General features: G+C 43.2%; 53 protein-coding genes (2 of these 53 only partly in view). 35 read left to right on the top strand and 18 right to left on the bottom strand.

The window, feature by feature from the left end; all coding sequences use genetic code 11:
• The 4 genes from QNH36_RS23730 to QNH36_RS23715 all read left to right on the top strand — a co-directional run.
• Nucleotides 1–333, top strand: partial view of a DUF8371 domain-containing protein gene (locus QNH36_RS23730; protein WP_283904420.1) — the final stretch only. 801 nt of this gene lie to the left of the window's left edge; 333 of the gene's 1134 nt are visible here — the last part of the coding sequence; its start codon lies beyond the left edge, outside the window; its stop codon occupies nt 331–333.
• Between the two features lie 715 nt (nt 334–1048).
• Entirely contained in the window at nt 1049–1762 is a 714-nt protein-coding gene (locus tag QNH36_RS23725; RefSeq protein ID WP_283904419.1) for a hypothetical protein, read from the top strand.
• Nucleotides 1763–1775: 13 nt separating this feature from the next.
• On the top strand, nt 1776–2174 hold the full coding sequence (locus QNH36_RS23720; protein ID WP_283904418.1) for a hypothetical protein: 399 nt from the start codon (nt 1776–1778) through the stop codon (nt 2172–2174).
• Nucleotides 2128–2454, top strand: a complete 327-nt coding sequence (locus QNH36_RS23715; RefSeq protein ID WP_283904417.1) for a nucleotidyltransferase domain-containing protein — start codon at nt 2128–2130, stop codon at nt 2452–2454. Before QNH36_RS23720 ends, QNH36_RS23715 begins: the two co-directional genes overlap by 47 nt.
• Before the next feature lie 192 nt (nt 2455–2646).
• Here QNH36_RS23715 and QNH36_RS23710 read toward each other — a convergent pair whose 3' ends face one another.
• Nucleotides 2647–3270 (bottom strand): DUF2238 domain-containing protein, encoded by a 624-nt coding sequence (locus QNH36_RS23710; RefSeq protein WP_251542445.1) that lies wholly within the window; start codon nt 3268–3270, stop codon nt 2647–2649.
• A 225-nt stretch (nt 3271–3495) separates the two neighbouring features.
• On the opposite strand from QNH36_RS23710, the gene QNH36_RS23705 reads away from it, so the two are divergent.
• The 5 genes from QNH36_RS23705 to QNH36_RS23685 all read left to right on the top strand — a co-directional run bounded on the left by QNH36_RS23705 (nt 3496) and on the right by QNH36_RS23685 (nt 8206).
• Entirely contained in the window at nt 3496–4344 is an 849-nt protein-coding gene (locus QNH36_RS23705; protein ID WP_283904416.1) for an MBL fold metallo-hydrolase, read from the top strand.
• Between the two features lie 170 nt (nt 4345–4514).
• Nucleotides 4515–5120, top strand: coding sequence for a prolyl hydroxylase family protein (locus QNH36_RS23700; protein ID WP_283904415.1), 606 nt, complete (start codon nt 4515–4517; stop codon nt 5118–5120).
• Nucleotides 5121–5204: 84 nt separating this feature from the next.
• Complete coding sequence (locus QNH36_RS23695) at nt 5205–5921, top strand: hypothetical protein (protein WP_349654831.1); 717 nt, start codon at nt 5205–5207, stop codon at nt 5919–5921.
• Between the two features lie 551 nt (nt 5922–6472).
• Nucleotides 6473–7972 (top strand): malate:quinone oxidoreductase, encoded by a 1500-nt coding sequence (locus tag QNH36_RS23690; protein WP_283904414.1) that lies wholly within the window; start codon nt 6473–6475, stop codon nt 7970–7972.
• Nucleotides 7973–8077: 105 nt separating this feature from the next.
• Nucleotides 8078–8206, top strand: coding sequence for a hypothetical protein (locus QNH36_RS23685; protein ID WP_283904413.1), 129 nt, complete (start codon nt 8078–8080; stop codon nt 8204–8206).
• Between the two features lie 412 nt (nt 8207–8618).
• Here QNH36_RS23685 and ahpF read toward each other — a convergent pair whose 3' ends face one another.
• Together ahpF and ahpC are read right to left on the bottom strand one after the other, a co-directional pair.
• Nucleotides 8619–10148, bottom strand: a complete 1530-nt coding sequence (gene ahpF / locus QNH36_RS23680) for an alkyl hydroperoxide reductase subunit F (protein WP_283904412.1) — start codon at nt 10146–10148, stop codon at nt 8619–8621.
• Nucleotides 10149–10161: 13 nt separating this feature from the next.
• Entirely contained in the window at nt 10162–10725 is a 564-nt protein-coding gene (gene ahpC / locus QNH36_RS23675; RefSeq protein WP_144479379.1) for an alkyl hydroperoxide reductase subunit C, read from the bottom strand.
• 298 nt (nt 10726–11023) lie between these two features.
• Here ahpC and QNH36_RS23670 point away from each other — a divergent pair, with 298 nt between their 5' ends.
• From QNH36_RS23670 to QNH36_RS23665, 3 genes are read left to right on the top strand one after another with little or no spacing between them, the layout of a single operon-like run.
• The gene (locus QNH36_RS23670) at nt 11024–11974 is read left to right on the top strand and encodes a heme-dependent oxidative N-demethylase family protein (protein WP_251542451.1); all 951 of its coding nucleotides are present in this window, start codon (nt 11024–11026) and stop codon (nt 11972–11974) included.
• On the top strand, nt 11971–12426 hold the full coding sequence (locus QNH36_RS24025; protein ID WP_481825295.1) for a dimethylamine monooxygenase subunit DmmA family protein: 456 nt from the start codon (nt 11971–11973) through the stop codon (nt 12424–12426). The genes QNH36_RS23670 and QNH36_RS24025 overlap by 4 nt, the downstream gene beginning before the upstream one ends.
• 16 nt (nt 12427–12442) lie before the next feature.
• Nucleotides 12443–13402, top strand: coding sequence for a PDR/VanB family oxidoreductase (locus tag QNH36_RS23665; RefSeq protein ID WP_283904411.1), 960 nt, complete (start codon nt 12443–12445; stop codon nt 13400–13402).
• 62 nt (nt 13403–13464) lie between these two features.
• On the opposite strand, the gene QNH36_RS23660 is transcribed toward QNH36_RS23665, so the two are convergent.
• Nucleotides 13465–14691: a dicarboxylate/amino acid:cation symporter gene (locus QNH36_RS23660; RefSeq protein WP_283904410.1), complete on the bottom strand. Its 1227-nt coding sequence runs from the start codon at nt 14689–14691 to the stop codon at nt 13465–13467.
• Nucleotides 14692–14797: 106 nt separating this feature from the next.
• On the opposite strand from QNH36_RS23660, the gene QNH36_RS23655 reads away from it, so the two are divergent.
• Entirely contained in the window at nt 14798–15409 is a 612-nt protein-coding gene (locus QNH36_RS23655; RefSeq protein ID WP_283904409.1) for a hypothetical protein, read from the top strand.
• Between the two features lie 43 nt (nt 15410–15452).
• On the opposite strand, the gene QNH36_RS23650 is transcribed toward QNH36_RS23655, so the two are convergent.
• Nucleotides 15453–16445, bottom strand: coding sequence for a DUF3231 family protein (locus tag QNH36_RS23650; protein ID WP_283905462.1), 993 nt, complete (start codon nt 16443–16445; stop codon nt 15453–15455).
• Nucleotides 16446–17037: 592 nt separating this feature from the next.
• Between QNH36_RS23650 and QNH36_RS23645 the strand changes: the two genes are divergently transcribed.
• From QNH36_RS23645 to QNH36_RS23635, 3 genes are all read left to right on the top strand, one after another.
• Entirely contained in the window at nt 17038–20121 is a 3084-nt protein-coding gene (locus QNH36_RS23645) for an efflux RND transporter permease subunit (protein ID WP_283904408.1), read from the top strand.
• Nucleotides 20122–20877: 756 nt separating this feature from the next.
• The gene (locus QNH36_RS23640) at nt 20878–22053 is read left to right on the top strand and encodes a ParM/StbA family protein (RefSeq protein ID WP_144479365.1); all 1176 of its coding nucleotides are present in this window, start codon (nt 20878–20880) and stop codon (nt 22051–22053) included.
• A 14-nt stretch (nt 22054–22067) separates the two neighbouring features.
• Nucleotides 22068–22655, top strand: a complete 588-nt coding sequence (locus QNH36_RS23635) for a hypothetical protein (protein WP_144479363.1) — start codon at nt 22068–22070, stop codon at nt 22653–22655.
• A 41-nt stretch (nt 22656–22696) separates the two neighbouring features.
• Here the strand turns inward: QNH36_RS23635 and pepF are convergent, their stop codons facing one another.
• Nucleotides 22697–24514: an oligoendopeptidase F gene (gene pepF / locus QNH36_RS23630; protein ID WP_283904407.1), complete on the bottom strand. Its 1818-nt coding sequence runs from the start codon at nt 24512–24514 to the stop codon at nt 22697–22699.
• A 182-nt stretch (nt 24515–24696) separates the two neighbouring features.
• Between pepF and QNH36_RS23625 the strand changes: the two genes are divergently transcribed.
• Entirely contained in the window at nt 24697–26322 is a 1626-nt protein-coding gene (locus tag QNH36_RS23625; RefSeq protein ID WP_283904406.1) for an ATP-binding protein, read from the top strand.
• A gap of 52 nt (nt 26323–26374) precedes the next feature.
• On the opposite strand, the gene QNH36_RS23620 is transcribed toward QNH36_RS23625, so the two are convergent.
• A complete protein-coding gene (locus QNH36_RS23620; protein ID WP_144479357.1) occupies nt 26375–27547 on the bottom strand; it encodes an MFS transporter in 1173 nt (390 codons plus the stop codon).
• A 392-nt stretch (nt 27548–27939) separates the two neighbouring features.
• Between QNH36_RS23620 and QNH36_RS23615 the strand changes: the two genes are divergently transcribed.
• The 6 genes from QNH36_RS23615 to QNH36_RS23590 all read left to right on the top strand — a co-directional run bounded on the left by QNH36_RS23615 (nt 27940) and on the right by QNH36_RS23590 (nt 32217).
• The gene (locus tag QNH36_RS23615) at nt 27940–28401 is read left to right on the top strand and encodes a DUF2243 domain-containing protein (protein ID WP_283904405.1); all 462 of its coding nucleotides are present in this window, start codon (nt 27940–27942) and stop codon (nt 28399–28401) included.
• A 129-nt stretch (nt 28402–28530) separates the two neighbouring features.
• Nucleotides 28531–29658, top strand: coding sequence for an NAD(P)/FAD-dependent oxidoreductase (locus QNH36_RS23610; RefSeq protein ID WP_144479353.1), 1128 nt, complete (start codon nt 28531–28533; stop codon nt 29656–29658).
• A 212-nt stretch (nt 29659–29870) separates the two neighbouring features.
• A complete protein-coding gene (gene ypfJ, locus QNH36_RS23605) occupies nt 29871–30719 on the top strand; it encodes a KPN_02809 family neutral zinc metallopeptidase (RefSeq protein WP_144479351.1) in 849 nt (282 codons plus the stop codon).
• Between the two features lie 91 nt (nt 30720–30810).
• Nucleotides 30811–31308 carry a cupin domain-containing protein gene (locus QNH36_RS23600; protein ID WP_251542469.1) on the top strand — a complete coding sequence of 166 codons (498 nt, stop codon included), beginning with the start codon at nt 30811–30813 and terminating at the stop codon, nt 31306–31308.
• A 164-nt stretch (nt 31309–31472) separates the two neighbouring features.
• Nucleotides 31473–31820, top strand: a complete 348-nt coding sequence (locus QNH36_RS23595; protein WP_144479347.1) for a DsrE/DsrF/DrsH-like family protein — start codon at nt 31473–31475, stop codon at nt 31818–31820.
• Between the two features lie 16 nt (nt 31821–31836).
• Nucleotides 31837–32217 carry a peroxiredoxin family protein gene (locus tag QNH36_RS23590; RefSeq protein ID WP_283904404.1) on the top strand — a complete coding sequence of 127 codons (381 nt, stop codon included), beginning with the start codon at nt 31837–31839 and terminating at the stop codon, nt 32215–32217.
• A gap of 1003 nt (nt 32218–33220) precedes the next feature.
• Here QNH36_RS23590 and QNH36_RS23585 read toward each other — a convergent pair.
• Entirely contained in the window at nt 33221–34477 is a 1257-nt protein-coding gene (locus QNH36_RS23585) for a GGDEF domain-containing protein (protein ID WP_144479343.1), read from the bottom strand.
• Between the two features lie 260 nt (nt 34478–34737).
• On the opposite strand from QNH36_RS23585, the gene QNH36_RS23580 reads away from it, so the two are divergent.
• Complete coding sequence (locus QNH36_RS23580; protein WP_144479341.1) at nt 34738–35613, top strand: SGNH/GDSL hydrolase family protein; 876 nt, start codon at nt 34738–34740, stop codon at nt 35611–35613.
• 124 nt (nt 35614–35737) lie between these two features.
• Here the strand turns inward: QNH36_RS23580 and QNH36_RS23575 are convergent, their stop codons facing one another.
• On the bottom strand, nt 35738–36115 hold the full coding sequence (locus QNH36_RS23575; RefSeq protein ID WP_144479339.1) for a VOC family protein: 378 nt from the start codon (nt 36113–36115) through the stop codon (nt 35738–35740).
• Between the two features lie 413 nt (nt 36116–36528).
• On the opposite strand from QNH36_RS23575, the gene QNH36_RS23570 reads away from it, so the two are divergent.
• Together QNH36_RS23570 and QNH36_RS23565 are read left to right on the top strand one after the other, a co-directional pair.
• The gene (locus QNH36_RS23570; RefSeq protein WP_144479337.1) at nt 36529–37062 is read left to right on the top strand and encodes a sigma-70 family RNA polymerase sigma factor; all 534 of its coding nucleotides are present in this window, start codon (nt 36529–36531) and stop codon (nt 37060–37062) included.
• Nucleotides 37040–38020: a DUF4179 domain-containing protein gene (locus QNH36_RS23565; RefSeq protein ID WP_144479335.1), complete on the top strand. Its 981-nt coding sequence runs from the start codon at nt 37040–37042 to the stop codon at nt 38018–38020. Before QNH36_RS23570 ends, QNH36_RS23565 begins: the two co-directional genes overlap by 23 nt.
• 17 nt (nt 38021–38037) lie before the next feature.
• Here QNH36_RS23565 and QNH36_RS23560 read toward each other — a convergent pair whose 3' ends face one another.
• Nucleotides 38038–38574 carry a dihydrofolate reductase family protein gene (locus QNH36_RS23560; protein ID WP_144479333.1) on the bottom strand — a complete coding sequence of 179 codons (537 nt, stop codon included), beginning with the start codon at nt 38572–38574 and terminating at the stop codon, nt 38038–38040.
• Nucleotides 38575–38634: 60 nt separating this feature from the next.
• Here QNH36_RS23560 and QNH36_RS23555 point away from each other — a divergent pair, with 60 nt between their 5' ends.
• From QNH36_RS23555 to QNH36_RS23545, 3 genes are all read left to right on the top strand, one after another.
• The gene (locus QNH36_RS23555) at nt 38635–39099 is read left to right on the top strand and encodes an HAD family hydrolase (protein ID WP_283904403.1); all 465 of its coding nucleotides are present in this window, start codon (nt 38635–38637) and stop codon (nt 39097–39099) included.
• Nucleotides 39100–39603: 504 nt separating this feature from the next.
• On the top strand, nt 39604–40296 hold the full coding sequence (locus tag QNH36_RS23550; RefSeq protein WP_283904402.1) for a response regulator transcription factor: 693 nt from the start codon (nt 39604–39606) through the stop codon (nt 40294–40296).
• Nucleotides 40274–42508 (top strand): sensor histidine kinase, encoded by a 2235-nt coding sequence (locus QNH36_RS23545; protein WP_283904401.1) that lies wholly within the window; start codon nt 40274–40276, stop codon nt 42506–42508. Before QNH36_RS23550 ends, QNH36_RS23545 begins: the two co-directional genes overlap by 23 nt.
• 18 nt (nt 42509–42526) lie before the next feature.
• On the opposite strand, the gene QNH36_RS23540 is transcribed toward QNH36_RS23545, so the two are convergent.
• Entirely contained in the window at nt 42527–43372 is an 846-nt protein-coding gene (locus QNH36_RS23540) for a hypothetical protein (RefSeq protein WP_283904400.1), read from the bottom strand.
• 204 nt (nt 43373–43576) lie between these two features.
• Between QNH36_RS23540 and QNH36_RS23535 the strand changes: the two genes are divergently transcribed.
• Nucleotides 43577–44782, top strand: coding sequence for an MFS transporter (locus QNH36_RS23535; protein WP_251542480.1), 1206 nt, complete (start codon nt 43577–43579; stop codon nt 44780–44782).
• Nucleotides 44783–44825: 43 nt separating this feature from the next.
• Here the strand turns inward: QNH36_RS23535 and QNH36_RS23530 are convergent, their stop codons facing one another.
• Nucleotides 44826–45194 (bottom strand): cytochrome-c oxidase, encoded by a 369-nt coding sequence (locus QNH36_RS23530; RefSeq protein WP_251542481.1) that lies wholly within the window; start codon nt 45192–45194, stop codon nt 44826–44828.
• A 232-nt stretch (nt 45195–45426) separates the two neighbouring features.
• Here QNH36_RS23530 and QNH36_RS23525 point away from each other — a divergent pair, with 232 nt between their 5' ends.
• The 3 genes from QNH36_RS23525 to QNH36_RS23515 all read left to right on the top strand — a co-directional run bounded on the left by QNH36_RS23525 (nt 45427) and on the right by QNH36_RS23515 (nt 50122).
• Nucleotides 45427–47718: a glycoside hydrolase family 65 protein gene (locus QNH36_RS23525; RefSeq protein ID WP_283904399.1), complete on the top strand. Its 2292-nt coding sequence runs from the start codon at nt 45427–45429 to the stop codon at nt 47716–47718.
• 663 nt (nt 47719–48381) lie between these two features.
• Nucleotides 48382–49050 carry a beta-phosphoglucomutase gene (gene pgmB, locus QNH36_RS23520; protein ID WP_283904398.1) on the top strand — a complete coding sequence of 223 codons (669 nt, stop codon included), beginning with the start codon at nt 48382–48384 and terminating at the stop codon, nt 49048–49050.
• Nucleotides 49051–49222: 172 nt separating this feature from the next.
• Nucleotides 49223–50122, top strand: a complete 900-nt coding sequence (locus tag QNH36_RS23515; RefSeq protein ID WP_283904397.1) for an NAD(P)/FAD-dependent oxidoreductase — start codon at nt 49223–49225, stop codon at nt 50120–50122.
• 352 nt (nt 50123–50474) lie between these two features.
• Here QNH36_RS23515 and QNH36_RS23510 read toward each other — a convergent pair whose 3' ends face one another.
• The gene (locus QNH36_RS23510; RefSeq protein ID WP_283904396.1) at nt 50475–52010 is read right to left on the bottom strand and encodes an FAD-dependent oxidoreductase; all 1536 of its coding nucleotides are present in this window, start codon (nt 52008–52010) and stop codon (nt 50475–50477) included.
• Between the two features lie 181 nt (nt 52011–52191).
• Between QNH36_RS23510 and QNH36_RS23505 the strand changes: the two genes are divergently transcribed.
• The gene (locus QNH36_RS23505) at nt 52192–53526 is read left to right on the top strand and encodes a UDP-glucose dehydrogenase family protein (protein ID WP_283904395.1); all 1335 of its coding nucleotides are present in this window, start codon (nt 52192–52194) and stop codon (nt 53524–53526) included.
• Nucleotides 53527–53595: 69 nt separating this feature from the next.
• A complete protein-coding gene (ybaK, locus tag QNH36_RS23500) occupies nt 53596–54084 on the top strand; it encodes a Cys-tRNA(Pro) deacylase (protein ID WP_283904394.1) in 489 nt (162 codons plus the stop codon).
• Nucleotides 54085–54643: 559 nt separating this feature from the next.
• On the opposite strand, the gene QNH36_RS23495 is transcribed toward ybaK, so the two are convergent.
• The 5 genes in view from QNH36_RS23495 to nosD are tightly spaced (at most 6 nt apart) and all read right to left on the bottom strand, a layout consistent with a single transcriptional unit that may run on beyond the window.
• A complete protein-coding gene (locus QNH36_RS23495; RefSeq protein WP_283904393.1) occupies nt 54644–55360 on the bottom strand; it encodes a hypothetical protein in 717 nt (238 codons plus the stop codon).
• Nucleotides 55361–55366: 6 nt separating this feature from the next.
• The gene (locus QNH36_RS23490) at nt 55367–55729 is read right to left on the bottom strand and encodes a FixH family protein (RefSeq protein WP_251542489.1); all 363 of its coding nucleotides are present in this window, start codon (nt 55727–55729) and stop codon (nt 55367–55369) included.
• Entirely contained in the window at nt 55726–56397 is a 672-nt protein-coding gene (locus QNH36_RS23485) for an ABC transporter ATP-binding protein (RefSeq protein ID WP_283904392.1), read from the bottom strand. The genes QNH36_RS23490 and QNH36_RS23485 overlap by 4 nt, the downstream gene beginning before the upstream one ends.
• The gene (locus QNH36_RS23480) at nt 56394–57191 is read right to left on the bottom strand and encodes an ABC transporter permease (RefSeq protein ID WP_283904391.1); all 798 of its coding nucleotides are present in this window, start codon (nt 57189–57191) and stop codon (nt 56394–56396) included. The genes QNH36_RS23485 and QNH36_RS23480 overlap by 4 nt, the downstream gene beginning before the upstream one ends.
• On the bottom strand, nt 57188–57671 hold the final stretch of the coding sequence (gene nosD / locus QNH36_RS23475; RefSeq protein ID WP_144479299.1) for a nitrous oxide reductase family maturation protein NosD. 830 nt of this gene lie beyond the right edge of the window; the window shows 484 of its 1314 coding nt (coding positions 831–1314); the start codon falls outside the window, past its right edge; the stop codon is at nt 57188–57190. The genes QNH36_RS23480 and nosD overlap by 4 nt, the downstream gene beginning before the upstream one ends.

Below are 57671 nucleotides of genomic sequence, written 5' to 3'. Positions count from 1 at the left end.
GCGAATATTGGGAGAGGTCCAATAGATTTTAAACTTTCAAGAGGAGTAAATGAAAGAATCTTAATCGAGGTAAAGTTGGCATCTAATCCTAAATTAAGACAAGGGTTAACCTTGCAACTGGTAAAATATTTACTGGCTGAGGAAATAAAAGATGCAGTATTTATGGTAATTGTATTTGAAAAAACAGAATTTAAAAAATTGAAGGGTTTGGAAAGAGAGGTTGATATAATCAATCAAAAGTATAATCTTAATATAATGATTGTTAGTGTGGATGCAACGAATAACAAACCTTCAGCTTCTAAACTTACTAGTGATTTTTCTCCACTTAATTAAAACAATAGTTATAATTGGTACCGTGAAACTATATCACAAGTAGGTGAGTTTATGTGAAGATAATGCAATGTTTGTAACATGTTTTATAGCAATCATTCACATAAAAAGCTAGTTTATTAAAAGAAACTTATTATTTAATAGGTATTGGAGTTTTTTTGCATAATAATAAGTCTTAATACGGAAGTCAGTAATTTAGATAATATCAAAACCGGAAATTTACCTTTATCCCTGAAATGTAGAATTTTATAGGATTATCGTCACTTACTTCAGAAAAAAAGAATTCCAGTAATGGAACGAAGATATTCGGTTTATTATTTTTTTTCAGATCCTATTCGATCTATTAAAATATAAACATCTGAGGTGTCAATAACAATTGTTCGACCGTGTGAAACAACAAAAGGAAGTTTATCACCTTATCTTATAATTCGAACAGTTGGGAGTTGTGACATATGTCTAACACCTAACTCTTAAAAATAAATAGTATTGCTTGGGAGGATTTTTTTTATAAATACCTCATTTTGATTAGTAACGGAGAATAACGGAGAACCTTATCATAAATAAATGAGGTTTTTTATTATCAAATGAAACAGTCTAACTTTCATTTCAGTTAGACTGTTTTTTTATGGAATATTTTGATAGATTAATTAAGTAAGGTTTTTTATGGATAATTTCCATTATAAATATATAAAATTTTATAATTTTGAGGTGATAATTTATGGACTTTTTGACATCAACTATTTTGTCTGGATTAGCTTGGGATGGGATTAAATCTACGGGAAAGATAACAGTTGAATTTTTAAAGGAAAAACTAAGAGGATGGCTAATTAATGATAATGATTTAGAAATAATTGTTGATAAGGTGAACGAAATTCCTGAAAGCTACAAAAAAAGCTCAAAGTTTTTAGAAGCTGCTATAGATGATGATTCTCAATTACTTGAAATATTAAATAGGATTCAACAAAGACAAGATATCCAAATTAATATGCAAGATTCTCACTTTGAAAAAAGTACTGTAAATAGTGGAGGAAGCCGCTCTACCTTTACAACTACTACAAACAATTATTATCAACTGCCACAAAATGAAAATATGCCAAAGACTAGAGCTGAGTTAAGAAAGGAAATCAAAGATATATTATTTGAAAATGCTACCGTATTTAAAATGTATGGACCAACAGAGGCAAACAAGTCTGACATGACAACGCAAAAACATGAAGCTTGGAGAAAATTGGCTCAAGAGATGATTGTTCCTAATAATGACCAGATAATTAAGTTATTAGAGGAAAATATTAATATATTAAATGAAGAAGAAAGAGAAACTTTAATCCAGTTTAAAATTCATGCTAAAGGATTTAAGGATAATCAAGTTAGAGAGGAAAGAATTGCAGATTATCCACAATTTCCAATTAAAATGAATGATATCCTAAGTTAGGAGATGTATAGAAATGGGAGAACTGTACTATGGTGAGGGATTAAAGAAACCGTTAGCAAACGGCGTAGATTTTTTAGTTAAGCGACTGGAGTCAAAACCTACTGTAACAAAAGTAACAAGATTAGATTACCATATTTTAGAGGTTGAAAGAACGGGTACTTTTAGTAATCTCAATATCTACTTAATTGATGCCTATGTATTGGGAGAAGGCGCGGCATTAGAAATAATAGAAAATAACCCTAAAATTAATACAATTTTAGTAATAAGTTTGTGGAATCAGTATGCTTCTAAAGCAAAGGAGTTAGCAAAAGATTACGGTGTAGCTATCTTTACATTTAATGAACTTATGGGGGCTGTATTCTACAATGGGGAATCCTATATTAATTACCTGCCTTCAGCAAAGGATGAATGAAAATAAACAGCTAATTGCTTGTATCAAAGAATATGAAATTAATTTTTATTTATTTGGTTCTATTTTACATAAAGAGAATCCTCGAGATATTGATTTATTAATGGTATATAACCAGCATTTGATAAGTATAAAAAGTGTATTAAATTTAAAAAATGAAATTGTAAATTATCTTAACGGTATTTCCCCTATTCAGGTGGATTTGTTATTGTTATCTCTAGAAGAGGAGTTAGAAGTCAACTTTATTAAGAGCGAAAAGGCAGTGGATTTTGATCTTTACTAGTAATTTATACGTCAGTGTTATTTTCCGGTGAAACCTCATTTAGATACGTTACGGTGAACGTACCATAAGTAGTTGGGGTTTTAGATAACAATGCCAAATAAGCCAAGTTATGAATAATAACTCGGCTTATTTGGCCATCTATCTTGTTGCTCAAATGTTGTACCTGGGTTATTTTAAATAGATATCAACCCATTATCTGGATCTTTCTAATTCTTTATAAAGGATTTTTATAATAAATAGCGAAAGAATGGAACCTACAAGTAAAAGTGCCATATCCCACTGGGCATCCCATATGTCTCCCTGCATCCCTAAAAAATCTTTTGTGACTTTCCCTTCTTTCCCTATTTTTGCACTTGCCCACTCAATGATTTCGTAGAAAGCCCCGATTGCTAGGGTTATACATAAAGCAATAAAATTTGTGGTTTTACTTTTCGATAAAGCCGTTTTCCTTAATAATATCTCTATTATCACTATCACAATAGACCCCTTAAGAAAATGACCAAACCGATCGTAGTGGTTTCTCTGTAAATCAAAATAATCTTTGATCCATGTAAAGAGTGGAACTTTTGAATAAGAATAATGCCCCCCTACAAACGTCAAAATGACAAGAAAGGTAATGATGACATAGGAAACAGTGGTGAGGCGAAACTGATTATATGTTAATACTAAAAACAGTATTGCCAATATTGAAGGTAAAACCTCCACCAACAAAACCATATATCCTTCTTCCGGTTTAATCAGGGACCAAATAAGTACAAGTAAAACAACCAATAACAAGAAAAAATGAATCGAAGAACTATTCATTTTATGTGACATTCAAATCACTCCATGAAAAACAAGTTGCATTTAGTATTTGCTTAACATTTATGTATTATAGAAAATGGGATGAGTTTTAAATTATATAACCTCATGTAGTAGATTGCAGTGAACTATACCATAAAGGATTGGAGTTTTATTTTAAAAAAAAGTGTAGTTGCTGAATGTCACAAATGGGCTAGGGAAAATTCACTAAATATAAAATAAAGAAGGTAGGAATCCTATATGCATTCAATAAACAAGATAGGCAATAGTTTTTGGTATATCACTCCAGTTTCGCTGACCGACCGGCCAATTTTAGGGATGGTTGTGGGCAAGAAAAAGACCTTAATGATTGATGCAGGCAACTCGGAGGACCATGCAAATTATTTTCTGGAAGAACTTTTAAAAAGGGGAATCCCTGATCCTGATATGGTCGTTCTTACTCACTGGCATTGGGATCATATTTTTGGGCTTTCAGCATTCCCTAAAATAGTTTCTATTGCTTCCAAAGAAACGAAACAAGAAATGGAGAAGCTAATCCCGCTTTCATGGTCAGATGAAGCATTAGATGCACGAGTTAGGGAAGGATCGGAAATTGAATTTTGTGCGAAAGCAATCAAGGAGGAATTCCCAGATCACAGGGATATCACCATTGTCTTGCCGGATTTAACGTTTGAAAAACGCGTTGAAATCGACCTTGGCGGTGTAACTTGCGTCGTGCAGCACGTTGGAGGAGATCACGCTTCAGATTCTGTGATCGTGTATGTTAAAGAAGAAAAAATTCTCTTTCTTGGTGATTGTATTTATCCAGATATTTTTTCCGAAAAACAAAACTACACAATCAATGAAACGCTGCGGCTGTTGAATGAATTAGAAGCTTTTGATGCAGAAACATATATACTTTCACATCAAAGGGCGATTTCGAAAGATGAATTTAATAAGGAAGCAGCTAAGCTAAGAACCATTGCCCAATATACAGATAATTGCCTTGGTGATCAGCAAAAAATCATTGAAGAATACAAAAAGCATGTGAAAAGGGAACTTACAGAAGATGAAATAGAAACAATCACCGACTTTGTAAATGGATATTAGATATTGATTCGGTCAGCAATGTGGGTATGAATATCGTTACTGGACAAGAGAGTAGTAATTGTACTGCTCTCTTTTTATTGAGTTATAGGGATGGTTCATTAAGTTATTCACATTAAACACTTCCACTACATAATTTAAAGAATAGATTAATTACAATGGAGGTGAATTTAATGAAGGAGCCGACTATTATGTACCATGATAAAAGCCCCTTTATAGCTTATTATGAAAATGTGGTAAACGAGGAAGATTGTAAAGAACTGATAGACTTAGCCAAAGGAAAACTAAAACCGTCAGCTGTTGTCGGAGACTCGAAAAAGTCATTTTCAAGTGCACGGAAGTCAGAACATGCCTGGTTACATCACAATATCAACGAAAATGTTCTGCACATATCTGAGCGGATTGCTTCCATTGTAGGGCAGCCACTTAATTATGCGGAGAAGCTGCAAATTGTCAGATATCAACCTGGTGGTAAGTTCAATACGCATTTGGATACTTTTAAATCCTCTGGCAAACTTGGGAGAGAGTACTTACTTAAAGGTGGGCAACGAACCTATACAGCACTTCTTTACTTAAATAGTGTGGATGCTGGAGGAGAAACGTTCTTTCCTGCTCTTTCTCTCGATATTACCCCAATCCAGGGAAACTTATTGGTTTTTGAAAATTTTAGTAAAGAAACAAATCAAGTCCATTTACTCTCAAAGCATGGATCCCGTCCTTTAATAGCTGGAGAGAAATGGATTGCGACCCTATGGTTTCGAGAAAAACCACAGTATTGAATATAAACTATAGAAGAGATACTGTGTCAAAACAGTATCTTTAATTTTTTTTGCCATTTTTAAGGCGAAGAAGGAGTAGGCTATATGGAGACAATTGCTTTTATAATCATCATACCTGCCGGGTCCGTTATGATTACGTCGAATTATGTCAGCGCTTGGTATATAACCTCCATCTTTAGCGGAAACTTACTAAAAGAGGACTATTGCCTGTATGGTTTGGGGGTTATTTCATTGAGTTACCAGGATTATTGGAATCAAATAACTGAAAAAAATGATGAGATGACAAAGTTAATCTCCTCATATTGGCATCAATACTCCGATATGGGGAACTGGCAGTTCTGGATGGTTTTGGCTTTTTTGCTGCTGCCATTGATTTTATTGTATTTTTTAATCGATCGAAAAAGATTATTTGAGATTTTTTTCTTTGGTTATACGGTTCATATCATGTGGACCTATGTCGAACAGGTCCTTGCAAATTACAGTTACTTTATACATACATATTTTCTCTCGCCCTGGTTCCCTCCAGCCCTTAGTATGACAGCCTCTGCATTGCCAGTGGGCTTTTTGCTTGTATATCAATATTGTACGAATCATAATAAGAATTTTTATGTTTATTCCGCGTTGCTAAGCGCTGTTTTTGCCTTTGTCTTTGCTTCTTTCGAAAAGTATATGGGTTTGGTGAAAATCGAGAGAGGCATGCATCAATTTTATATTTTTCTGATTGATATTGGGATTGTGTACACCGCTTATTGGTTTACTAAGTTAATGTTGAAATTCAGGGATAAAGGAACGAGGAGTTAATCTTACTACAACCTATAGCAGAAAGGCCGGTTCTCTTACGAATCCGTCCTTTTAATATAATCGGACAATCTCCTGGGAAATTCACGGAAGGGCAGTGGGAGCAGATAATGGAATACATAAACCCGTTTTAATAAACCAATTCAATTTTATGATTTCTGTTTTCAAACAGGATAAATTAAACTAGCTGAACTATTTTATATAAGTTCGGCCTTTTCTTTGTATAAAACCAAAATGTTTTTCCTGACCAAGTAATCGCTGTAATCTATACCCTTATGCTTTTTGGAGCTCTAACTATAGTTCTGTTATTTCAATATAGGCTCTTAAAATTCCCTTTGTGTAATCGGGGATTTATCGGGCTTTAGCTGCCAATAAAACCGTTGGGAAGACTTCACACTTTTTTACAGTGGCAAAATAGTTTATAATTATCAGTAAATAGTAGAAATTTTAATCCTCAAATCATTATAATAGATTATGTTACGGTTTTAACAAAGGCAGAAGGTGTGTCCCAATCCGACGCGCCTACTCAAATATATGGGACAAGGAAGGATAAAATGAGCAACGTACAGAAAGCTACAGACGTTATCTTAATTGGTGCCGGAGTCATGAGTGCGACGTTGGGGTCATTACTGAAAGAGTTAGCACCAGAGTGGGAAATCAAAGTTTTCGAAAAACTTCCTTCAGCAGGTGAAGAGAGCTCCAATGAGTGGAATAACGCGGGTACTGGACATGCAGCCCTTTGTGAGTTGAACTATACACCTGAAAAACCTGATGGATCGATCGATATAACTAAGGCCATCAATGTAAATGAACAATTTCAGCTTTCAAGACAATTTTGGTCTTATCTTGTAAAGAGCAATTTAATTCGCAATCCCCAGGATTTCATCAGGCCGCTGCCACATATGAGTCTGGTAGAAGGCGAGAAAAATGTTACCTTCTTGAAAAATCGATTTAAAGCGCTTTCAGCTATTCCGATGTTTGAGGGAATGGAGTACTCAGAGGACCCAGAGAAGCTCAAGGAGTGGATTCCTTTAGTCATGGATGGCCGCACATCTAATGACCCGATTGCAGCAACCAAAATTGACTCGGGAACAGATGTTAACTTTGGCGCCTTGACGCGGATGTTATTTGAGCATTTGGAGAGCCAGAATGTCGAGATTAACTATAAGCATAGTGTGAAAGATATCAAACGTGCCAGCGATGGGACATGGGAAGTCAAGGTGAAAAACCTTGATAGCGGCAAAGAGGAACTCCATAAAACCAAGTTCGTCTTCATCGGAGGCGGTGGAGGAAGCCTGCCATTGCTGCAAAAAACAGGCATTCCTGAATCAAAGCAGATTGGCGGATTCCCTGTGAGCGGCTTATTCTTGGTTTGCAACAACCCTGAAGTTGTCCAGCGGCACCACGCAAAGGTTTACGGAAAAGCGAAGGTGGGAGCACCACCGATGTCTGTGCCGCACCTGGACACAAGATTCATCGATAACAAAAAGTCCTTGCTGTTTGGACCTTTTGCAGGCTTCTCGCCTAAATTCCTTAAGACAGGATCTAATTTGGATTTGATTGCTTCTGTAAAACCGAATAACGTCATGACTATGCTTGCTGCAGGAATGAAGGAGATGGCTTTGACGAAATACCTGATTGAACAAGTGATGCTTTCCCATGAAAAGCGCATGGAAGAACTGCGCGAATTCATTCCGAATGCCAAGAACGAGGACTGGGGAGTCGTAGTCGCGGGACAACGTGTACAAGTCATCAAAGACACAGATTCCGGCAAAGGCACACTACAATTCGGCACAGAGGTCGTAAGTGCTTCGGATGGCTCTGTTGCTGCATTACTGGGAGCATCCCCTGGAGCATCAACTGCTGTAAACGTCATGCTTGAAGTGCTGGAAAAATGCTTCCCAGAAAAAATGTTCGAATGGAAAGATAAAATTAAGGAAATGGTCCCTTCGTATGGAGTATCTTTAGCGGCCAATCCCGAACTATTCCATGAAATCCATGAATCCACAGCACAAACGCTGGGATTGAGCGATAAAGAGCGAGTTTACAGCTGATTTATTTTAAATGGATAATAAATCAAAACCTTCAATCCAGGGTGGGATTGGAGGTTTTTTTGTTGGTTAGAGATTAATCAGGCATTTGCCTGGGAGGGGGGATAATTGGGATATGCGTTCGTTATTTTGACAGGTTTGTGGGTGATGGGCGGAAAGTTGTCAAGAAAGCGTCGTTATTTTGACAGGTTTGCAGTTGATGAGCGGAAAGCTGTCAAGAATCCGTCGTTATCTTGACAGGTTTGCGGGTGAAGAGAGTAAAGCTGTCAAGAATCCGTCGTAATCTTGACAGGTTTGCGGGTGAAGAGAGTAAAGCTGTCAAGAAACGGTCGTTATTTTGACAGGTTTGCGGGTGAAGATCGTAAAGTTGTCAAGAAACCCTCGTTATTTTGACAGGTTTGCGGGTGAAGATCGTAAAGTTGTCAAGAAACCCTCGTTATTTTGACAGGTTCGGAGATGGAGAGCGTAAAGCTGTCAAGAAACCCTCGTTATTTAGACAGGTTTGCGGGTGGCGAGCGTAAAGTTGTCAAGAATCCGTCGTTATCTTGACAGGTTTGCGGGTGGCGAGCGTAAAGCTGTCAAGAAAACCTGTCAGCCCACAAAAAAACCGCTCCACTGCCATCAATCCAGGCAGTAAAGCGGCTTCCTATTAGTTACGAATCAAGTAATCAAACGCACCTAATGCTGCGGTTGCACCTGATCCCATTGAAATGATGATTTGTTTGTATGCACTGTCCGTGCAATCGCCAGCAGCGAAAACGCCAGGCAGGTCTGTGGCACCTTGCTTGTCTACGACAATCTCACCGAAGCGAGTGCGTTCAAGCGTGTCACCGAGCCATTCTGTGTTTGGTACGAGACCGATTTGTACGAATACCCCTTGTAATTCAACATGGTGTTCTTCGCCTGATGCACGGTCAATGTACGTAATACCGTTCACTTTGTCAGTTCCGGTAATTTCGCTTGTTTGTGCGTTTGTCACTACTGTGACGTTTGGAAGGCTGTGCACGCGATCTTGTAGAACAGCATCAGCTTTGAGTTCAGGATTGAACTCGATCACTGTTACATGCTTTACGATACCTGCAAGGTCGATTGCTGCTTCAACGCCAGAGTTTCCTCCGCCGATGACAGCTACATCTTTTCCTTCGAACAATGGTCCATCACAGTGAGGGCAGTAGGCAACGCCTTTGTTCTTGAATTCAGCTTCTCCTGGTACGTTGACATTGCGCCAGCGGGCACCAGTCGAAATGATGACAGTTTTACTCTTCAGGACTGCACCATTTTCAAGTTCCAGCTCGATAAGGTCTTTTTTCTCCAGGCGTGTGGCACGCTGAAGGTTCATGATATCGACGCCATACTCTTTCACATGCTCTTCAAGGCTGGCAACAAGCTTAGGGCCTTCAGTGTGCTTGACACTGATGAAGTTCTCGATGCCTAAAGTATCCATTACCTGGCCACCGAAGCGCTCAGCAACGATCCCTGTACGGATGCCTTTTCGCGCTGCATAGATGGCTGCACTTGAACCAGCTGGTCCGCCGCCAACAACAAGGACATCATAAGGATCTTTGTCCGCCAATTCGGAAGCATCTGGACCAGAACCCAATTTTGCAAGAATCTCCTCAAGGGACATACGTCCGCTTCCGAATGGCTCGCCATTCAGGAATACCGTTGGTACGGCCATGATATCCTTGCTTTCAACTTCTTCCTTGTACGCTGCACCATCAATCATGGTATGTGAAATGCCAGGATTCAAAGTGCTCATCACGTTCAAGGCTTGTACTACATCAGGGCAATTGTGGCAGCTAAGGCTGACATATGTCTCAAAACGATATTCGTCCTTGATCGCTTTAATTTGGTCAATGACTTTCTGATCAACTTTTGGCGCTCTGCCGCTGACCTGGAGCAGGGCAAGGACTAATGAAGTGAATTCATGTCCTAAAGGAATGCCCGCAAAAGTCACTCCAGTGTCTTCACCGACACGGTTGACACTAAAGCTAGGTGTTCTATTTAATTCGGCATGCTCCACTTTAATATGGGATGACATTGTTGCCAATTCATCGACTAAAGCCAGCATGTCTCGTGATACATCATCCGATCCTGCGCTAACTTTAAGCAGCACATCGCCCTCCATCATTTGAAGATATTGGGCTAATTGTGCCTTAATTTCTGCATCTAATAACATGGGAGTGTTCCCCTTAAATCTTTCCTACAAGATCAAGGCTTGGCTTAAGAGTTTCGCCGCCTTCTTTCCATTTAGCAGGGCAAACTTCGCCTGGGTTGTTGCGTACATATTGAGCTGCTTTCAGCTTGTTTACTACCTGGCTAGCGTCACGGCCGATTCCGCCTGCGTTGATTTCAACAGTCTGGATAACGCCGTCTGGATCGATGATGAAAGTTCCGCGCTCTGCAAGACCATCTTCTTCATTCAATACATCGAAGTTGCGAGTAAGTCTTTGAGATGGATCGCCAATCATGATGTACTCGATTTTGCTGATTGCTTCAGAGTGGTCGTGCCATGCTTTGTGAGTGAAGTGTGTATCAGTTGATACAGAATATACTTCTGCTCCCATTTCTTTTAATGTAGCATATTCGTTTTGCATGTCTTCAAGCTCTGTAGGGCATACGAAAGTGAAGTCTGCTGGGTAGAATACAACTACGCTCCACTTGCCTTTGAAGTTTTCTTCAGAAACAGTGATGAATTCTCCGTTGTGGAATGCGTTTGCTGTGAATGGTAAAACTTGAGTACCGATTAATGCCATGATTAATTTCCTCCTTAAAATGGTTGAATTATTTTTGAAATAGTTTTCCTGAATGAATTCAGTTAACTATTCGGTAAACTAGAATAATTCTAATACAGTAACGATTATTATATAAAACTTATTAAGTGTCAAGTGATAAACACCGGTTTTTAGTTCTTAATAATTATTTCAAAAAAAAGATAGATTTATACAGCATTGCACTAGATTAGCTTGTCCAACTTTTCCTTGTGTAATGAATTCCTCATTGAACTTCTGTATAGTAATAAGTAGATGAAAAATTCTGAAAAGGAGGAATTAGATGGTCTCTATTGAGAATAAGCACCCTTTTCCTTATCCTTTTGGTGAACAGGATGTATATAGATATTCTAACAATGCGGTACCATTAAATCCACCAATTGCCATCGAAGTGACAAAATCTTATTTAGAGGACATCAAGCTGAAGAGAGAATTGCTGATAAATCACCCCAAACGCTGTTACCACTCCATGCCACATACATTGGATGCCCAGTGGGAAGTGTTGGATTTAATCCTGCACCAGCTGGCCAGTTTCTATCCTGAGAACTACCAGCTTGTTGCAAACAATGACCATTGGATTTTCACTAACCAGTTAACAGGTGAGAATCATTCCTTCATATTTGGAAATCAGGCAACACTGGACGTTGAACCGCTGGATTTTGTCGGCCGGCATGTGCAGGAAGATTTGATCCTGATGATGCAGCGGGACGGGGATTTATTTCTGGATGCAGGTCAGCTCTGCTTTCCAGCCAATTGGTCGTTGTATTTTGATGCTGGAATGTCGTTCAAAGAAATCCATACGCCAATTCCCGGGTTCAAGTATGGATCACTTGATGAGCGCATTCTCCAGTTTTTAATGAGAATCGAGGCAGGCAGTCCATGGTGGAGGAAAAATTGGTCACTTATGGCAGGGGACCGGCTGGATACCTCGCTTGAAACATTCGCTGAATGGGGCAAGGCCCGAAAAAATGTGACAAAAGAAAATGCAGGTGAACTGGTCCACTTGCGGGTAGAAGTACAGAAACTTTTCCGGCTGCCAAAAAGCAATGGGATTTTATTTACCATCCATACACATATGCTGCCCCTTGAATCACTCATCCAGCATACCCCATGGCTAAAGCAATTTTCGGCAATCTTGAAGGAACTTCCTGAATTCATCGCAGAATATAAAGGTATTTCCTTGTACCGGAACTCGGTCCTTGAATATCTGGAGGTGGAACTGAAAAAGAGATGAGTGAAAGCAGCTTTAAAATAGTGAGTGGGAAAAGAAAATTCTTGTTTTGTACGGATTCGGGGGGTGCCGGGGATTTTTACGACCTTTTACAACAGGCATTGTCTGAAAAAATCCCTTTTGATTTTCATATTTTCGCTGAGGGACAGGAACCCATGCTGAAAACCTGGTTCTGCACGCAAAAAATGGGGACCTACCTATACATATCCGGTTCGGCGGAATTTGTGAAAATGGTAAAGGAGCTGGCATTTGAAACAGGTTTTTCCGAACAGAAAATACAGACTGCAACAAAGGTTTTTTTACCGAAAAAATTAATATGCTGTACTTGTCATGGCGAGAATGAAGCCTGGGAAAACCAGATTGTCATATGCAGGCTCTGTGGGCAGGAACTCGAGGTTTCGGATCATTATTCCCGCCGTTTGGATGCTTACTTGGGATATGTAACGATCAAATGAGACAGGGGGACTGAGATTGCAGCAGGGCAATACAATACAAGTACGAGTGAAATCTATAAAAATGGAAACGGAAACCATTAAAAGGTTCACCCTGGAAGCAGTGAACGGCGTCAAGCTCCCGCTCTTTGGCGGCGGCTCCCATATAATCACTTATTTGCCGCAGCCTTCAGGCATAATGGAAAGACATTATTCAGTTTTTAACCTTTCAGAGCCAGGTGTCATGGAGATCGCCGTACGTCTGGCCGAGCCTTCAAATGGCGGCTCCGCTTACTGGCATCATAGTGTCATTGAAGGGGATATTGTTAAGATCAGTTATCTGAAAAACCATTTTCCAATGAGTTTTCAAGCTAAACACCATGTTTTTTATGCAGCCGGCATTGGGATCACGCCTTTTTTATCAATGATGGCTGAACTCGCCGAAAAGAACCAATCTTTCGAGCTGCATTATGGAGCGAAAACAAAGGAACAATGCGCTTTTTACAATACGTTAAGGGAACGTTATCCAGAGGAATGCTATTTTTATTTTTCAGAGGATGAGAATTCTAATAGATTATCTCCAGCTTCTCTTCAAGATCACCGGATTGGGACCCATGTATATTTTTGCGGGCCTGAAAACATGATTGAAGAATTCACCGAAACGGCAAAAAGCTATGGATATCCTTCTTTCAATATTCATTTCGAGCGATTTGCTCCACCCGAGAATAGAGAAGCCAGGCCATTTACCGTGACTCTGCAAAATAGCGGAATGCAGCTGGAAATTCCAAAGGATCGTTCATTGCTGGATGTGATCCGTGAAAATGGAATCAATCTGCCTTTTTCCTGCAAGGTTGGCGGCTGTGGGACATGCGAAGTGAAAGTAGCGGAGGGGGAAGTCGCCCATTTCGATTCCTTCCTCACTGAAGAACAACAACGTACAAATCAGTCGATGCTATGCTGTGTTTCCCGGGGGGAAGGGCATTTAGTATTAGATTTATAGAAACTAGAAAACCGCACCTTATTCCAGATGCGGTTTTCTACTTGTTATGATTCTTGCTAGTATCAAGCTAATTCTGCTTTCTTTTCAGATTGGTCAACTACAGCGGCTCCTACGACGTCCCCGACGACATTGGAAGCCGTCCCGGCCATGCCGATGATCGCATCGACGCCAGCGATCAGTGCGACGACTTCAAGCGGCAGGTCGAACATCGTCAGTACCACTGACAGGGTGACAAGCCCTGCGGCAGGAATGCCTGCTGTTCCGATGGAAAGCAATGTACCAACAAGAATGATGGTAACGAAATCAATCAGCGAGAAATTGGCACCAGTGACATTGGCGGCAAAAACAATCGATGCACCCATTCTTAGTGCTCCGCCATCAGAGTTGAACACAGCGCCAAGCGGCAAACTGAAGTTCACCATCTTCTCGGAAATTCCAGCCTTTTTCGCACTTTCGATGGCTACTGGAAGGGAAGCGATGCTGCTCGAAGTGAAGAAAGCCGTTGTGTATGCATCCTTCGTATTCGCGAAAAAGCTCCTGACCGGGATCTTGAACAGTTTAAGAGTCCCGCTGTACACGAAAACCCAGAGGATGATGATTCCAATATAAAAAACCGCTGTAAATTCCAGTAGTGACGTTAATGTATCCCACCCTTGTGTGCCAAAAGTGGATGCGCTGATGGCAAAAATACCGATCGGTGCGTAAAGAAGGATTCCCTTCAAAATCCTGAAGAACAGCTCATTGGCTGCCTCAAGGAAAGTTTGCAGCTGTACCCCGTATTGCTGGGTTTTCTCCTCACCGGAAAACCTCATTCCTGAAATCGTGAAGCCGATGATGATCCCCAGAAACAGAATCGCCATCAAGTTCCCGGTTGTGAAAGCTGAAAAGAAATTATCAGGGACGATGCTGAAAATGACATCAGAAATGGATGGTGTCGCAGGTTTCTCTACGGTCGTATTCGGGAGTGTCAAGGATTCCCCGGGATTGATCCATAACGCAAGACCCAGACCAATCAACACAGCCGCAGCAGTTGTTGCCCCATAATACAGGATCAATTTACCTCCGGTCCTGCCAAGCTGTGCAGGGTTCATTTGATTGACTGCCAGCACAACCGTCAAGAACACTACTGGAGTAGCAATAAGACTAAGAAGCTTGATCAACAGCGTGCCAAATGGCTTCAAGAACTCCGCATCAGCCCCCAGCAGAACACCAGCTAATATCCCCAGAACAAAGCCGATGGTCATTTTTAAAATAAATGATGAATTTTTGTATGAATTCCATAGATTCACTTTATGTACCGCCTCTTTTTGTGAAATTGTTTTTCTTATAACCCCTATAAGAATGAAGAAAATGCACTTAATTATAAACTACACCTGTTAACTGAAACAGACAATAGTGAAATTGGAAAGAGTGTCCAGAAGCGGCAAGCAAGTTGAAAAGAATAGCTTTGAAATCAAAAACCTTTCAGGAAAAAGCAAGACCTATAGCTTTGATGTAGAGTTTGCCGGAAATCCAGCTGGCATTAAGGTAATGACAAGCAACAACCTGAAAGTGAATGCAGGCAAGTCTCAGCAAGTGAACTTCAATGTCCAGGTTGATACTTCAAAACTGGACCCAGGATATTATGAAGGAACCATTAAAGTCTCTGATGGGTCTGAGACATTTGACGTGCCAACGATCCTTTTCATCGGAGAGCCGGATTACCCTCGTGTAACAGGTGCATACATGGATAAAGCTGAAGACGGGTATTATGTAGGTGCCTATCTTCCGGGCGGGGCAGAAGTATTAGAATATGATCTTTATGTGTTCAATCCAAATGGCACCATTGGTGACTTTGTAGACACAATTGGCTCTTTCACGAATGCCCCGGTTCCATACCACGAATACCTATGGGATGGCACTGTACTAAATGGTAGCACTCTTCCTAACGGAGACTGGGTACTGGCAGTATACGTAGAAGAAGCAGGCAAAGCAGAGTACAAAGCCTACCTGGTAACAAAGGAATAATTAAATAAAGGATTCCTACTGGATTACTCAGTAGGAATCCTTTTTATGACTTTCGGTTGAAAACCTGAGGAGGCTGTTCGAGCCATTTTTCGGTAATCATGAGCAACAGGCCTTTTCCGTAAAATTTTTTCATTTGAGCTGAGATCAGAGTGAATTTGGTTACAATATCTGACCGTAAACTTGAGGTTAAAGCCTGATTGATCATAATGAAGCAGAACATTCCGAGGCATGTATTAACGAAAAACAGCATCAGTTTATCTGAAAAGGGTGAATGATTCACTTCAAAAAAGTTGAAATCACCAGAAGCTGAATAAGGAATATTTTCTTTATTAAATGTATCCTCAAGCGTATCCAGCACTTTATTGAGCGCATCAACTCCTTTGCTTAAATGTTGTTTTACTTCCTTATGGCTGGCGAGCTTACTAAAGGATAATAGAACCATTTTTGAAAAGTGCGCCCGATGGAGAATTCTTGAGAGGTTTGCAATTTCAGGTGCATTTAAAGGCCTGGAATGCCCAAATAGGCCGTTCAGATATTTCATTTCATCCACCAGATCAATGGTATGGTCCATCGCTACCTGGGGAGATTTCAGAAAAATCCCCTGCTGCAGCATCAGGTCTGTAATTTCATTTTGAATACTGATGGTGAATTCTATGGCCCCTTGAAAATAATCCCTTGTATCATTGCGTGTGCAATCCGGAAAAGCGCTCGGATAGGTAGTCAGTGAAAGCATGGTAATATCATGGCAAATATATAATATAAAAGTATCAGAAAAAAACTTTTCAACGTCGAGTCTGACGTCTTTTTCCGTAAATCCTAGCGGTATAGTGAGATTCTCTTTTAGAAAAATGTTTTTCAGGTCGTTCAGGCTTTTCTCAGAGAAAACGACCATTTTTTCTAAAATCTTTTTCAGTTCCAAATCATCAGCTGTCCTATAAAAATATTGAAAAAAACGAAGTTCCATACTGCTTTTTAAGTAAGATGACCATATATTCGATATTTCTGTTGAGGTTAAACCCACACTTATTTCTCGCATCAATGATACACTCCTTTCCCGATATTGTTTGTCTTTTTTAGATATTTATTACAAATTATCAGTAATTTTTATCCCCGTTAAAGAGAATCCCCGTATTCCAGGACATACTTTTTCAAAAGGAGGTTTTTTTCATGAGAAAGTATCTGGTTATGCTATTAGGCTGTTTTCGTAAAGATTGTTGTTAAAATCTTAAAGCCGATTTTAACGTGCTATAAGCAATTTTGCAGTTCGTTTTTAAGTGTGCAAGCTCTTTTCTCATAATAAGCCTGAATTTTATAAAGAAAACTAGGTCATTCAATCCAATTTAGTAGTCGATAGCAACAAAGTTTGAGAAAAGAGCCTGCTATTATTAGCGATTTCAATGTTCTCTATTACAGGGTGTGGCAACGATGCTCCTCCTGAAGATGATGAACAGCTGGAAGATGTGGAAGAAGAAGATGAGATTGGTGATGGCGAAATAGATGATGAATAATACCAAAGACCCACTTTCCATGTTGAGTGGGTCTTTTAATGTGCATACAGAATTGACAAATGACCGGTCAGTCATTAACATTATAATGTGTGTAAATGATTAATTAAGGTAGGTGCAATAGTGAAAAATCTGGTCAATTTTGTGCTTGGAAATAAACTGGCGGTTTGGCTGCTTACGATCATCATTACAGTCTCAGGAATTTATTCAGGTACGCGGATGAACATGGAGACGATTCCGAATATCTCCATCCCGTATTTAATGGTCATGGATGTTTATCCCGGAGCCACTCCTGAGAAGGTAATGGATGATGTGTCCATCCCGATTGAAAAAGCGGTGGAAGGACTGGAAGATGTAAAGTACGTCTATTCCAATTCATATTCCAATATGTCCAGTATCCAGGTTGAGTATGAATATGGCATTGATATGGATGAAGCCAAGCGGGCTTTACAGTCGGCATTGGATACGGTTCAGCTTCCGGAAGGTGCACAGGAGCCAACCATTACGGCCATCAGCATGAACATGATGCCGATCGCTGCACTGAGTGTCAGCAGCACGAAAGAGGATATTGTTGAGCTTACATCAACAGTCGAGGATATCCTGCTTCCGAAGATCGATAAAATCGATGGTGTGGCTTCCGAAACGATAACAGGACAGCATATCGAAGAAGTGAATCTTGCGTATAATGAAGCGAAAATGGCTCAGTTCGGTTTGACGGAAGACAAAGTGAAGGAAATGATTCAGGCCAGCAATTTAGGCGTATCGCTGGGGCTTTTTGAATTTAAGGAAGGCGAGCAGGCAGTTGCTGTTGATGGCAAGTTCACCACAACTGAACAACTGAAGAACATGCTGATTCCGGTAACTCCATCAGAATCAAATCCATCACCTTTTGTAAAGCTTAGTGATATTGCTGAGATTGAGCTGGTAGGCAAGGTGCAGTCCATTTCCCGTACAAACGGCAATGATGCGATTGCCATCCAGATTGTCAAGGAACAGCAAGCAAACACAGTTGATGTTGTGAATGAGATAAAGGATTTAATAAAAGAAGAACAGGATAAAATTGATGGCCTATCCATTGATGTATCACTGGACCAGGGTAAGCCAATTGAAGAATCTGTAACAACAATGATTGAAAAAGCTTTATTTGGCGGATTGATTGCGGTCCTGGTTATTCTGCTGTTTTTACGAGACTTCAAGTCTACGATTATATCAATTGTGTCAATTCCAGTTTCGATTTTTATGGCATTGCTGCTGTTGAATTGGATGGAAATCACGCTTAATATCATGACACTTGGCGCGATTACGGTTGCCATTGGGCGTGTAATAGATGACTCGATCGTCGTTGTGGAAAATATATACCGACGCCTCCACTTGAAGGAAGAAAAATTAACAGGCCGTGCATTAGTACGTGAAGCAACCATTGAAATGTTCAAGCCAATTTTATCATCTACACTTGTAACGGTTGCTGTTTTTGCACCGCTGATTTTTGTAGGCGGCATGGTAGGCGAATTATTCGCGCCATTTGCATTGACAATGACTTTTGCCCTTGGTGCTTCATTGATTGTTGCCATTACAATCGTTCCGGCCTTGTCACACTTCTTGTTCAAAAAGAAACTTTATGGTGAAAAAACAGAAAGCAGCCACAAAGAAGTTGGCAAACTGGCAAGCTGGTATAAAGGCGTCTTGAACAAGTCGCTTAACCATAAAATCATCACTTCCCTTATTGCTGTTGTACTTTTAGCTGGAAGCCTTGCCCTCACACCGATTATTGGCTTTAGCTTCATGGGCAGCGAGGAAGATAAGGTTATGTACCTTACTTATACTCCTGCAGCAGGCGAACTTAAAGAAGAAACAATCGAGAGTATCGCTGAAGTCGAAGAAAAGATGCTCAAACGTGATGATATTGACATCGTTCAAGTATCGATTAGCGATGAAGCTGACCAGATGTCGGCAATGATGGGCGGGGGATCAGGCGGAGGCTTGATGTACCTGATTTTTGATCCTGATATGGAAAATTTCCCAGACGTCAAGAAAGAAATTGAAGAGTATGTATTCAAAATTGGACAAAGCGGCGAGTGGAAGAGCCAGAATTTCGGCGGCATGTCGATGCCGGAGAACGAAATCAGCTACACATTCTACAGTGAAGATCTAAACAAACTTACTGATGCTGTGAAAATGGCTGAGGGTGAGATGAAAGGTATTAAAGGCTTGGAAGATGTAAGTTCCAGTGCAGAGGAAGCATACGTGGAATACACATTTAAAGTCGAACAGGACGAATTGCTGCAATATGGTTTAACAGCCGGACAAATTGTCATGATGTTAAACCCAAACAAAACTAAAGATACATTGACGACGATTGAAAAAGATGGTGAATCACTAGATGTCATCGTCCAGCAGGAGCAGGAAAAGCAGCCTGAGTCAGTTGATGATATCCTGGATACAGAAGTCCCAACAGCCATGGGAACAACGATGCCATTATCAGAACTGGTAACCGTTGAAAAAGGTACAACGATGAATACACTCGCCCGCAGTAAAGGGCAGTACTATGCATCCGTTTCAGGAACGGTTACAGATGATGATATTTCAAAAGCATCTGCTGAAACCCAAGAGGCAATCGATGCTTTAGATATGCCAAAGGGTGTAGAAGTTGGTGTTGCAGGCGTACAGGCGGACATGACCGAAACATTTACACAGCTAGGTGCTGCAATGCTTGCTGCTATCGCGATTGTTTACTTCATCCTGGTTGTAACCTTCCGTGAAGGTGTAGCACCATTCGCCATTCTGTTCTCGCTCCCATTTGCGGTTGTCGGATCGTTTGTTGGATTGTTGATTGCAGATGAAACGATTTCTGTTTCAGTCATGATGGGTCTCTTGATGCTGATTGGTATTGTTGTAACGAATGCAATCGTACTCGTAGACCGGATCATCCACATGGAACGTGATGGAATGACGATGCGTGAAGCCGTTCTTGAGGCAGGAGCAACGCGTTTACGTCCAATCCTTATGACAGCAATAGCCACTGTTGGTGCCCTGATTCCATTGGCCATGGGCTCAGGAGGCGGAGGCTTGATTTCAAAAGGCCTTGCCATTACTGTAATAGGCGGTTTAACAAGCTCGACACTGTTAACACTGATTGTTGTGCCAATTGTTTATGAAGTTCTGTCGAAAATTTTTAAGAAAAATCGACGAGAAATACAAGAGGATTAATACAATAGCCCCTGCGGATGACCAGTCGTCCACAGGGGACTTTTTTACCTTTTATCATTGATAGTGGGTGATCAGAAGGTAACCATTACTTCTTTTTATGGAAAAATGCGGAAATACACCTGTTATTTCTTTCTTTCTTCCTTCCTCTTTCTCCATGTTCCGACAATTCCCTGCTTTTTTCAACTTCCTTTTTCAAGTCTCTTGGGTAGGTGTGGTGGATTCATATTACTCATCTGCATATTGAAGCCTTTTTAAAAATTGGCACTGTTATACATGCATACTTTTATGGTGCGGTTATTTACTTCCTGGAACCTTTTCCATGTCCGTTGTGTTATTTGCCTCCAATGACTCTTTCATCTTCAACTCTTACCAATCAAATTCATTCATTAAAATTCAAATCTTTTAAAATCTTTTCAACGGCAGGGGAGGGGAGGGGGCTCTGATAGGTCTGTTAAAAGGTAAAATAAGGTAAATATTTTAATGTGTACAAATATGTATACATGTATACGTTTTGTAAACAATGGGTGTACAATTATGTTTACACGTATACAAACTCGTATACATACTGATATATAGGCATGTATACAGATTTGTATTCGTTGTGTACAATTATGTATACAATACTCGTCAGGTTTACATCTCGTTTACATGTTTACAATTACATTTCTTTTTACCCGTATATCTTGCAGTATCTATTATTTCCCTTTACCTTTAGAATAGTAGGTAAGTATACATAAATGAAAAGGAATGATAAGAATGACGAAATCCAGAATTGCAGCAGTTGATGTTGGTAACGATTCTATTAAAGCTATTTTTGGAGAATTTGATAACGAACTGAATATCCCTAACATCGTGGCAAGGGACACTGAAGACCGTCCTGTAATCGGCATCGAGGAGCTTGATGCGAAGGATCCGCTTGATGGAATCCATATTCGTGTCCACTCCCCTGCCCTGAAAGAAAATAACGCAATCTATCGTGTCGGAAACCTGGCTACTAAAAGTGACAATGCTACCGAACTTGATCCTGGCAGCAGCAAGTCGGAGGAAGATCAGACCTTGATTATGCTTTTCGCTACTCTAGCATTGGATGCTGTCAATGAAGACAATGCCAAGCTTTTCCCGAAAAGCAAGAATGTCATTGATGCGAATTATACGCTTGGTACCGGCCTTCCGCTTCGCGAGGTCAAGGAAGGAAAAGATGCTGGCTACCGTTCCAAGCTGGTAGGATCCGTTCACCAGGTTGAATTCCTTGTTACCCCGAAATACCAGGGACTGAAAGTAAATATCAAATTCGATGAAGTGAAGGTTTATCCTGAAGGCTTCGCAGCATATATCAATCTAGTAATGGATAATAGCCTGAAAATCATCAATAAGGACTTGATTGATAGAAGAATCCTGATCCAGGATATCGGCGGATTATCAACAGATATCGCTGTCATCAAGAATCGCAATGTCGATGATGACAAGGCACAGGGCTTCAACCTTGGTGTGTCTGAAGCACTCGAACAAATCAGGGAAGAAATCCGCAGCAAGCATGGCGTCGAGTTAGACAGCCGTACGGACGTTGTAGAGATCATCACGCGCAAGAATGACCGGAACCATATCATGGTCAAAGGAAGCCGTACAAGCGTTCATGACATCACAGACCGTATCCTGCTTGAACTGGCTAAAAAGCAATACCGCCTGCTTCGCAATGTGTGGGCAAAGAATTCCCAGACTGAAATCTGCTATTTTGTTGGCGGAGGAGCAACAGTTTTAAAAGAATATATCAAAACATTGAACAATAATCTTGATGGCTATAACATTGAATTTTTCGAGGATGAAAAAGAAAGCATCTGGATGATGGCGAACGCTTATTATAAGCTCATCATGGACTTTGTGAAAAAATCAGAGAAGAGCAGCAAAGCCGCTTCTGAACCTGTTAAAAGCTAAAATAAGGTGATCCTATGAAAAAAACCAACCCAAATGAGATTAAGAGAGGACAAGCATTGTCATTTCGTGTTCCCTCTGATACACCAGACCATATCTTAAGGCATCTCCAGAACTTAAAGGAAACAGAGCGAAGGAACTTTTCGAGCAAGATTGCCGAATTTGTCGTCAAAGGTGTGGGGAATTCTTATTCAAGGGAACGCGAAACGATTACAATCCCTCTCCCTCGGAGTCTCAGCAAATCGCAGCGGGATTGGATCAAGCATGAGCATTCAGAAGCTTTGCTGGGCAATATCGTCTATCATCTGTTGACGGATCCCTTGAGGGCAACCGCACTGCTGGCCTCATTGAACAGCAAGTCTACTGAAATAGATGAGGCTCTTTACCTGCAGGAAAAGGATATGAACATGCACCCGACAGCATTAGAAGAGGAATCACCGGTAACACAGGAAACGGCCTCTGGTGCTGAAATCGACGACTTGGACGATGATTTGGATTCATTTGAATGGGAATCAGCCCAACAAACTGAAACACCGGACCAGGAAGAGACAGAAGAAGATCTGGATGACCTGTTAGGAGATTTCCTTGCCAAAATGAATAAGTGAGCATGAAGAAACCCCATGGACCTCCATGGGGTTTCTTAGTTTTACTGATAGGATGCTTCCAATTGGTCGATCAGTGATCCAACATAACCGACAGCCTTGCGTACAGGTTCCGGAGTCGACATATCGATGCCGGCATGCTTCAGCAATTCCAGCGGCTTCATGGTTCCGCCTGCACGGAGCACCTCAAGCCAGCGGTCAACAGCCGGCTGCCCTTCCTCCTGGATCAACTGGGAAACGGCGGTCGATGCAGTCAGGCCGGCAGAGTAGGTGTATGGATAAAAGCCCATATAGTAATGTGGCTGGCGCATCCAGGTGAGACCCGCCCCTTCGTCGATTTCGACTGTATCGCCCCAGAAGCCAGTCAGGACATCTGTTTTCATTTCAGTAAGTGTTTTTGCCGTAAGTGCATTCCCAGCTTCAGCATGCGCGTAAACACGGCGCTGGAACTCAGCCTCCAGCAGGTGGGTCACGAAATTATGATAATAAGTTCCCAGCAGCTGCAAGACCACCCAGCGAATCATCTGCGGGTTTTCCTTATTTTTATCAAGAAGATATTGGGCTAAAAGCATTTCATTCATTGTCGATGGTGCTTCAATGAAATACATGGATGGACGCACATTCATGATGCGCTGATTTTTATTGGCCAGGTAAAAATGGCCCGCATGGCCGAATTCATGTGCCAGCGTGAAGCAGCCGCGCATATTGTCCGCCCATGTGATCAGGATATATGGGTGTGATCCATAAGGACTTGAGCAAAATGCACCTGTTGATTTTCCAACATTATCAGCAAGGTCTACCCATCTGTCTTCAAAGCCCTTTTCAACCATTGCTGTATAATCCGCTCCCATTACCTTCAATGAATCGGTAATCAGCTGTCGTGCCTCATCATAAGTGATTTGAGGATCAAAATCCGGATCAAATGGAGCCTTCAAGTCACAGAACATCATTTTATCCAGGCCCAGCACCTTCTTCTTTAACTGAGCAAAACGGCGCATATGCGGGGCCAGTTCCTTGTAGATGATATCAATTTGGTTATTATACATTTCCTTTGTTACCTGCTGTGGCTCCAAAAGCATATCGGTAACGGATTCATATTTCCTCAGCTTTGCAAGGGTCACCTGTTTTTTTACCTCGGTGGCATAGGTGGCGGCGATGGTATTTTTATATTGTTTGAGGGTTGAAACAAATGAATCATAGGCTTTTCTGCGGACATAAGTATCCGGCGAAAATTCATACCGGCTCTCGAACAGCGCAAATGAAACTGGCAAATCGTTATCTTGTTCGTCCCTAATAGACGAAAATTCCATATCCGCTAGTTTGGCCATATTGTATATGTTGTAAGGTGCTGAATGGACTTCTCCTAAAGCAGCAAGGACTTCTTCTGTTTCAGGCGATAGTTTATGCTTTTTCGTTTCCAGAAGCTCAAGAAGCGTCTTTTTGAAAGGCTGGAGTCCTTCCTCAGCCTCGATGAACTCTTCTGCTTTGCCTTCATCAAACTCAAGGATTTCAGATGAAATAAAGGATAGTGCAGCCATCGCCTTTGTGCCAACGGCCCCAACCTTTGCTGAATTTGCCTGGTTCACCGGGTCAGTGCCGTCAGCGGATTGCTTCAGGCTTGCGTATGTTCGAACCTTTACCAATTTCTTTGTTAACTCTTCCTGGGCAGTAAGGCATTCCAGTAAAGCTTTCGGCCCTGTATGTAAGGTTCCTCTGAAGCTATCGAATTTTTTAACATCAGCCTCGATCTCTTTCAGTGCATCCTCCCACTCTTTGTCAGATGGATATAAATCATTAAGATTCCAGGTCAGTGATTCATGAACTTCTGAGCGGGCAAGACGTTTTTCAACAGTTTTATTCATGGATATCTCCTCCTTTATCCTTTCATATTACTACGAAAACCGAAATAATTAAATTATAATTTAACTATTTTAAAAATTTAAAAATAATACTGAACTGCTAGTATTAAAATGTTATGGAAAAGGTTGAATCTCTGGTTTATGATAATTAGTAAATTCGGAAATTTACAATAGGTGGGAGCCAGTTGATTTTAATAGACTACATAATTAATCTCTCAATGCTTTCTTTAATGGTCAGTACTCCTTTAGTCATTCGCTCTTACCTGAATCATAAGCCATTAAAACAACTGTGGCTCTGGGTAGGATTATACGGGGGTATTGTTTCCTCTGTACTTGTAATGTTATCTTTCCAGGATGAAGGTTACTCATATGATATTCGGTATGCCGTCATCATTTTGGTCTTCGCGTATCTTGGGCCTGCTGCAGGAATTATTACCGGCAGCATGGCGTTGGCATCAAGGTTAATGGTCTCTGTAAACTGGTTTCCGGCAATAGTTGGCTGGTTAGTGGTGATGGCCATTCTGGTCGTTATTCACAAAGCAACTACCCATTTTAAACCAGTCAAGAGAGTTATGATTTTACTGTTTTCTTACATTGTCACTTATATAATTACTGTACCGATTGTTTTCAACATAATAAGAGACAATCCAATATTTCACTTCCAATACTTATTGTTTGTGTCAATAGGAGTTCTTATTGGAGGAATCTTGATCGAGTCATATGAAAAGTTATACAGGATTATTAAGGAACGAAAGAGGATGGAGCAGACGCTGGAGGAAAGTGAATCAAAATACCGCCTCATAGCGGAGAATACATCAGACCTCATCATGGTAATGGACAAAGAGCATGTCATAACTTATTTTTCACCCTCTCATGAGATGGTGTTGGGATACAAGGCAGCAGAGCTTGAAAAGATTGAGATATGTAAGTTAATTCATCCAGATGACGTTGTGACTTTCAGAGAAACAATCACAAAGATTATGAAAAATAAAGAATCGATGCCATTAGAGTTTCGCTTTCAAGATAAAAGAGGAAAATGGATGGATTTTGAGTCCCGCTGGATGCCGGTAATGAGTGATGAGCGGGTGATTGAGCACATTGTAATAATAAGCCGGGATATTTCTGAACGGAAAAAAGCGGAGGAGATTCTTTTGCAATCTGAAAAGCTATCGATTGTAGGAGAACTGGCAGCAGGAGTAGCACATGAAATACGTAATCCTCTTACAACAATAAAGGGGTTTATCCAGCTATATGGAAAAGAAGATGAATTAAATGAAATTAACAACTTGCTTCTAAGTGAATTAGAAAGAATTGAGACAATAACCAGTGAAATGCTTTCTTTAGGAAAACCTCAGGCTATCCAGCTCAACCGGGCCAATCTATGTGATTTGATCGATCATACGGTCGAATTCTTATCCCCACAGGCGAATATGAAGAATATCCAAATTAGCCGAAGTTATCTGGGGACAGATTTTTTCATAACCTGCGAGAAAAACCAGATTAAACAGGTTTTCCTGAATATTTTAAAAAACGCTATGGAAGCCATGCCTAAGGGAGGAAATATTGATATAAAGCTGCAAAAGGGCCTGGATGGTGAATGCATTATTTCCATTCAGGATGAAGGCAGCGGAATTCCAGAAGAATTACTCCCTCGTTTAGGAGAACCGTTTTATTCATTGAAGGAGAAAGGAACAGGTCTAGGATTGATGATTTGCCATAAAATCATTAAACAGCATAGTGGGACGATTTCCTATCAAAGTAAGCTAAACAAAGGGACTTTGGTTGAAATAAAACTTCCCTTAACGGATTAAGAACTCTATATAAGAGGAGGAGGATGGCAATATGCCATCCTCCTCTTTACATTTATTGATTTATCGAATGGGATGTTTTTGTCCGTGCTTGATAGAATTGATATAGCATCAGAGCAATAATTGAGAGTACAATCCCTGAAATATACGGCAACCCAATAGCAATCGAGAACAGCCATCCTCCTAGAGGAGGCCCGATAATCCTGCCGAGGGAGTCAAAGGATGAGAGCAGCCCAGTTGTTCCGCCATGACCAGTCGTCGACTTTTTTGTCAGTAAGGAAGATACACTTGGCCGGATCAATCCGTTGCCGATTCCGAAAATGGTCAGGAATAATGCGGCTGTGCCAAAACCTTCAGTCAGGAGAATCAATCCAAAACCTATTGCAGAAATGACAATGCCGAGCTGTATGACCTTTCCTTCGCCTAGTGTCTTCGTCAATCTGCCGACTAATCCGCCTTGCACAACAGCACCGGCAAGTCCCATGATCATGAAAATATAGCCCAATTCAACTGAGCCGAGTTCTGCTTTTTCCGCAGCGAAATAGGCAAAAGTTGCCTCAAGTCCCGATAGCGAAAGGGAAACGAACAACTGAAGCAAAAACAACATGGACAAAGGTCCAGTGAAAGCTTTCATTAATGAAGTGCGCTCCCGTTCCTCACTATTGCGCTGATCCGCAGAAAGGGACTCTTTTAATACAAAGGTGACAACTAAGAACGTGATAAGTGAAGTGGCACCAGCAATGTAAAATGGTGTACTCAAACTTGTTTTGGAAAATACACCGCCGATCGCTGGACCAAAGATGAAGCCCAGTCCAACAGCAGCACCGATGATTCCCATCCCTTTTCCGCGGTCCTCTTCAGAGGTGATGTCCGCGACATAGGCCATTACCGTCGGCATATTGGCCGATGACAGAAAACCGCCGATAATCCGTGCCGTAAATAGCATCCAAAGCTGGGTTGATATGGCCATCAGGAAAAAGGATAGAGACAATCCAAGAATACCAATCATGATGACCGGCTTCCTGCCAATCCGGTCTGAAATGCGTCCCCACATTGGCGCGAATAAAAACTGCATCAGCGAGTAAACGGCCATTAACAGCCCAAGTTGTGTGGGTGTCGCCCCGATTTCCTCCGCATAGAAAGGGATGACTGGAATGATGATCCCAAATCCGACCATCACTAGGAACATGACTAAAAATAAAATAGGCAGAGCCTTTTTTGTATTCATTTTCGTTTTCACTCCATTATTTTAACTAAGCTCTTTTCTCAAACTATGTTGCTTTTGGCAACATAATTGGGATTGAATGACCTGTTTTTGTCCACAAAATTAAAGCTAATGATGAGAAAAGAGCCTGCACACTTAATTCCGAACTGCAAATGGCTTTTTACCACGTTAAAATCGGCTTTAGGATTTTAACAACAATCTTTACGAAAACAGCCTTTAACGATAACTTTTAACGATAAAGAAAATTATATCAGAAACCGTGGGGGTATAGCGAAAAGAGAGTCTTAAAAACTTTTTCATTATCAAAACCTTTTTCATCCTGATAAAAGGTTAGTTGCCGGTCAGTTTGGATAAATAAATCAAAAGTTGAAATATATCCCGAGAGGAGTTTTGCAATGAGCCCAAAAACGAAAAAAAATTTCCTTGGAATAGGCAGTTTTATTCTTGGCTTTGGGTTTATGGGGGCGATGGACGGCATTATTTTTCACCAATTGCTCCAGTGGCATAGCGTTGTAACGGATACAACCAGGCCTGGGCAGATAGCAAGTGATGGAATCTTCCATTTTGGTGTGACAGTCGCTCTGGTCATAGGAGGGATCCTCTTGTGGCTGGCAGGCAGACCGTCAGAGGTATCACGGGGGGTTAACCGGCTTGTTGGCGGATTTTTAACCGGAGCAGGCATTTTCAATTTGGTTGAGGGTTTGATAAACCATCACCTTTTAAAAATCCATCGTGTAAAACCAGGCGATCCAAACGCTCTATTTTATGATATTTCCTTCCTGGCGATAGGATTGTTGCTGGTGATCGCCGGAGAGGCAATTCGAAGAAAACGTACTGCCAATGGCAAGGTTGAATGAGGTATAAATCATGTACAGAACGATCCCTCTGTACATACCTTTGAGTTCAATTGACATAAGCCTTTTGAGTCTGTAACGGAATTTCTGTAGAATGGTAAACAGGAAACTTTTACAGAAAAAGGTGTTTGGATGGAAAAATATGTAGTCATCGGGGCAGGAATTCTGGGTGCCTCTACTGCTTATCATTTAGCGAAGGCCGGAAAGAGTGTGACAATCATTGATCGAGGAGAGCCGGGGCAGGCAACAGACGCTGCTGCCGGGATCATCTGTCCGTGGCTGAGCCAGCGGCGAAACAAGGCGTGGTATTTCCTAGCGAAAAATGGGGCTGCCTATTATAAATCGCTGATAGAACAGCTAGAACAAGATGGTGAACATGAAACCGGCTATAAGCGAACAGGTGCTATAAGCCTCCATACCGTTTCAGAGAAATTAGTCAAAATGGAAGAAAGAGCGATACAAAGAAGGGGGGAAGCACCTGATATAGGAAATATCCAGCAGCTTGGTACGGAGGAAACAAGAGCGTTGTTCCCGCCGCTATCCGAGGCGTTTTCTTCTGTCCATGTAAGCGGGGCTGCACGTGTGAATGGGCGTCTGCTTCGGCAGGCATTATTAGCGTCTGCACAAAAACACGGTGCCAGGTGGATAGAAGGAAGTGCGGACCTTGATTTTTCCAACGGCAAGGTAACAGGGGCCATTGTCAGCGGAACGAGATATGTAGCGGATAAGTTGATCATCACAGCAGGTGCATGGGCGCCTGAGCTGTTAAGGCCGCTTGGGATGGAGCTGAAAATCACTCCTCAAAAAGCCCAAATCGTCCATCTGCAACTCGAAAACAAGAAAACGGGAGACTGGCCTGTTGTGATGCCGCCGAATAATCAATATATCGTGGCTTTCGATGCCGGAAAAGTAGTGATTGGCGCCACACATGAAAACGATATGGGATATGATCGGCGGCCGACCCTGGGCGGTATGCATGAAATACTTGATAAAGGCTTGGAGGCAGCACCTGGCCTGGCAGATGGGACTTTTATTGAAACGAAAGTAGGCTTCCGCCCTGTCGCTCCAAACTTCCTCCCGATCATTGGGCAGGTTCCAGGGTTCGAGAATCTGTTCGTGGCAAATGGACTCGGGTCCTCAGGCCTGACAGTCGGTCCATATCTTGGGTACCAGCTTGCCCAACTTGCATCAGGCAGAAAATTGGATATTGATCTTGCCTTGTACGATCTATCAGAAGCAATAGTCATGGATATTTCCTAGGCAATGACGGGAAGCAGTTCACTTTTGGGTGAACTGCTTTAATTTTTTTAAGTTACCCCTGCAGGTTATTCTTTGATTTTCTGGGAACCATTGCTGCTGCAAAAAATATTCCTGGAAACGCAAATAAATCGCCTCATAGCGGGTATAACACTAAGGAAATCAATTAGCATGTCCAATCATTGTTTTTTATAAAGCAGGGAGGAACCATCAACATGGAATGGAAAGGCAGAAGAGCGAGCAGCAATGTAGAAGATAGAAGGGGTAGAGGCGGCGGAGGCATGCTCATGGGCGGCGGCATTGGCGGGATCATCCTACTGGTAGTCATGACCTTCCTCGGAGGGGGCGATATGGGTGATGTCCTCAACAATATGACGAATGGCGGTAACCAGTCGCCCGCTCCTTACCAGCAAACAGCAGAGGAAGAGGAGCTTGCCCAATTCGTTTCAGTCGTCCTGGCCGATACAGAGGAAGTGTGGTCCGATGTATTCAGGGAACAAGGAATGGAATATCAGGAGCCTACTCTCGTGCTGTATTCCGGGAGTGTTCAGTCAGCCTGCGGAATGGCGGGTTCACAGGTAGGGCCGTTTTACTGTCCGGGTGATCAGAAGCTGTATATCGACCTGAGCTTTTATGATGAACTACAGACTAAATTCCAGGCGCCTGGTGATTTCGCGATGGCATATGTCATTGCCCATGAGGTCGGCCACCATGTGCAAACATTATTGGGAACATCCGATAAACTGAATTCACTTCGCGGCAAGCTGGATCAGACGGAATTCAATAAATATCAAGTGCGTTTTGAACTGCAGGCCGATTATTTGGCAGGCGTATGGGCGCACCATGCCCAGGGGATGGGTGTGGTTGAAGAAGGCGACCTTGAGGAAGCACTGAATGCAGCAAGTGCCGTCGGGGATGACACCATCCAGAAACGGTCACAGGGCTATGTCGTTCCGGAAAGCTTCACACACGGTACATCCGAACAAAGAAAGAGCTGGTTCTACAAAGGTTATAAAGCAGGCAACCTTGAACAGGGAGACACGTTTAACACACGAGGATTTTAGGTAGAGATAAGCAGAGGCCTTTTTGGCCGATGCCATCATTGTGGGTGGCACTTAACTTTTAACCTTTTAAAAGAAAGGAGCAGATTCCACAATGGGAACACAAATACAATCGTTTTTTGCACAGGACACAGGTGATATTCCAAACAATCCGACATTGCCGGTCATTGTCTACCAGGGTGTTTTTGACGGCAACTTAAGCATGGAGGAACAATTCGAGCAGCATAACTGGACAGGAACCTGGACGGGTGATATTTACGATTACCACCACTATCATACCAACACCCATGAGGTGTTAGGCGTGAAAGCAGGCAGCGCAACCGTGCAAATCGGCGGGGACAGCGGAGAACGTCTTGAGCTGAAAGCCGGAGATGTAGTTGTCCTCCCGGCTGGGACTGGCCACAAGAAGATTGACAGCAGCCAGGATTTTGCAGTCGTGGGTGCCTATCCCAACGGAAGGAAGCCGGATTTGAAAACAGAAGACCCTGGCACACGGGCGCAGGCTCTCTCCCAAATTAAAAACGTACCCGTGCCGGAAACGGATCCGGTATATGGGGAATCAGGACCACTTCTTCAAAAATGGGTAAAATAAGGAAAGGTGGACAGGCAGCAGGGAATTGTAACCCAGGGCTGTCTGTTTTTTTTGCTTCTAAATATACCATATTGGGTATATAATAATAGTGTGAACTGTTCATGTTAAATCGTCGTTTGGACAAAATAAATAGTTGTAGCAAACTAACGAAAGAAGGGTCGCCGATGGCCAAAAAGAAATTTGTTTATTTCGTTTCATTGAGCTCAAATGTTCCTTATGTTTTGAAAAAAGCCCTGAAAAAAGCAGAGGAAGACAATGAGGTAGCGATTTTCTTTGATTTGGACGGCGCCAGGGTGCTGGATAAACGATATCTGAAGATCATGGAAAGAACCCACAATATCGATTTGCAAAAACAGATGAAGCAGGCGATGGATTTGGGAATCAAGTTCTTTGGCTGCCAGATGAATGTGCTGATCGCTGATGGGCTGGAACTTGTTGAAGGAGCAGAGTTGTCAGGTGTTGCAACTTTTTTAGAAGCCGCTTACCAGGCAGATGCGGTGCTAAGTTACTGATGGAGGTGAAGGCCTGATGGAGAAGAAGAAGATAGTTGTGATGGCCATGCATGATGAACTGGAGTCGGCGTACCCTCCCCTGAATGTAGCGGTCGGGGCTGCCTCCTCAGGTGCGGATGTCATCCTTGCATTTTCCCGCAAAGGAGTGAATATCCTCGATAAACGGTATATATCAGTCCCGTCCGAGGATTTGGAGTATCTATCAAACGCATTGAATGACTTTGGTGTGGCATCCGTCCATGACCTCCTTGGAATCGCCGTCGAAATGGGAGCCCAACTGTATGTCGTGGATCTCGATGTGAAAGACAATTTCGAGTTTATCTACCCCGCCGAACAAGTACCAATCAAGTGGCTATTAAACGAAGCAGCATCCGCAGATTTATTCATGCATTTTTAAGATGATGCTGAATGCAGGGGAATTCAGACAGGTTTGAGGCGCAGAGCAGAAAAGCTGTCAAATAAGCTCTGGATTTAGACAGGTTTGAGGCGCAGAGCAGAAAAGCTGTCAAAAAAAGCTCTGGATTTAGACAGGTTTGAGGCGCAGAGCAGAAAAGCTGTCAAAAAAAGTCCTGGATTCTGACAGGTTCGAGGAGCAGAGCAGAAAAGCTGTCAAAAAAAGCTCTGGATTTGGGCAGGTGTGAGGCGCAAGGCCTAAAAGCTGTCAAAAAAAGCCCTGGATCCTGACAGGTTCGAGGTGCAGAGCAGAAAAGCTGTCAAAAAAACAACTGGATTTAGACAGGTTTGAGGCGCAAGGCCTAAAAGCTGTCAAAAAATGCTCTGAATTTAGACAGGTTTGAGGCGCAGAGCAGAAAAGCTGTCAAAAAAACAACTGGATTTAGACAAGTTTGAGGCGGAAGGCCCAAAAGCTGTCAAAAAAAGCTCGGAATTCAGACAGGTTTGAGGCGCAGAGCAGAAAAGCTGTCAAAAAAAGTCCTGGATTCTGACAGGTTCGAGGAGCAGAGCAGAAAAGCTGTCAAAAAAGCTCTGGATTTGGGCAGGTTTGAGGCGCAAGGCCTAAAAGCTGTCAAAAAAAGCCCTGGATCCTGACAGGTTCGAGGTGCAGAGCAGAAAAGCTGTCAAAAAAACAACTGGATTTAGACAGGTTTGAGGCGCAAGGCCTAAAAGCTGTCAAAAAAAGCTCTGAATTTAGACAGGTTTGAGGCGCAGAGCAGAAAAGCTGTCAAAAAAACAACTGGATTTAGACAAGTTTGAGGCGGAAGGCCCAAAAGCTGTCAAAAAAAGCTCGGAATTCAGACAGGTTCGAGGCGCAAAGCAGAAAAGCTGTCAAAAAAAGCCCTGAATTCAGACAGGTTTGAGGTGCACAACATCAAAGTTGTCAAAATCAGCACCTGGCCACACTTCAAACGAAAAAAAGACAGAGATACGCGTTCTCTGTCTTTTTACATGGCATTCACCGGGGTCTTCTGAGGTAGCTCGTCCTTGACGGTGACTTTGTTTTTGCCGAGCTCCTTCGATTGCAGCAGGAGCTGGTCAGCGTAGATGTAGCCTTTTTCCATGGAGGTATACTGGTTTACTTTGAAGTAATACAGCCCAAAGGAAGAGGTGATGCTAACTTTATGTTTCTCGGATTGATAATCGACTTCGACTGAGCTTGTTTCGACTCCATGACGGATTTTTTCAACGAGATCGATGGTTTGGTTAAGGGATTTATTCCTCAGGATCAAGGTGAACTCTTCTCCCCCGCTGCGGAAAACGTAGTCGTCCGCAGATAAATAGCTTTTGAGAGTATTGGCAAAATGCTGGATGACCCGGTCTCCCACCGCATGATTGTACGAGTCATTGATCAGCTTGAATTTATCGATATCGGCTACGACGATGCCGACTGTTTCACCAGCCTTGTTTAATTCGGACATTTTTTTATCCATGAATGCTCTGTTTGGAATCCTGGTCAGGAAGTCCGTATAGGCCATTTGTTCGAACTTGTCCCGTTCAATCTTGTTTTTGATGCTTTGCGACTTCGAGTGGAAGGAGCGGCTCACAAGGTAGTTCAGGATGAACAGGCCGACGACCATGTCCCATTTCTGTTCTGTCAGCAACAGCAGCAGCAGGCCATTCGTGAACGCTGTTTTACCCAGGTCAAGCCAGTTATTGCTTTCCCGGAAAAACCTGACAGCCTGCTTGACATTCTTGATTTCGCCCATGATAAAAAAGGCAGTCGATAAAAAAGTATAGGAAATTAAAGTAGTTGTCACAGTCAGGATGCACATCAAGAGCCAGAAACCAAATGGTATGTTATTGAACGCCTCGTATCCCCATTGAAACAAAAAGTAACCAATGGAGTAAATCAGCGCATGTGCGCCTATATTGTAAAATGTATCCCAGAATTCATCTTCATCAGCGGTTTTTGAACTTTTCCTTGAAAAGTAAACAGTGAATCGGAGGATGGTCTCGAAAATAAATAGTCCAATCGGTCCCGCGAAAATCCCGAAGGATAAACTATAGCTGATTCCGTAGTCGAATTTCAGTGTCCCGTTTTGCGCGGTGATCCGTAAATGATTGTAAAGGGTTGAGAATAACCAATAAATGAATAATGCGATTAAAAACACATTTTTATCTAATGTAAAGACACCCAGACCAAAAGCAACGGCAATAGCAGCAAAAAATAATGTAAAATCATACAACCTAGCTTTCAGCATAGGTAAAAATTCCCCTCTCCCAAACTCTACCATCCTAATTTTATCCTAATTCTAAATAAAGTTGCAAAGTAATTTTTTGATTTGTGCAAATTTTTGTGCCATTTCATTGTCTGTCACATATCATAAAGGGCTATAATGGATTTATAATCTTTTAATGTCAGGAGACAACCCTCAGAAAAGGGATTATTCTGCTTTTTGTCGAATATTTTATTATATATATTCAGAATATTTAATTAATATATAATGAAGAGGGGTTTTACATGGAATTACTATTTGGCGGAATTTTAGTGCTTTTGTTGACCGCTGCGGTAAGTTTATCACTGTACTACCAGCGGAAGAGCAGGTTGAAACACTTGCCTGCCAATAATCCGCATGCTTTTCTGGAAAAAGGCCTGCACCAGGAAGGCAAAAGGCTGGTGGCTGTGGTCGGCGGCGATGTAGTCCATGGAAATATCAGCTACAATTTCGTTGATGACGCAGCCAGGAGGCGGAGCTGCCAGGATTACCAATTTATCAACGCAGGCGTGAATGGCAGTACGGCTTATGACGTCCTCCAGCGCCTGGACAGCGTGATTGCATGCCAGCCGGATTATGTAGTGCTCCTGGTCGGCTTGAATGACGCCTCAGCTAAAATAGCTCCTGAGTTTGCCAGGAAGAATATCAAGCTTGCGGAGCAATTAGAAAAGCCGTCATTACTGGTGTATGAAAAGAACCTTGCCCTGATTGTTGCAAGACTGAAAGCAGAAACACATGCCAATATCGGGCTTTTGTCACTGCCGGTGGCTGGTGAGAACCTCTTTTCCAAAGCGAATAAGGAAATTGACCAGTACAATGACGTCATCAAGAAAATCGCGGAAATACACAATGTTTCCTACCTTCCATTCAATGAAAAATTAAAAGCCTATCTAAAGGGAAAAGGCCAGACGAGGGGACGCTCGCTGAAAAACAGCATGAAGCTGTACGAAAAAGCGGTCACCGACCATTTCGTGTACGGTTACAGCCTTGACCGCATATCGGTCCGAAACGGATACTTGCTGCTGACGGACGGCATCCATTTGAACAGCACAGCTGGGATGATGGCCGCTCATCAAATCGAGCTATTCCTTAAAAAGAATGAACTGAAAGCAATCCAGTAAAAAGGGGTCCTGCGAATGTGGCAGTATCCTTTTTTGTTTTTAAGAAGTTACTTTTCGCATATCCGATACAAAAGGATCATCGAAGAACCCCCAGGTCAGTAAAAATCCATACGAAAACAACTTTCTATGCAACAACCTCAGAAATAAAGGCGTGGGTGTTTTCTTCAGAGTCCATAAAAAACACCATCCACGTTTCTGTATTGCCGATTTTCGCTACAACATGCGGTTCACCTGCGAAATTCACCCCAATTGACAGAAGCTCCTCATATTTTGCTCTGATATTTTCAACCTGGAAGTAAAGTACGGAACTCGGGTGGGCAAATTGCTCATTTTCCGGGATGCTTAACAAGAGTCTGACACCGCCACAATCGAAAAATGCCATTGTATCGGTATTGAATAAAAGTGGCAGCCCTAATTTTTCCTGATAAAAGGCAGTGGCTCTTTCAATATTTTTAACAGGGATGCCGATTTGACCAATTTTTTTAATTTGGTTTGATTGCATGACTTGTCTCCTAATAGTGTTTTTTCAGAAAGGCCCTTATGTCTGTATCAATTTTTTCAAGGTTTTCAGGTGATGGAAAATGGCCCATCTGATAACTTTTTATTTCTAGTTGCTGGCCGAAAAGTCCTTCCGCTTTCTGGAAATTCTTTTCGCCTAACAAATCCTTAGTTCCGACAATCACATGTGTGGGGGTGTGATTCTTTTCGACTCGTCCAAAGTGGTCAGGGGTTTGGCGTCTCCTGCAAGGCTTTTATAAATGCTTGCGAAGAAGATAGTCATAACTTCACATTGTAAGGTAGTCTATCAATATAAATGAATTCGTGGTAATCTCCAAACTATTAGAAAAATAATCTCGGAAATGTTGAAACTTTTTTAACCTGATTCTGCTCTAAAAAGTGAAAGGAGGTCAGGAAATGAAAGAAGAAAGGCTAGTGAAGAAAGCAGTGAAGGGGAATGCCAGGTCTTTCGAAGAGCTGTTGATTTTACATAGTGAGCGATTATACCGAACCGCTTTTTTATATGCGGGGAACAGAGAGGATGCCCTTGATATTGTCCAGGAAACCTCATGCAAGGCATTTCTGGCGATTGGGCAGCTGAAGAATGAACAATACTTTTTAACCTGGCTGACGAGGATTTTGATTCATTGTGCTTATGACATTTTGAAAAAAAGGAAAAAAGAAATGCCGGTGAACGAACTGGTTGAGCTGCCTTCGAGCAGTGATAATAGGGTCGCGGAGAACCTGGATTTGATGGAGGCCATTACTCTGCTGAAAGAACAGCATAGAACAGCGATTATCCTGTTTTACTATCATGACCTGTCAATCAGCGAGATTGCCAGAATGATGGACATACCCGAGAATACCGTTAAGACCTATCTGCAGCGTGGCCGAAAGGAATTGAAAAATAGATTGGGAGGCGAGGTAAATGGAAAAGAAAACGTTTCTTGAATTCGTCGGCGAGATTGATGTGCCTGAAGAAGATGTCGTAAGCGCAATTCAGGCGGGTGTTCGGAAAGGAAGCAAAATGAAACCTAAACGGCGGCCGCTATTTAAAGCAGGGGCAGTATCAGCAGCTGCTGCAGCTCTTTTCATCTCATCAGGTTTCATGTTCCCATCTATGGCAAGTGTGATGGCTGAAATCCCTTTACTGGCAAAATTGTATGAGCATGACAAGGTAGCTGAAAACCTGGCCTCTCAACAACTGATTACCGAATTGGACGAAAAGGCAACATATGATGGTATTGATGTGACAGTTACAGAAGCCTACTATGATGGGGCGATTATCGGGGTGACTTTTGATGTTAAGGGTGAAGTCAAAGGAGATAAGGATGATATTTACGCATTCTATGAAATCTTCGACCGTGACCCTAATATAGAAGAAACAATGGAACTGGTGAAATTGGTGCCGGATGGAGCTGGCTATAAAGGGCATATCCAATTGAGCTACCCGAGAAGCGGGCTGCCGGCAGAAATGAATTTGCCGTTGAACTTCCTCGGTATTGGTGAAATTGATGACAGCTGGAAGGACGAACAGGGGAAATGGAATTTTGATGTACCGATTTTGCAGCTGCCGTATGAAACGGTCGAACTAGGTCAGTCAACTGAACTTGGTCAGCATAAAGTCACGCTCGAAAAACTGATTACGGGAAAATCCTCGACAGCAATTGAATATACAATGAGCTATCCAGAAGGCGGACAAAGCGTCATGATTGATCTTTTCGATGGTAAGGGCAAGGAAATCATTGGAGGGACTTCGGATACCAAGATTGGAAGGGAAATCGAAAATGGCTTGGTTACGGAGAAGAGACGGGTCACAATCCCAATGGTATTAGAGTCGGATTTTATTGAAGTCAAGCCAGCATTGGAATCAGGAGAAGAACTAGAGTCAGTCAAAATTGAATTATAAAGAAAAGGCGCTGGATATCATTCAGCGCCTTTTTTCAATTTATAGTTCAGTGCCGCAATCTGACCGTAGCGCCCTGTGCTGGCTAATTCCCAATCAGAAGGTGGTGTGCCATCGGGAAACAGCGGGATTCCTTCGCCAATTGTTTTAGGAATGATATAAAGTTCCATCTCGTCGATCAGCTTTTTTTCAAGGAATTGTCTCACAAGCACTCCGCCGCCGACAAGCCAGACATACCCATCAGAAACTTTTTTGACACGGGAGACCAGTGTTTCCAGGTCTTCATCGGTAAACGTCACATGAGGAGTGCTTTCCTGGGACTGCCGCGTTAGAACATAGCAGTCATTACCGGCATAAGGGAACTCATCCGTCAGTTTCAGAACTTCCTCATACGTTTTCCGACCCATGATCACCGTTCCGACCTGGGCGTAAAATTTACCGTAACCATTATCGCCAACACCTTCAACTTCATCCAGCCAGTCAACAGCCCCATCCGGCCTGGCGATATAGCCATCCAGGCTCATTGCGATATACAGTATGACTTTGTTATTTTTCATCGATATCCTCCATGCAGGTGTATAATAACGTTATTCTATCAAATTTGAGGGGGCATCTGCATGCTTGACTTGAATATTCCAGGGAGAGGCCAGTTCAACCTGCATCATCTGGTCCTTGATTTTAACGGAACGATTGCTTTTGGCGGCGAGCTGATCTCTGGCGTAGGTGAAAGAATCCAGCTGCTTAGCAGGGAAATGGAGATTCATGTCATTACAGCGGATACAAACGGCAGTGTGGTCCGGCAGTGTGAGGGACTGCCTGTCACGGTACAAATTCTGAAGTCAGAGAATCATACAGACGAGAAGGGGGAATTTGTCCGGGGGCTGGAAGGCGTGCTCTGCATGGGGAATGGAGCAAATGATGAATCGATGTTCGCAGAATCCGACCTCGCCATTGTCATAGCCGGAAGAGAAGGCTGCGCAACGGCAACACTGTTGAAAAGCGATCTGGTGATTGAAGATATCAATGATGGGTTGGATCTGCTGCTTAATCCCAAGCGGTTGATCGCTACGCTGCGAAAATAACCGGTTGAAGGAAAGTAAAAACCGCAGATGGAAAAAACACAGTAATAGTGTGGTTTTTTACATACACTAACTGTAACTTCCCAAGTACCGACCCTAAACTGGGAAAAAACGACCGAAATTTCCAGTTCGCCAATAAAATCTGATTTTCGTCAAAAAGTAGGGTGAATTCGCCAATAAATTTGTTTTTTCGCCAATAAAACTAAAAAATCGCCAATAAAATTGTGAAAACCGCCAATAAAAAGATTCAACAATAATAAAAAGGCATGAAACTTATCCAACCGGCTCACTATCCTGGGGATTGAGCCGATTTCTTCTGTAAGATTTATAAAAAACATCTTCAAAAATCCCTTTCCTCTCATCCTTCACAAAAATATATAATAGATTCACACACCACTTTTACCATTATTAAGAAAATCTTAAGATTTATGCTCAGTGAATATTAAGGTTCACTGCCTAGAATAGAAAATATCAAAGTTTGCCTGTTAGGGAAGGGGGTTTTCAAACTTGGAACAATACAATGTGCTTGTCGTGGATGATGAGAAAGAGATACGGGATGCGATCGAGATTTATTTAAAGAACGAAGGAATCAAGGTCATCAAGGCGGCGGATGGAATCGAAGCGATCGAGAAGCTGAATGAGCAGCCGGTCCATTTGATCCTGCTCGATGTAATGATGCCGCGTCAGGACGGGATTACCACGACGTTCAGAATCCGGGAAGACAAGAACATCCCGATCATCATTTTGAGTGCAAAGGCGGAGGATACAGATAAAATTCTCGGGCTTCAGGTTGGTGCGGATGATTATGTGACGAAGCCGTTCAATCCGCTTGAACTGATCGCCAGGGTGAAGTCGCAGCTCAGGAGATATGTCACGCTCGGTACATACGAAGGGAAGGCGAAGGTGATTGACCTGAATGGCCTGACACTCGACCAGTCCTCGAAGGAGGTCACCGCCCACGGCGAACCGGTAAAACTGACGCCAATCGAGTACAAGATCCTCGAACTGCTGATGACGAATGCCGGCAGAGTGTTCTCTATCAATGATATTTACGAGCTCGTGTGGAAGGAGCCGAGCTACAATGCTGAAAACACAGTCGCCGTCCATATCCGCAAGATCCGTGAAAAAATAGAGATCGATCCGAAGAATCCAAGATTTTTGAAGGTGGTGTGGGGGATTGGATATAAAATCGAAAAGTAAGTATTTATTTGTAACCTGGGTACTTCTGATTGCATTTGGTTTAAGCGGTATTTTTTCAGTTCTGACAAACGGAAGCAGGTTTATGCAAGGCAATTATTTTGAGTCGGAGGAATATAACTCGCAAATGGATCAATTTGTTTCCATGCTGAATATGTTTGAGCTCTATAAAATGCCGAAAGAAGAAATGAAAAAGCAAATCACTGTTTCTGATGAGGAAATTGAAGAGCATCGTACTAGATACGGCAATCTCAGTGATCAAATTTCTAATATTAGCATGCAATATGAAGACCAGATCCGGGCGGCCATCGATTCAGAAAACAAGGCAGCCGAAGCTGTACTTAAGAAGGAAAGAGACGAAAAGATTGCGGATATCACAGAGAACTTTAATAGTGATGAATATGTCCGCGCTAAAATCGTCAAAGAAAAAGAAAAGAAGATTGATGAGTTTTACCGGGACCTGGAAAATTACCGCCGCGAGTTCAACAATCTTGGGAATGCCTTCAAATATTACCTTAAAGACAACACAACAGGAGAAGTGATTACGAACCTTAATCTGTCAAAAGGTGAATCAGCCTCTGACTACCTGAATAAAAAAGATATGTATTATGTGCTGGATTACGAGGGTTTGCAAAAAAACTATATGTTCACTGGTTATAATGAAAACTTCCTGCCCTATAATGAAGTGGCTGAAACAATCCTCGAGAATCAAAAAGACCGGGATATGACCGGCCAAATCGGGCTTTCTAAGCACGCATCAGAAAAAAACATCGCCATCATGAATTATAAAGACTATCAGAAAAGCCAAAAGCTCTTTTTCGGTTATCTTTTAGCGAGTATTGCGGCCTTGATTGCGAGTTATTTTCTGACAAAACGGAAACCGGCAACTGTTTTAGGCTCATTCGACCAGTGGAAGCCCTTCTATGTGAGAATCCCGCTGGATGTAAGGGCAGTGATTCTTTTAATGACAGCGTTTTTCCTTTTGCTGTCCATGACTTTGATCAGTGAACAATTTGTTTATTATCATTCAAATGTCTTCGCTACGCTTACCGAGCTGATCGTCAGTCTGGTTGCTGCAGCTTCATTGCTGGCATTCGGGTGGATTCAGCTGAGATTCCTATCAGAGTACCGCAAGGATTGGCCAAAGCTGAAAGAGGACCTGAATAACAGCTTGTTAGTGAAAAGCTATCACTCCATTCTAAATGCGTTTTTAATCAAGAGCATCGGATTCCAGCTGCTTTTAATCCTCGGGCTTGTTTTTGTGATGGGCATGCTGTTTGTTGCAGTCCTTGTAGCAGGCGGCGGAGAAATAATCGTCATTGCATTCGCTTTTGGTGTCATCAGTCTTCCGATTTTCATCATGATCATGAGGAAAGCTGGCTACCTGAATAAAGTAATGAAGCATACAGAAGAATTGGCTGCAGGCAATTTAGGTGCGGACATACCGGTGAAAGGGAAATCTGCAATCGCGAAACATGCAGCAAATATCAATGCGCTCAGAAACACTGTGAAATCCTCCCACAAAGAGCAGGCTAAAAGTGAACGCCTGAAAACGGAATTGATTACGAATGTAAGCCATGATCTAAGGACTCCGCTTACTTCTATTATTACCTACACTGAGCTGCTGAAGACACCTGAGCTCGCACATGAAGACCGTGATTCCTACATCGAAATCCTCGACCGTAAATCAAAGCGGCTCAAGGTGCTGATCGATGACTTGTTCGAAGCAACGAAAATGGCGAGCGGCAATATCGAGCTGAATAAGGAGAAGGTCGACCTTAACCAGCTGCTGCAGCAGGCATTGGCCGAACATAACGAAGCGCTGAGCCAGTCTTCATTAAAGCTGCGCGTTTCCCAGCCGGATCATCCGGTTTATGCATTTGTTGACGGGCAAAAACTCTGGAGGGTGTTCGATAATCTGATCGGCAATATCCTGAAGTATGCACTGGAGAATACGAGGGTCTATATTTCGGTAAAAGAAGAGCAAAACCAGGTGGTGCTCACTTTTAAAAATATCACCAAATATGAGCTAGGAGAAGACCTGGATGAACTGTTCGAGCGCTTCAAACGCGGAGACAAGTCCCGCCATACAGAAGGTTCCGGGCTAGGGCTGGCAATCGCCAAATCGATCGTCGATCTGCACGAAGGCTCGCTTGACATCGAGGTAGACGGAGATCTGTTCAAGGTAACAGTCGTCCTTGACCAATTAGCTTAACACCAGCACCCCCTTTTGCTATGCAGAGGGGGGCTTTGGCTGTTTTTGGCGGATTATTATATACAAATACCTTGATACCAGGACCATCATTGCATTGAATGGAATATTCCAGAGCTTATGCAACTTCAAGAGACCGGTCCTCACCAGAACCCAATCCATGCCGGTCAATCCTATGAACATGTTCAGCCTTGGAAGGATCCCTTGTCTTGAAGAGGTGATGACAAGGAAAACTGCCCGGACCAGGCTGTAGAGGGGAGCGATGATAAAATGTTCGCGCCATGAGTGGTAGATTCCCCGTCCAAAGCGGACTTTCCTGCCAACCGCAGATATATAGAGCAATGTAACACAGATGACTTCAGTTGACAGGTATTGGGCTATCACTAGTGCCCATTTTTTCTCCGCATTCAAGGCTTTGTAAAACCAATCGCTGATATAAAAGTAGATATTCATAAAGAATACCGTATAGGATGGCTTCCACCAGTAGGCTTTATAGATTTTCAAATGCAGGAAATATCGTTCAATACCATAATAAATAAGCGTGCTGCCGAGCTTCCAGTACTTATTTTTTCGGTACAAAGTAAGGAGGGTGGCCGTGATGGGAACATAAAATCCCTGTGATAAAATAGCCCCGAGGATTTGATCATGGGCTCTTTTCTTAAGGACCTTTGGCTTATAGGAGTACCCTTTGAACAAATTTAGGACCGGGTACTCGAATAAATAAGCCAATCCAATATTGGTGAGCAGCAAGGTCCATATATTCTTTTGGCGGCTTCTTTTAGTGAATATGAAAAAAAGCAAGACATGAACGACAGCCAGCAGCAGAAAAGGAATAGCGTTCTTTGAAGCGAGTTTGTTTTTTTTCATATCCAACACTCCAGTTTTTACAAAGTATATAGCTATAATGTTTGCTAATTCTTTGAAATTATTTACCGGAACAGAACCTGTAAATTTATATCATGACTAGTGTAAAGACACATGGTAATATAAAGAAGCAGCACAAAAATTTATGTTAAAACAACCCATTTTAGGGAAACTATTTGTATCTCGCTAGTGTTGCAGGAGGGTTTTATGAAAAAGTCACAGGAGATTTCAGAAAAGAAGCTATTAGGGATTGCCGGGCTCGGCTGGATGTTTGATGCAATGGATGTGGGGATTCTGTCCTTTGTCATTGCTGCCCTGCAGGTGGACTGGGGATTAACAGGCAAGGAAATGGGGTGGATTGGCAGCGTAAACTCAATTGGTATGGCAGTCGGTGCCTTCGTATTTGGATTGCTTGCTGACCGGATCGGCCGGAAAAACGTCTTTATCATTACTTTATTGCTTTTCTCTGCTGGAAGCGGAATATCTGCGATGGCAACAACCTTGTCATTCTTTTTACTGCTGAGGTTTTTTATCGGAATGGGGCTTGGCGGTGAATTGCCGGTTGCATCCACACTTGTTTCTGAAAGTGTGCCTGCGGAGAAACGCGGGCGTGTCGTTGTACTGCTTGAAAGCTTCTGGGCGGCAGGCTGGCTAGTTGCAGCGTTGATTTCATATTTCATCATTCCGAAGTTTGGCTGGCAAATGGCGTTAATCCTAAGTGCATTGCCGGCATTGTATGCATTGTATCTTCGTATCAACTTGCCTGATTCACCAAGATTCCTTGCGGTTTCCAAGAAAGAACGGCTGACGATGAGGGAGAGCATCGCAGAGGTCTGGTCAAGGGAACATTTCAAGAGAACGGCGATGCTATGGATTCTATGGTTCAGTGTTGTATTTTCCTACTATGGAATGTTCCTCTGGCTGCCGAGCGTGATGGTCATGAAGGGATTCACATTGATCAAGAGTTTCCAATACGTCTTGATCATGACTCTCGCCCAGCTTCCGGGGTATTTTACCGCAGCATGGCTGATTGAAAAAGCGGGAAGGAAGTTCGTGCTGGTTGTTTATTTAATTGGAACTGCCCTCAGCGCCTATTTCTTTGGGACGGCAGATTCGCTGGCATTGCTGATTACGGCTGGAATTTTGCTGTCATTCTTCAACCTTGGTGCCTGGGGCGCATTGTACGCCTACACACCAGAACAATATCCAACGACAATCCGCGGTTCAGGAGCGGGAATGGCCGCATCCTTTGGCCGCATCGGCGGAATTGCCGGACCGCTGATGGTCCCGTATCTTTCAGCGCAAAATCTATCGATCACAGCCATCTTCACGATCTTCTGTATCGCGATCCTGATTGGTGCCGCGGCAGTATTTTTCTGGGGTACGGAGACGAAGCAGAAAGAGCTGGCTTAAAAGAAAAAGTTCGCCTTCGAGGAGGCGAACTTTTTCATCTTAATCATGCATGAACATATTTGAACACATTCACAAGAAAGAGAATGCCCCCAATGACCACGACTAATGATCCCACAATGGCAAAGACGGTGAAAATGACTCCCCCTGCCAACATGGATAATGTAATCCCGCCCTGCATGACCGGAACTCCAATGTTATGAAGCCAGAAGTGCGTTGAAGCAAGCTTGCTGTCACCAGCCTGTGGAAATAAATAATAAATCGTCCCGAACAGGGCCATTGAGACCCAGCCTAACAAGTTTAAGTGTGCATGCACTGAGGACATGGTGAAATCATGGACGATCCCCATAACAATTCCTAGAATGATGGCAATAACAAAATAGACCGCAGCGACCTTGAAAAACCGTATGCTCAAAGCTATTTTCCTCCTCTCTAATTAGTTCTTTTAGATTATATAAAAGTTCTGAAAATTTATAACATATGTACTAATGAAATAGGTAAATTTATTTTTCCTATCGACGATGATAGTAAAATAATAATAAGTTCCCCATGACACAAAAATATCACCTTTGTTTTCGTCATTTTTACGGATATTCATGATATAATAGTGCAAACGTTTGTACAACTTCTAAAAGGGAGATAAAGCTATGAAAAGATTATTTGGAATTGATAGCTGGAAGATCGTCGAAACGGACTTGAATAAAGAGGATTTCCGCCTGGCTGAAAGCATCATGAGCCTTGGGAATGGACATATGGGCATGCGCGGGAATTTTGAAGAAACATACTCTGGGGATTTCCATCGCGGATCTTATATTGCCGGTGTCTGGTTCCCGGATAAAACACGTGTAGGCTGGTGGAAAAATGGCTATCCGAATTATTTTGGAAAGGTCATCAACTCCACGAACTTTATCGGCATCAAAGTACTAATTGATGGTGAAGAATTGGATTTGCACAATGCTGAAGTAAGCGATTACTATCGCGAGCTTGATATGCAGCATGGTATTTTGACACGAAAATTTACCGTCACTCTAAACGGAAATGAAACAGAAGTGGAAGCCGTTCGCTTCCTGTCAGTAGCTGATCAGGAGCTGGCCGCTATTCGTTACTCTGTCACTGCCAAAAACTATAATGGAAACGTTACCTTTGTTCCTTATCTTGATGGGGACGTCCGCAATGAAGACTCCAACTATGAAGAGGACTTCTGGTATGAAGTCAGCAGGGATGTTGCAGACTACAGCGGCAGCCTTGTCATGAAGACGAAAGACAATCCATTCGGCACTCCGACTTTCCAGGTAGCGACAACTATGCAAACGGTTGTCGAAGGCGATGTGTCAAAGGTTGAAGTAAATGAAAAAGCAGAATACGTAGAAAATGTCATCGAAGTGAAAGCTGAACAGGGACAAACTGTAACCCTTTATAAATATGTTGCTGTTACAACCGACCGTGACTATGAAGCTGGCGAACTGGTTTCAAAAGGGCGTGAAGTGCTTGATCGTTCTGTTGAAAAAGGGTTCGAACAGTTATTGGAAGAGCATAGAAATGGCTGGCTGAGCCGCTGGGAAATTGCTGATATCGAAATTGCCGGTGATGACTCTGCACAGCAGGGAATCCGCTTTAACCTGTTCCAGTTATTCTCAACTTATTATGGAGAAGATTCGCGCCTGAACATCGGCCCTAAAGGTTTCACAGGTGAAAAATATGGCGGTGCTACTTACTGGGATACAGAAGCTTACGCAATTCCGCTCTACCTTTCTACTGCAGAGTCAGAGGTTGCACGCAACCTGCTTGTCTATCGCCACAACCAGCTGGAAGGAGCCTACCATAATGCGAAGCAGCAGGGACTGAAGGGTGCACTTTACCCAATGGTTACTTTTACAGGCGTGGAGTGCCACAATGAGTGGGAGATCACGTTCGAGGAGATTCATCGTAACGGTGCGATCGCCTATGCGATATATAACTATGTGAATTACACTGGGGATAAAGATTATCTCCACGAATACGGAATTGATGTGCTCGCTGGCATCTCTCGTTTCTGGGCTGACCGAGTTCACTTCAATAAGAGCAAGAATGTCTATATGATCCATGGCGTAACAGGTCCGAATGAATACGAAAACAATGTTAACAACAACTGGTATACAAACCGTATCGCTGTATGGACACTGCGATACACGCTTGAAGTCATCGATTTACTTAAGCAGAATGGCCATGAGGCGCGCCTCGAAGGCCTTGAATTCTCTACTGAAGAACTTGCTAAGTGGCAGGATATCGTTGAAAGAATGTATTTCCCTTACGATGAAGAAAAAGGTGTCTTCGTTCAGCACGATACATTCCTTGATAAAGATTTGATGACGGTGGATGAGCTTGCAGCCGAAGATCGCCCAATCAACCAGAACTGGTCATGGGATAAAATCCTGCGCAGCTGCTTCATCAAGCAGGCAGATGTTCTTCAGGGTCTATACTTCTTCAACCATGAATTCTCGGAAGAAGAGAAGCGCCGCAACTTTGAATTCTATGAGCCAATGACCGTCCACGAGTCATCATTGTCACCAAGTATTCACGCAGTACTTGCAGCAGAGCTTGGCATGGAAGAAAAGGCATACGAAATGTACAACCGCACGGCGCGCCTTGACCTAGATAACTACAACAACGATACAGAAGACGGGCTGCACATCACAAGCATGACAGGTGCATGGCTGGCGATCGTCCAGGGCTTCGCAGGCATGCGCACAGCAGAAGGCACATTGTCATTCGCACCATTCATCCCGAAAGCCTGGGAGCAATACAGCTTCAAGATCATCTACCGCGACCACTACATCAAGGTAGAAGTGAACCAGGAAAACGTCATCCTCACACAGCAAGGACCAGAACTCGCCCTGAAACTTTACGGCGAGGACGTAACAATCCCTGCAGAAGGCAAGCTTTCTGTAAAATTGAAATAAGTTGATGAAGAGATCTTTAGGCAAGCCTGAAGGTCTCTCTCATTGGAGAAAGATTTTACTGTGTGAATTGCAGTGAAATGGCCAAAAAGGGTGGATTTAATAGACATTTTGAAGAGCGGAAGGTGTAGAAATGTCCAAGAAAGGTGCTTTAATGGACATTTTGGAGAGTGTGAAGGGTTGAAATGTCCAAGAAAAGCGGTTTAATGGACATTTTGGAGAGTGTGAAGGGTTGAAATGTCCAAGAAAAGTGGTTTAATGGACATTTTGGAGAGTGTGAAGGGTTGAAATGTCCAAGAAAAGTGGTTTAATGGACATTTTGGAGAGCAGAAGCTGTTGAAATGTCCAAGAAAAGTGGTTTAATGGACATTTTGGAGAGTGTGAAGGGATGAAATGTCCAAGAAAAGCGGTTTAATAGACATTTTGAAGAGCAGAAGCTGTTGAAATGTCCAAGAAACGTGCTTAAATGGACATTTTGAAGAATAGAAAGCGTTGAAATGTCCAAGAACCGAGTCTTAATAGACATTTTGGATAGTGAATGGCGAAGAGAAGTCAAGAAAAGCAATTATATAGACATTTGCGTGTTTGAGTGGGAATGAAATGTCCAATGATCCTCAGAATCTGCTTCTGAGACTGCATGGATGACTCGTGAAAGGAGTTTTGACAATGACTAGACCACTAAAAGCTTTTATTTTTGACCTTGATGGGGTCATTACGGATACAGCGGAATACCACTTTTTAGCGTGGAAGGCGCTGGCTGAGGATTTGGGAATTACTTTTACCCGTGAGGACAACGAGGAGCTGAAGGGTGTTTCCCGGATGGATTCTCTCGAAAAGATTCTTGAGCTTGGCGGCCGGATGGGGGATTTTTCAGTTGATGAAAAAGAAGCATTGGCTGAGAAGAAAAATGAGCACTACCTGACATTGATCCAGAACATCACTCCTGCTGACCTGTTGCCGGCGATCAAGGAATTGATCAGGGACATCAAAGATAATGGGCTAAAACTAGGCCTTGCGTCAGCAAGCAAGAACGCGTTCACCGTAATGGAGTCGCTCGGGATGAAATCCGAATTTGATATCATCGTTGACGCAAAAACAGTCGTAAACGGCAAGCCGCATCCGGAAGTCTTCCTGTGTGCTGCCGAAATGCTAGGCGTTGAGCCTGAAGCCTGCATCGGTGTCGAGGATGCAGCAGCTGGCGTACAGGCCATCAAAGCTGCCGGAATGTATGCAGTTGCTGTCGGTCCTAAGGAAAGCTTTGAAAATGCTGATATTGTCTATACCAGCACTTCTAAGCTTTCATTTGAGAAAATCGTAGAAGTTTATAATAGTTAACACTCCAAAACCCAGTCGCAGCTATGCGGCTGGTTTTTTTAAAAGAGCCATTTTGTTGGTTTCGTCAAAACTAGTATTAGTAAAAACATTCAGAAAGTAATTGTTGGATTATCCGCTCTTTAACAGGGAAATATGCTACTATGGGAATTTTTAAAAAGGACGGTGTAGTAGTATGTACGATTGCCTTATAGTTGGAGGGGGGATTGCCGGACTGCAGGCGGCGATTCAACTCGGACGTTACAATCATAAAACAATGGTGCTTGATGCAGGAGATGGAAGGTCCGCATTATGCCAAAGTTATCATAATATTCTTGGCTACCCGGATGGAGTAAGCGGTCCACAGTTAAGGGAAATCGGCCGAAAACAGGCTGCTCAGTATGGCGTGGAGTTTGTGATCGGAAAAGCTGAGGCTGCAAAAAAAACAGGGGCTGGTTTTGAAGTCAAAGCGGAGAGTGGAGATACTTACGAGGCGAAGACATTGCTCCTGGCCACAGGAGTCATGGACCGGATTCCTCCTTTCCCGGAGCTGATGCCTACTCTGGGAATCAGTGTGTATATCTGTCCGGATTGTGATGGACATGAAGTGAAAGACAAGTCGACAATCGTAATGGGCTCGGGGAATCCTGGCGCAAACATGGCACTGACCCTGAATTATTTCACAGATAAACTCACTTATGTGAATCATGAAAACAAAGAAGTGGACGAGGATATAATGTCCGCCATGAAGAAAAAGGGAATTAAGTATGTTGAAGGTCCAATTGAAAAGGTGCTGGCGGATGGTCCGGATTTCAGGGGGATTATGCTTGCAAATGGTGAGAAGCTGACGTCGGAACGCGGCTTCATGGCCTTTGGAGGAAATGAAGTAAAATCGCAGCTCGCGCAACAGCTTGGCGTCGACCTTCATAAAAACAAGCATGTATTAGTGGACCCAAGGACCAAGATGACCAATGTCGAAAACGTTTGGGCAGCAGGTGACCTTGTAGCCCATTCCGAGCAAACAACAATCGCGATGGGAGACGGCATGCAGGCCAGCATCTGGATCCATAAGACACTTTTAGCGGAAAAGGAATAATTAGCTGTTAATAAGGTTATTTCATCCTTGTGAAAGTAATCTGTCCCGGTTGGGCGAAGAAATTGCAGGTTGGAAGGGAGGATATCTCCAGTTGAGGGGAAGATATCTCCAGTCGTGAGCAGGATATCTCCAGTTGTGAGCAGGATATCTCCAGTTGTGAGCGGGATATCTCCAGTTGTGAGCGGGATATCTCCAGTTGGACGCAAGATATTCCATTTGGAGCAAGATACTCCCGGTTGGAACCACTTTATTCCTGGTAGAGACCAATATATTTCCGGCCGGGGAAATAAGTTCCCTGCTGGACAAAACAAAAAGAAAGCCGCCACTCAAACATGTGAATGGCGGCTTCGTTTTATTCCAGATCGACTTTTTCCAGTGGCAGTTCGGCAGGCCCGTCAATGACATCTCCTTTATAGGAGAAGCGTGAGCCGTGGCATGGGCAATCCCAGGTGCGATCGCCGTTGTTCCATTTTAGCTCGCAGCCCATATGGGTACAGGTAGTATCTACGACGTGCAGCTGGCCGTTTTCGTCACGATAGGCTCCTGCCCGTTTGCCGTTGACTGTTATGGCGGCGCCTTCGTCGTGGCCAAGGCTTTCGGGATCGGTTAATGGACGCTCCAGTTTCCCTTTAACCAGTTCCTTTGCGACAGTGGCATTGTCAGCAACGAATGTCGCTACATCCGGTTTTGCATGGAATCTTTGCGGTTCGAACACATCCACATACGGATTGTCTTTCCTTAGGACAAGATCGGACATCAGCAGCGCCGCATTGATACCGTTGCTCATTCCCCATTTTCGGTATCCTGTGGCCACAAAGATGTTATCCGTGCTTGATGAGTATTTTCCGACGAAAGGTATTTTATCAAGTGTAGTCGGGTCCTGCGCACTCCAGCGGAAAGGGATTTCCTTTACGCCGAACGTCTGGGCAGCGAACGCCTCAAGGGCTTCATAATACTGATGCGTATTATCATCCTGTCCTGTGATATGGCTGTCTCCGCCGAACAGCACCAGTTTTTCGCCATTCCAGTCTGTATAGCGCAGGGATCGTGACGGTGTCTCGGCATTGATGTACATGCCGCCCGGGAATTCTTTTTCAGTTTTAACGGCAAGCACATAGGAACGATGGACCTGCATCCTTGAAAAATAGAACCCTTTTAGATCGTAAAATGGGAAGTGGGTGCTGATGATCATCTGATTGCAGTGCACCTTATGTCCGTCCCTTGTCGTAACGACAGGCTCAGAGCCCTCCACCATATCGACTGCGGTTGTATTTTCATAAATTTGGCCGCCCATTTCTGTAAAACGCTCCGCCAGATGTTTCAAAAATTTCAGCGGGTGGAACTGGGCCTGGTTCCTCATGACCACGGCTGCCATCGCCTCAACAGGAATAGGTACTTCTGATACATACTCACTTCCTGCGACACCCAGCTTTTCATAGGCCTTGAATTCCTTAAGCAGCTTTTCCATTTCCTTATCGGAATTGGTAAATAAATAGGCATCCTCTTCTGTGAAATCGCAATCGATCTGCTGTTCTTTCACCAGATTTTTAACAAATTGCATTGCGTCAAAATTGGCCTGATAATAAAGGCGGGCGTGATCTTCACCAAAGTGGCTGATGAGCTCGTCATAAATTAACCCGTGCTGTGCCGTCACCTTTGCGGTTGTATGCCCGGTTGTGCCGTTTAAGATACTGCCGGCTTCAATTACCGCCACTTTCGCACCAGCTTTCGCCAGCAGGTAGGCAGAGGTCAAGCCTGTGATTCCGCCTCCAATGATCGCAACGTCTGTCTTCAGGTCCTCCTGCAGCTTCGGGAAAGAAGGCAGTTCAGCTGTTTTACGCCAGTAAGGTTCAGGGAAACGAGGCAGCTTTGAAGTATAATCGTTCATCAACAATCCTCCTTAAAAGTCTTCATAGTCTTTAATTTTTCCTGTTTTAGTGAGAATCATGCTATTTTTCCTTTTACCCCCTAAAAATATGGATAGACAAGTTTTTACCAAATTGAGCGAATTGGCCAGGATTACGGGTGCAGCATGATAAAATAAAGAATAAAAAATAACGGAGGCCAATATGGAAATCGCAGTTTTTGGGACAGGCTATGTTGGCCTTGTCACCGGTGTTTGTTTTGCCGAAATGGGCTACAATGTCACTTGTTTTGATATAGATGAACGTAAAATCACTGCCCTTTCTGAAGGGAAGTGCCCGATTTATGAGCCCGGTCTTGAGGAGATGCTGAGAAGGAATCTTGCGGAGAGAAGGCTTTATTTTACAAATGATTCAAGAACCGCCTGCAGGAAGGCTGATTATATTTTCATCGCTGTCGGAACGCCTGAAAATGAAGACGGGTCGGCGAACCTGGAATATCTGGATGCCGCGATCGCCGCGATTGGCAAAAGCTTGGACAGGGATGGGGTCATTGTCATTAAAAGTACGGTGCCTGTTGGGACCAATGAATGGGTCAGGCAAAAGTTGAAGGCAATCATACCAAGTGAATTGCGGGTGTCCGTCGTTTCAAATCCTGAGTTCCTCCGCGAGGGCTCGGGTATCCTTGATACCTTCCACGCGGACCGGATTGTCATTGGAGCAGATGATCATGGGGCTGGCCGCGCGGTGGCAAAGCTGTATGACCCATTTGGAAGGCCGGTAATACAGACCGATGTCCGCAGTGCGGAGCTCATCAAGTATGCATCCAATGCTTTCCTGGCGACGAAAATCAGTTTTATCAATGAAATCGCGAATTTATGTGAACATACGGGTGCCAATATTGAGGATGTGGCAAAGGGCATGGGCATGGACCACAGGATCGGCAGCCATTTTTTAAACGCGGGGATTGGCTATGGCGGATCCTGTTTCCCGAAGGATACGAAGGCGCTGGAAAAACTGACGGAGTACTATGATTATGACTTTAAAATCCTGCGGTCCGTCATCGAGGTGAACAGCAGGCAGAAACAGCAGCTTTTTCATAAAGCGAAGGAGCTGTTTGGGACCCTTGAGGGAAAAAGGGTAGCCGTGCTGGGCCTAGCGTTCAAGCCGCATACCGATGACATCCGCGAGGCGCCTGCCATTGAGCTGATTGCCAGGCTGCTGGGCGAACAGGCAGATATCTCTGTCTATGACCCGGCTGCATTGAGCAATGCCGCCCACCTATTTGGCAGCGGGGTTTATTATGCTGAAAATGCTGACACTGCCATCAAAGGAGCGGATGCGGTTTTCATCATGACCGAATGGCCGCAAATTACGGAGTATGAATTAACGCGGTTTCCATTATTGATGCGGCAGCCAATCATTTTTGACGGCCGGAATTGCTATGGCCTCGACCAGGCAGAAGCAGCTGGACTGACGTATTTTTCTATCGGCAGGAAGGCCGTGAATGTTCACGACAGCCTAAAGAGTCTCAAGCGTTAAAGCTCATTGTGCCCGACTGGCAGTATAAGGTAAAATGAACCTAAATACCTCAGTTTGGGAGGGACCAGGATGGCTAAGGTTAAAACGAATGCGATGCGGATTCTCGATACGCAGAAGGTGCCGTATGAGATTCTTTCTTATGACGCAAATGATGGGAAAATTGACGGTGTGACTGTTGCTGGCAAAATCGGCCGCGATGCAGCACAGGTCTACAAGACGCTTGTGGCTGTAGGGGCAAGTAAGAATTTATACGTCTTTGTCATTCCGGTTGAAGCCGAGCTGGACTTAAAAAAAGCGGCAAAGGAAGCTGGCGAGAAGAAAGTGGAAATGCTTCCGGTCAAAGACATCCAGAAATTCACCGGTTATATCCGCGGCGGCTGCTCACCGATTGGCATGAAAAAGAACTATCCAACGTTTTTAAATGAGAGCGCGAAGCAAATTGAAACCATCATCGTCAGTGCCGGGAAAATAGGATTCCAGATCGAGTTGGAACCGGATCAGCTGATTCAGGCAACGGAAGGCAAATATGCCAATTTGGTAACGGCCAAAAAAGACTAATCGTGACCAGACCATGTGACTGTTCGGACAGGTTCCATGGGGAATTCAGAAAAGTTGTCAGAATCAGGCCGGAGTTCGGACAGGTTTGGGGGAAGAAGATGAAAAGCTGTCCGAAGTAGTCCAGAGTTCGGACAGGTTTGCGAGAAAAAGCCAAAAAGCTGTCCGAAGTAGCTCCGAGTTTGGACAGGTTTGCGAGGAAAATCTGAAAAGCTGTCCGAAGTAGTCCAGAGTTCGGACAGGTTTAAGAGGAAAACCAGAAAAGCTGTCCGAAGTAGTCCAGAGTTCGGAAAGGTTTAAGAGGAAAACCAGAAAAGCTGTCCGAAGTAGTCCAGAGTTCGGACAGGTTTGCGAGAAAAAGCCAAAAAGCTGTCCGAAGTAGCTCCGAGTTCGGACAGGTTTGCGAGGAAAACCCAAAAAGCTGTCCGAAGTAGCCCTGAGTTCGGACAGGTTTAAGAGAAAAAACCGAAAAGCTGTCCGAAGTCAGTCACATCTCCCGCGCAAACCTATGAAAAATGAGAAACAGCCTCTGTCCGCAGGGGCTGTTTCCCATTTTACTCATTTATTGTTTTTCTGCTGCATTGATCTTGATTTCCAGGCTGGCGATTTGTGATTGATAGAGTTCTTCGTAGTTTTTTGATGTGTCATAGGCGATTTCGATTTCTGGTGCTTCGGGTTTTTCTTTTATCACATCGGCTTTGAGTGTGTCGAAAATCTGCTGTGTCAGCAGCTTTTCGGTGAAGTAGTTGTTCAGTCGGTTTTTATATGCGTCGGTTGGAAATTCAGAGATAAGCTGTGAAGCTGCTTCATTTTGCGCGGCTTTGGCAGTGTAGTCTTTCACTGTTTTCGCGACAGCCGCATTTTCAACATCCAGTCCTTTTTCCCTCGCAAGCAGGTACATTGCGTGCTGTTCGATCATTTTTGATAGATTCACATTGAAGTTATCGTGATACTTAAGCTGCTCATCCCAATAAGCCAGTTTTTCCTTTAAGTTTTCGCCTTCGAGATTCTTTTCATCAACAGAGCGGTTCAGCTCGATGTCGACCTTGTTCATCAGCTGGTAGAATTGCAGGTCCTCATAGGAAAGGACTTTGCCGCTGATGGTGACGACTTTGTCTTTAGCAGTGAAGCCTTCTTTTGTTGCGGGAGTGCTTGCACTAGCCTGGCCTTCAGCACCAGCACGACTCTCAGCGGCAGGCTGTTTTTCATTCTGCTGGCAGGCGGCGAGTCCAAAGCTGATCATGAGCAGGCTGAGCAAAGCAAAAAGTATGCGTTTCATCTTCGATCATTCCTTTTCCGCTTCGAATGTAATCACATGTTCAAAACCTGAACCATCGGCTTCGCCTTCGATATTGGCGATCCATTCTCCGGCCATCGGCAGTTCGACGCTGGATTCATAGATCCCATTTCCCTTATCCTCGAAACTTAGCTCGAGTGTGCCATGGTCCATTTTCGCCATTTCAAGATAGGCAGTGAATTCGAGACCGGAAGCGGGCTCGCCATTCTGTAAAATCTCAATCACGACAGGAGAACTTTCACCAGCTTTATATTTAGGGGCTTGCTTTAAACTGACTTCAAAATCCGACCCTGATCCGCAGCCGGCCAGAACCAACATCAGCAGCATGAAGCCTGCGATCAATTTTTTCATTTCGAATCCGCTCCTTTTAAATGTTCATCCAGGAATTCATCAACGGTGTATTTCGTCATTTCGCCATTTTCCAAAAAGGCGACATGTGTACAGATTTGCTTGATTTCATCCATATGGTGGGAGGCCATGAAAATTGTTTTCCCGGACAAGGATTTCAAAATTTGCAGGATTTCCTCACGCCCAAGAGGATCGAGTCCGCTCGTCGGTTCATCGAGGATCAGCACCTCTGTATCGTAATAGAGCATGACGCACAGCCCGAGGCGCTGGAGCATCCCCTTGGAGTAGCCCTTTATCTGGTTATGGCGGTCCTCCCACAAGGACACAAGCTTCAGCTTCTCTTCGATTTTCTTTTCATTGACCTCACCGGTTCCAAGCGATGCGAAAAACCTCATATTTTCTTCACCAGTCAGGTGAGGATACAGGTGGAACTTTTCCGGGAGATAGGAAACGATTTTCTTCCAATCTCCTTTTGAATTTGGAAATCCTCCAAGCGTTATCAAGCCTTTTTTTACCGGCTGTAAACCGAGAATCGATCGGATCAAAGTGGATTTCCCGGCACCGTTCCGCCCGACAAGGGCACAATATTCATTTTTCTCGACTGTAAGGTTAATATCTTTCAAGACTTGTTTATTTTTATAGGATTGTGAGAGATTCTTGATTTCAATCATGATTTTTCCCCCTTGCTGCGGAACAGGATGGCAAGGCCGAAGAAGGCGACCATCCAGAAGGCCAGGTCAATCAACAGAAACTTCGATGGCGCCATCCAGATCATTTTTTCCATCAGGCGTGACATATTGTTCAGCGAGAACAGGCCGAGTGATGTTTCCAGGTAAAAGCGCAATGTGTGCAGCGGGTCCAGGAAGTAGAGCCACGAGAACAGTTTGACATTTTCATAGGAAACGGACGGGACATACTGGATGAAAGCCAGGTCAATCAGGAACACGAACAGGAACCAGGTAAAAATCGTTGCTCCGATCAGCTGCATCTTCGTGTTTGTGATATTGCCCAAAAAGAGGCCAAGTTGGTTGAAAATCAGCAATAACACGACGACCGTCACGATAAAATAGAGGAAGCTGGAAATCTCAAATTGCAGGAACATTTTCATCACGATGGCAAGCACGAAGTACCAGCCAACAAACACGCCAACGACGACGGTCTGGATCGCGATGCTTTTTTTCAGCATCAGGCTCAGGTTCGATTCCTTTTTTGTCAGCAGGATCATCGATGTCTTCAGCTCTTTTTCCTGGAAAATCGAAAAGGACGAAATGAACAGCGCGAAAATCGGCACCAGGTATATGTTCATGTCATAAAGCGAGAGAAGAAAAGCGTCAAATCCGAGTTCTGCTGGATAGGAGCGTGCTTCCATCAACAGGAAGATGGAAGAGAGCATGACCATGGCCAGACCGAGCCAAAGGCCTTTCCCGCGTGACTGTTCAAGCCATTCCTTCCAAATGTAGTTCATGATGAACGCCTCCTTCTCTTCTTGGTAAATATCCACCCGAAAATAGCGAATGCCGGAATCACCAGCAGGCCCCACGGTCCAGATTCCTGCTTCACTTCAATCAGCGGGAATTCATCCACGACCATGACTTTCTGGGTGCTTAAAACTTCATTGATTTTTTCATAGATTGTGATTGCCGGACTTTTTAAAAACAAGTAGGCCAGCTCATTTTCTTCTACCAGTTTGTAAAGTGATGATTTATATTCAACAGGGGAGTCACCGACCTGGTTCTGGTCCAGGTCGAGGACAGATAGCTCTGTGCCCCAGTAGTTGCCCGCCCCGTTTTGATTCCATTGGTTATATGATTCCGCGCCAATCGTCAGGACATTGGCGACATTTTGCTTGAAATGATTTTTCGTGAATACCTGGGATGTCGAAGTCGTCCATAATTCCACGCCGATGTCATTGTGGAAAAACTTGTTTCCCTCAATCTTGTTCTGC

The sequence above is a fragment of the Mesobacillus sp. AQ2 genome (assembly GCF_030122805.1).
In the GTDB taxonomy this organism is placed as follows: domain Bacteria; phylum Bacillota; class Bacilli; order Bacillales; family Cytobacillaceae; genus Mesobacillus; species Mesobacillus oceanisediminis_A.
The sequence above is the reverse complement of the archived record's forward strand: the minus strand, read 5'-3'. Positions and strand labels throughout refer to the sequence as shown.

Bases quoted from the DNA above. Each gene is read 5' to 3' on its own strand.
- QNH36_RS23560 (WP_144479333.1), bottom strand. From the start codon at position 38,574: ATGAAAAATAACAAAGTCATACTGTATATCGCAATGAGCCTGGATGGC.
- QNH36_RS23495 (WP_283904393.1), bottom strand. From the start codon at position 55,360: ATGAAACGCATACTTTTTGCTTTGCTCAGCCTGCTCATGATCAGCTTT.
- QNH36_RS23490 (WP_251542489.1), bottom strand. From the start codon at position 55,729: ATGAAAAAATTGATCGCAGGCTTCATGCTGCTGATGTTGGTTCTGGCC.
- QNH36_RS23565 (WP_144479335.1), top strand. From the start codon at position 37,040: ATGGAAAAGAAAACGTTTCTTGAATTCGTCGGCGAGATTGATGTGCCT.
- ahpC (WP_144479379.1), bottom strand. From the start codon at position 10,725: ATGGCATTAATCGGTACTCAAGTTTTACCATTCACAGCAAACGCATTC.
- QNH36_RS23635 (WP_144479363.1), top strand. From the start codon at position 22,068: ATGAAAAAAACCAACCCAAATGAGATTAAGAGAGGACAAGCATTGTCA.
- QNH36_RS23585 (WP_144479343.1), bottom strand. From the start codon at position 34,477: ATGCTGAAAGCTAGGTTGTATGATTTTACATTATTTTTTGCTGCTATT.
- QNH36_RS23720 (WP_283904418.1), top strand. From the start codon at position 1,776: ATGGGAGAACTGTACTATGGTGAGGGATTAAAGAAACCGTTAGCAAAC.
- ybaK (WP_283904394.1), top strand. From the start codon at position 53,596: ATGGCTAAGGTTAAAACGAATGCGATGCGGATTCTCGATACGCAGAAG.
- QNH36_RS23555 (WP_283904403.1), top strand. From the start codon at position 38,635: ATGCTTGACTTGAATATTCCAGGGAGAGGCCAGTTCAACCTGCATCAT.
- QNH36_RS23535 (WP_251542480.1), top strand. From the start codon at position 43,577: ATGAAAAAGTCACAGGAGATTTCAGAAAAGAAGCTATTAGGGATTGCC.
- pgmB (WP_283904398.1), top strand. From the start codon at position 48,382: ATGACTAGACCACTAAAAGCTTTTATTTTTGACCTTGATGGGGTCATT.
- QNH36_RS23690 (WP_283904414.1), top strand. From the start codon at position 6,473: ATGAGCAACGTACAGAAAGCTACAGACGTTATCTTAATTGGTGCCGGA.
- QNH36_RS23615 (WP_283904405.1), top strand. From the start codon at position 27,940: ATGAGCCCAAAAACGAAAAAAAATTTCCTTGGAATAGGCAGTTTTATT.
- QNH36_RS23485 (WP_283904392.1), bottom strand. From the start codon at position 56,397: ATGATTGAAATCAAGAATCTCTCACAATCCTATAAAAATAAACAAGTC.
- QNH36_RS23640 (WP_144479365.1), top strand. From the start codon at position 20,878: ATGACGAAATCCAGAATTGCAGCAGTTGATGTTGGTAACGATTCTATT.
- QNH36_RS23715 (WP_283904417.1), top strand. From the start codon at position 2,128: ATGGGGAATCCTATATTAATTACCTGCCTTCAGCAAAGGATGAATGAA.
- QNH36_RS23590 (WP_283904404.1), top strand. From the start codon at position 31,837: ATGGAGAAGAAGAAGATAGTTGTGATGGCCATGCATGATGAACTGGAG.
- QNH36_RS23480 (WP_283904391.1), bottom strand. From the start codon at position 57,191: ATGAACTACATTTGGAAGGAATGGCTTGAACAGTCACGCGGGAAAGGC.
- QNH36_RS23575 (WP_144479339.1), bottom strand. From the start codon at position 36,115: ATGCAATCAAACCAAATTAAAAAAATTGGTCAAATCGGCATCCCTGTT.
- QNH36_RS23580 (WP_144479341.1), top strand. From the start codon at position 34,738: ATGGAATTACTATTTGGCGGAATTTTAGTGCTTTTGTTGACCGCTGCG.
- QNH36_RS24025 (WP_481825295.1), top strand. From the start codon at position 11,971: ATGAGTGAAAGCAGCTTTAAAATAGTGAGTGGGAAAAGAAAATTCTTG.
- QNH36_RS23505 (WP_283904395.1), top strand. From the start codon at position 52,192: ATGGAAATCGCAGTTTTTGGGACAGGCTATGTTGGCCTTGTCACCGGT.
- pepF (WP_283904407.1), bottom strand. From the start codon at position 24,514: ATGAATAAAACTGTTGAAAAACGTCTTGCCCGCTCAGAAGTTCATGAA.
- QNH36_RS23600 (WP_251542469.1), top strand. From the start codon at position 30,811: ATGGGAACACAAATACAATCGTTTTTTGCACAGGACACAGGTGATATT.
- QNH36_RS23610 (WP_144479353.1), top strand. From the start codon at position 28,531: ATGGAAAAATATGTAGTCATCGGGGCAGGAATTCTGGGTGCCTCTACT.
- QNH36_RS23595 (WP_144479347.1), top strand. From the start codon at position 31,473: ATGGCCAAAAAGAAATTTGTTTATTTCGTTTCATTGAGCTCAAATGTT.
- QNH36_RS23710 (WP_251542445.1), bottom strand. From the start codon at position 3,270: ATGTCACATAAAATGAATAGTTCTTCGATTCATTTTTTCTTGTTATTG.
- QNH36_RS23705 (WP_283904416.1), top strand. From the start codon at position 3,496: ATGCATTCAATAAACAAGATAGGCAATAGTTTTTGGTATATCACTCCA.
- QNH36_RS23510 (WP_283904396.1), bottom strand. From the start codon at position 52,010: ATGAACGATTATACTTCAAAGCTGCCTCGTTTCCCTGAACCTTACTGG.
- QNH36_RS23570 (WP_144479337.1), top strand. From the start codon at position 36,529: ATGAAAGAAGAAAGGCTAGTGAAGAAAGCAGTGAAGGGGAATGCCAGG.
- QNH36_RS23620 (WP_144479357.1), bottom strand. From the start codon at position 27,547: ATGAATACAAAAAAGGCTCTGCCTATTTTATTTTTAGTCATGTTCCTA.
- QNH36_RS23670 (WP_251542451.1), top strand. From the start codon at position 11,024: ATGGTCTCTATTGAGAATAAGCACCCTTTTCCTTATCCTTTTGGTGAA.
- QNH36_RS23650 (WP_283905462.1), bottom strand. From the start codon at position 16,445: ATGCGAGAAATAAGTGTGGGTTTAACCTCAACAGAAATATCGAATATA.
- QNH36_RS23695 (WP_349654831.1), top strand. From the start codon at position 5,205: ATGGAGACAATTGCTTTTATAATCATCATACCTGCCGGGTCCGTTATG.
- ahpF (WP_283904412.1), bottom strand. From the start codon at position 10,148: ATGTTATTAGATGCAGAAATTAAGGCACAATTAGCCCAATATCTTCAA.
- QNH36_RS23515 (WP_283904397.1), top strand. From the start codon at position 49,223: ATGTACGATTGCCTTATAGTTGGAGGGGGGATTGCCGGACTGCAGGCG.
- QNH36_RS23725 (WP_283904419.1), top strand. From the start codon at position 1,049: ATGGACTTTTTGACATCAACTATTTTGTCTGGATTAGCTTGGGATGGG.
- ypfJ (WP_144479351.1), top strand. From the start codon at position 29,871: ATGGAATGGAAAGGCAGAAGAGCGAGCAGCAATGTAGAAGATAGAAGG.
- QNH36_RS23540 (WP_283904400.1), bottom strand. From the start codon at position 43,372: ATGAAAAAAAACAAACTCGCTTCAAAGAACGCTATTCCTTTTCTGCTG.
- QNH36_RS23700 (WP_283904415.1), top strand. From the start codon at position 4,515: ATGAAGGAGCCGACTATTATGTACCATGATAAAAGCCCCTTTATAGCT.
- QNH36_RS23525 (WP_283904399.1), top strand. From the start codon at position 45,427: ATGAAAAGATTATTTGGAATTGATAGCTGGAAGATCGTCGAAACGGAC.